Source organism: Limnohabitans sp. WS1 (genome assembly GCF_003063265.1).
In the GTDB taxonomy this organism is placed as follows: Bacteria; Pseudomonadota; Gammaproteobacteria; order Burkholderiales; family Burkholderiaceae_C; genus Limnohabitans_A.
This window is the reverse complement of sequence record NZ_NERU01000015.1, coordinates 1-57,050: the sequence shown is the minus strand read 5'-3', so window position 1 is coordinate 57,050 and position 57,050 is coordinate 1. Positions and strand designations below refer to the sequence as shown.

The following is a 57,050-nucleotide window of genomic DNA, read 5'->3' as shown; positions in this document are numbered from 1 at the left end:
AGAAGCCGCCACCAAAAAGCTGGAAGAGCTGAAGGCCGCCAACGCGCCAGCAGCAGACATCAAAGCCGCTGAAGCCGCTGTTGCCGCTTTGCCCAAGGATGAAGCCGCTGCCAAAGCGGCTTACACCGCAGCACGCACCACCAACACGGCCCGTGCAGCCCCACCCCTGCGACACGCTGAGCCTTTCCCAGGCAAAGACGACGCAGCCCGGGATGTGGCACGCAAGAACTTCCTGGCCTTGGTCTTCTGTTTGATGATTGGTACGGCTGCTTTGCCACACATCCTGATGCGCTTTTACACCGTCCCCTCGGTGCGTGAAGCGCGTGAGTCGGTGGCTTGGTCGCTGTTCTTCATCTCTTTGCTGTACTTCACGGCGCCCGCTTTGGCGGTGTTGGTCAAGTTTGACATCTACACGCTCTTGGTCGGCACACCGATGGACCAGTTGCCGGGATGGATTGCACGCTGGAACGTGGTCGACCCCACGCTGATGGCGGTGTCTGACATCAACAAAGATGGCATCTTGCAGTTGGCAGAGATCCGCTTGGGTGGTGACATTGTGGTCTTGGCCACACCTGAAATCGGTGGCTTGCCCTTCGTGATTTCTGGTTTGGTTGCAGCGGGTGGTTTGGCTGCGGCCTTGTCCACAGCCGATGGCCTGTTGCTGACCATTGCCAACGCCTTGTCGCACGACGTGTACTACAAAGTGATCGACCCGAACGCTTCGGCGAACCGCCGTGTCGCGATCTCCAAAACCATTTTGGTGTTCGTCGCCTTGGCGGCCGCTTATGTCGCATCGCTGCGCATGGCCGACATTTTGTTCCTCGTGTCTGCGGCCTTCTCGTTTGCTGCGGCAGCCTTCTTCCCTGCGTTGACCCTGGGCATCTTCTGGAAGCGTGCCAACAAATGGGGCGCTTCGCTGGGCATGATGGCGGGTTTGGGCATCTCGTTCTACTACATGGTCAAGACACATCCCTGGATGTACGGCTTGTTCCATGAGGGTTCGTTGACCCCTGAAATCCTGAAGGCCAACACCTGGTGGGACATTGCCCCCATCTCGGCCGGTATCTTTGGTGTACCAGTCGGCTTTGCGGTGATCATCATCGTGTCGCTGCTGACCAAGGCACCGGACCAAGAAGTTCAGAACATGGTCGAAAACGTCCGTTTCCCCAGCTTTGACGGCACCACCTCACAAGGCAGTGCTGCCCACTAAAAGGTCCCTTTTGGCAAGCTCTGTCTTGCCAACTTGAGCCCTTCCAATCAAAAACCCGATCACGTCATGTGATCGGGTTTTTTTGTTTGGGGCAACCGCTCAATTCATGAGCGCCGGACACCCACCCCGCACTGCGACGGGGCTTGCCAGTCCGGGCCGTCAAACCAGGCATCCCCCAGCAAATAGGCCCGCAGCATGGGCAGTGCATCTTGCCCCCAAAACACGCGGTCATCGACCACCCAGCTGGGCACACCAAACACCCCCTGCTCAATCGCCTCTTGGGCGTGCGTTTGCAAAGCCTGCTTGACTTGGGGGCTGCCGGGGTCTTGTGCCGGTGCCAGCTCGGTCGTCAGGGCCGCCAGGCGCTCGGGGTCGGCCGCATCCTGCCCTGTACACCAAACATGGCGAAAAATTTTCTCGCACACATAGCGACTGGGCGTGCCGTCGGCGTCACACGCCGTGGCCAGACGCAACAAACCCAAGGGGTTGAAGGGGTGCATGGCTGGCAGCTGCAAGGGCGTGCCTTGCTGACGGGCCAACCACAGCACCTGCCGGTAGGTCCAGTCACGCTTGGTGGGGATTTCCGCCGGACCGAGTTGCCCATGGTGCTTGAGCATGGCGGCAAACAGCACCGGTTTGTGCACCACGCGGTGGCTGATGCCCTGCAAGGCGCGGGGCAGCGCATCAAAGCCCAGCCAGGCGTAAGGCGAGATGAAGTCGAGATAAAAGTGAATGGTTTTCATAGGGTGCAGTGGGTGTGTTGGCGCACCCAGTCTATAGGGTGAACACCGAGAGACGGAACAGGGCTTGACCCTAGAATTTGCATCAAACCTGTTTTCCAGGTGAAGTCATCTTGGTCTTTGACTTCCGTGCCCAACACTCAAGGAGACAGCATGTACAAACACATCATTTTGGCCTACGACGGTTCGGCCAGCGGACAAAAAGCCTTGATTGAAATCAAGGAACTGGCGCATTGGGGTCAACCCCGTTTGACCTTGGTGGCGGTGGTGCCCACGCCCATGGATGTGGGTTCGATGGAGATGGGCTACTACGCATCAACCAACACGGCCGCCGTTGAAGCGCAGTTGGAACAGCAATTGAACGATGGCGTGGCCGCCTTGAAGGCCATGGGTTTTGCGGCCCACGGCGAACTGCTCAAAGGCGAAGTCATCAAGGCGCTGTCTGAGTATGCCGACCGCATGTCGGCAGACTTGCTGGTGGTGGGCCATCGGCACGAGAGCAATTTGCTGCGCCGCTGGTGGAGCGGTTCGACGGCCAAGGCCTTGGTGGACGAGTCGCCTTGTAATGTGTTGATTGTGGTGGAGCGCAGCGCCTGAACGGCCCAAACGGCCGAGGCCGTCAGCCCCCCACCAACGACTGCACGCGCATTTGAATGCGCTGCCAGACTTGGCGTTTGCCTGCGTCATGCAGTCGACTCCACTCGCCGATTTCTTGCAGGGTTCGCAAGCAGCCTTCGCATTGGCCTGTTTGCGGGTGCATCACACACACCGAGACGCAAGGCGATGGCACATGAGGCAGAGATGTGGACAGCACTTGCGATGCGCGTTCGGCCAACTTGTGCAGGCGGATGTTCATGCGGGCTCTCCATGGGAGACCATGACGGCCTGCACCACATCGGCCACGGGCGCGTTGGTCAAACGTTTCAGGTCGTCGGGCTGCAACTGGAACACGCCATGCGGGTGCCCGGCGGCGGCCCAGATGTCGGCAAAACGCCACAGGTCTTGGTCAAGCACGGTGACCGGCGTGTTGAGGTGCGCCACAGGCGAGACACCGCCAATGCTGAAACCGGTCTGGGCTTTCACAAACTCGGCATCGGCACGGCCGATCTTGCCAACCAGGGCCGAAACTTTTTTCTCATCCACGCGGCGGTCCCCCGAGGTGACCACCAGCACGGCCACACCATCGTCCTTGCGCTTGAAGATCACGCTCTTGGCGATCTGACCAAGTTGCACACCCAGCCCGTCGGCCGCCTCTTGTGCGGTGCGGGCTGCGCCATCGAGCATGACCGGCGCATGCGGATGACCGGCGTCTTGCAATGCGCGGGAAACACGCTGCACACCTTCGGGCAATGCGTGCAATTGAGCTCCGCACATGGCTCAACCCGCCCGCTTGTTGAGGATGGCTCTGGCCACGTTCGAGTTGGGTTGACGGCCCAAAAAGTCGCTGATGAAGGCCCCGGCATCGACCAGTTTGTCCAGGTCAATGCCTGTGGCGATGCCCATGCCGTGCAGCATGTACACCAAGTCTTCGGTGGACACATTTCCGGTGGCCCCCTTGGCATAGGGGCAGCCGCCCAGCCCTGCAACAGACGACTGGAAGTTCCACACGCCCATTTGCAGTGCAGCCAAGGTGTTGGCCAGCGCCTGCCCATAGGTGTCGTGAAAGTGACCACAGATGTGGTCGATGTCGAAATGCTGCAACGTGGCCTCGATGGCACGTTGCACCTTGAGCGGTGTGCCCGTGCCGATGGTGTCGGCCATGTCCACGCGTTGCACGCCAATTTGCTTCATCAAACCCGCCAGATGGGCCACGCTGGCCGGTGAGACATCGCCTTCGTAGGGGCAACCCACACTGCAGCTCATGGCACCGCGCACAGCAATGCCTGCGGCCAGCGCGGCCTGCACCACGGGCGCAAAGCGTTCCATGCTTTCTTCGATGGAGCAGTTGATGTTCTTTTGGCTGAAGGCCTGGCTGGCCGCACCAAACACCACGATCTCGTCGGGCTTCGATGCCACCGCTGCCTGAAAGCCCACCATATTGGGTGTGAGCACCGAGTAGCGCACACCCGATTGGCGCTCGATGCCCGCCATCACGACCGCGTTGTCGGCCATCTGCGGCACCCACTTCGGGGACACAAAACTGGTGACCTCGATCTCGGTCAGACCTGCGGCCTGCAGGCGGTGCACCAAACCGATTTTGACCTCGGCCGGGACCGGTTGCTTTTCGTTTTGCAAACCGTCGCGGGGACCGACGTCGATGAGTTGAACGCGTGAAGGGAGTGTCATGGGATTCTCTGAATGGTCAATAACCGCGCTGGTGGTCCACCACGCCACGGATGGGCTCGCCGCGCTGCAGCGCCTGCATTTTGCCCACGATTTGCGCGATGCTTTCTTCGCGCAGGGTGCGGGCGGAGGTGTGTGGCGTCACGGTGATTTTGGGGTGCTGCCAAAAGGGGTGGTCAGCAGGCAAAGGTTCGGTGCGGAACACGTCGAGCGTGGCCCCGGCCAAGTGGCCGTTGTCGATCAGGGCGATCAGGTCTTCTTCGACCAGGTGCTTGCCCCGCGCCACGTTGATGACATAGCCGCCTGCTTGCAGTTGGGACAAGGTGCCTTGGTTCAGGATGTTTTCGGTCTCGGGCGTGAGCGGCATCAGGTTGACCAGCACGCGCGTGGCGGCCAAGAATTCGGGCAGGCCTTGCGCACCGCTGAAGCAACGGATGCCGGGCAGGTCTTTGGCACTGCGGCTGTAGCCGTTGACCGGAAACTCAAACACCTGCAGCGCTTTGGCCACACGTTCGCCGAGCACGCCCAGTCCCATGACGCCCACGGCAAAATCGGCGCGGCTGCGCGGCTTGCGGTAGGACCATTTGCCCGCTGCGGTGTCGGCGTCGTAACCGTCAAATTCGCGAAAGTGCCGAATCACTGCGTGGCACACGTATTCGGCCATTTGCACCGACATGCCGGCGTCGTCCAGACGCACGACTTTCAGTGAGGGGGGCAGCTTGAGTTGAAGCAAGGCGTCCACACCCGCACCGATGTTGAAGAGGGTTTGAAGCGCCGTCTGTTCGTCGATGAACTGCTGAGGCGGTGCCCAGACGATGGCATGGTCGGCGGGCGGTGCGCCAGGTGCCCAGGCGCTAACCCGGGCGTCGGGGAGTGCTTGCTGCACGGCCTGCACCCAGGGTTCAGGCGGCAAGCTGGCAAAACAGATGGTGATGTTCATGCTGCAATTGTGTCAGCGGAGAAATATCCGGACTGTCGCGCGGGTTGTCGTCTTGTAGGTCGGTGGCTTTAGCCCCGACATGCGGTTGTTGCCAGTCGCACATCGTCGGAGCTGAAGCTCCGACCTACAAAATTCACGCCGCCAGTTTGAGCAACTCGGCACCGTCGGCGACTTGGTCGCCGGGCGCGTACAGCAACTCGGCGACCACGCCGTCTTTGGGCGCACTGATGGTGTGTTCCATTTTCATGGCTTCCATCACGGCCAAAGGCTGACCCGCCTTGACTTTGTCGCCTGCCTTGACGGCAAAGGACACCACCTTGCCCGGCATGGGAGCCGTCAGACGCCCACCCTCTTGCGCGGCTTCGCCAGCGTGCGCCAAGGGGTCGAGCACGGTGATGCGGGTCGCGCCCTGGGGGGTGAAGAGGTGCGCGGTTTCGCCTTGCCAGTCGAGCTGGCTGAAGCAGCGGGGGGCATTGCCCCACTGAACCCACAGGCCTTCGCCATGGGCGGCAAATGTCAATACGCCAGATGCAGCGTCATCGCCTTCCAGCGACAAGCTCAAAGCGCCGTCGTGCAGGTAGTTCAGACGGGCCGAGCGCGGCTGGTCTTGCCAGACAAATTCAAAGCGGCGCTGCGCCAAGCCGTGCGACTGCCAGCCATCACGGCGGCTGAAGGGGTCTGCGCCCTGCAGGGCTTTTTCTGCGTGCAGGGTGTGCGCCACCACCGCAGCCACGGCGGCAGGCAAGCCCACGGCTTCTTGTTTGAAAAGGACGGGGGCTTCGCGTTGTATTAAGGCCGTGTCGAGCTTGGCGGTGGCAAAGGCCTCGCTGCGCACCACATGGCGCAAGAACTGCACGTTGGTGTTCAGGCCCACGATGTGGGTCTGCGCCAAGGCTGTGTCCAAACGCGCCAGCGCTTGCTCGCGGGTGTCGCCGTGCACGATGAGCTTGGCCACCATGGAGTCGTAAAACGGGCTGATGGTGTCGCCCTCGCGAACGCCGTCGTCCACACGCACCGTGCCACGCTCAAAGCTGGTCGCTTGCGGCTTGCGGTACACCTGCAAGGTGCCTGTGGCGGGCAAGAAGTTGTTGTCGGGGTTTTCGGCGCAAATGCGCGCTTCAATGGCGTGGCCCTGAATGCGCAGCTGGTCTTGCCGCAAAGGCAAGGCCTCGCCACTGGCCACACGCAACTGCCACTCCACCAGATCAAGACCCGTGATGGCTTCGGTCACCGGGTGCTCCACCTGCAAGCGGGTGTTCATTTCCATGAAGAAAAACTTCATGGATTCGGGCTGGTCGTACGCCGTTTGTTCGACGATGAATTCCACCGTGCCCGCGCCCACGTAATTCACCGCCTTGGCGGCAGCCACAGCCGCTGCGCCCATCTGCGCACGCAGCGCCTCGGTCATGCCGGGGGCCGGGGCTTCTTCCAGCACCTTTTGGTGGCGGCGCTGCACCGAGCAGTCGCGCTCGAACAAGTACACGCAGTTGCCCTGCGTATCGCCAAACACCTGGATTTCGATGTGGCGTGGGCGCTGCACATACTTTTCAATCAGCACCGCATCGCTGCCAAAGCTGTTGATCGCTTCACGTTTGCAGGAGGCCAGCGCTGCCGCAAAATCTTCGGACTTTTCGACCACCCGCATGCCCTTGCCGCCACCGCCTGCACTGGCTTTGATGAGCGCGGGGTAACCGATGCGGTCAGCTTCGTGCTGCAGCAGCGCCGGGTCTTGGTCGGCTCCGTGGTAACCGGGCACCAGGGGCACCCCTGCGGACTCCATCAAACGCTTGGATTCGGCTTTGAGGCCCATGGCCAAGATCGCCGAGGCTGGGGGGCCGATGAACACCAGACCTGCAGCGGCGCAGGCCTTGGCAAAGTCTTCGTTCTCGCTCAAAAAGCCGTAGCCGGGGTGCACGGCCTGGGCGCCCGTGTCTTTGGCCGCTTGCAAAATACGCTCCCAGCGCAGGTAACTGTCTTTGGGGGCCGAACCGCCCACATGCACGGCTTCGTCACACGCTTGCACATGCTTGGCCCCAGCGTCGGCGTCCGAATAAACGGCCACAGTCTGGATGCCCATACGGCGGGCGGTGGCCGCAACGCGGCAGGCGATTTCGCCACGGTTGGCGATCAGTATTTTTTTGAACATGTCAATTTCTCCAAACCACTTGGTTATCTACGGCATACAACTTGCAGGCAATGCCACGGCGTGCCTGGCAAAAACCCAATGCGCGACCCACGGCCCAATCGCCTGTGGCAAAGCCCGCGCCACCCGGGCCGATGGCAAAGGCACGCGGTGAGGGGCTGGCCAGAAAACGGCGGTACAGGTTTTGCCGGGTCTCGGCACCCACCGGCACTTTGTCGATCTCATCCACTTGTGCGAAACCACTCGGCTCAGGGACCGGTGGCAAAGCGGGCTGGGTGTACCCGGCCTGGGCCAGAAAAGCATCCACCTTAGGCACCCAGCGGTCCATGTCGATGCTGAACCCCGAATGGCCATCCTGGCCCACGGGCGCGAGTTGGTGGAACTCGGCTTGCCCACCACCGTCCAGCCAGGCGCGATGCCAATCACGCGGCGCTTGCGCACCCCAGAACAAATCGTTTTCCCAATACAGCCACAGCATGGGCACTCGGGCTTGTGCAGCGCGGGCCTTCCAGAGTTGGCCAATTTGGACGTTCGCACAGGAACGCCCAGGACGGCCCACCGGATCACCCCCGGTGCCACCCGCGAAATTGATGGCCCCTTGCAAACCTGGGGGGTTACGCCAGGTGGTGGCCACCGAGGTCAAGCCGCCGACCGATTGGCCCATGACCCACCACCGCGAGGCGTCGACGAAGGGCAAGCTGCGCGCAAATTCGGCCACCGCGATCACTTGGTCCGATGCGGCCAGGCTCATGGGTTCGATGCGGGGCTGGCTGCAACCACCGTTGCTTTCTGGGTCAAAACCATCGAAGGTTTCGCCATAGCCCACACGGGTGGGCACCATGACCACAAAACCCTTGAGCACAAAATAGCGGGACTGCTGCTCATACCGAAAGCGTGTGGGCTGGGCCCTCTTCTCGGGGCTGGAGGCACGGCCATGGTTGAGCACCACCATGGGGAACGGCCCATCCCCTGCGGGCTTGAACACCGTCACCGGGATTTGGCGCTGCTCACGCCGGCCATAAAGGTCCTCCATCGAAACCGGTACACGATGAACAACTTCATGCAGGTCTTTGGCGACGGGCAATTCGGCAGGGGTTTGCGCGCACGCAAAAACCGCCCAGAAGAAGCACCCTAACCCGAACAGACTACGAAGCAATTTCATGCCAGCACGATCAAGCCAATAACCAGCTGGGTTTGCGTTTTTGCAAAAAGGACAGCACACCCTCTTTGCCTTCGCTGCTGGCGCGGATGTCGGCAATGCCCGCCACCGTTTGCGCCACCAGCGCGTCGTTGATCTCGCGTTCGGCCACGTCCTGCACCAGCTTTTTGCAGGCACGCACGGCGTGGGGGCTGGCATTCACCAGCGCTTGGGTGAGCTCCGCCACTTTGGCGTCCAGCGCATCGGCTGTCACCACCTCGTGCACCAGGCCGATACGGTGCGCCTCGGCCGCGCCAAAGCGCTCGGCCGTCAAAAAGTAGCGGTGCGCCGCACGCGCACCCATGGCGCGGATCACATAGGGGCTGATGGTGGCGGGAATCAGGCCCAGCTTGACCTCGCTCAGGCAATAGTGCGCCGTGTCCACGCTGACAGCCATGTCGCAGGCCGCCACCAGGCCCATGCCACCGGCGTACACATCGCCTTGCACGCGTGCGATGGTCGGCTGGGGGCAGGCGTAAATGGCGTGCAGCATGGCGGCCAGCTCGCCCGCATCGGCCAGGTTTTCGTCCCGGGTGTAGTCTGCCATGCGGCGCATCCAGTTCAGGTCTGCGCCTGCGCAAAAGGCCGGACCCTCGGCGGCCAGTACCACGCAGCGCACGGCGCTGTCTTGGGCCACTGCCAGAAAAGCGTTTTTCAGCTCGGCAATGACTTCGTCATTGAAGGCGTTGCGCACATCGGGGCGCGACAGCGTGATGGTGTGCACGCCGCCTTGGGTTGTGATTTTCAGGGCTGTGCTCATGCTTTGGATGCCTGTTCTGCCAAAAGGAAATAAACCATGTCGAGTTCTGGGCAAGGCTGGCCCATGGCGGTCAGCGCCGCCGTGATCTGGCCACGGTGGTGGGTGGCGTGGTTGAACACATGCGCCAAGGTGGCCGCAAACGGCAAGGACAGGGGGTCGCCCTTGCTCGTGCGGTAGTCCAGATGGCCATCAAATCGCTCGGCACTCCAGCTGGCAATCAGGGGCGTCCAGTTGGCCGATCCGCCCTTGAGCGCCTGGGCCAGGCGTTCACGGTGGGGTTCAACCTCGGTGTCCAGCGCCAGCACCGGCGATGCGCCTTTGGCAAAACGCGCATACCAAAGCAAGTGCTCGGCCACCAGCATGTGGTTCAGCGTGCCGTGGATGCTTTTGAAGAACAGGCCCACGTCGCGCCGATAGTCTGCATCGGACACACGCGAGACCGCTTCGAGCAGGCGGTGCGTGACCCAGACCTGGTAGCGCGCTTGCATGTTGAAGTGGCTGTGCCAGGTGGATGTGCTCATTGTGGCCATGTCTCCAGTCCTCCTAAAGTTTTGAGTGATTCAAAGTCCGCGTCGCGGTGCAGCAGCGTGTGGCCGTGGGTCATGCAGTAGCTGGCCAGCAGCACGTCGATGGGGCTGTGCACGGTGCGGCCAGATTGGCGCAAGCGTTGATAGAGTGTGGCAGCCTGAAGGGCGTTGTCGAGACCACCAATTTCCACCACTTCCAAGTTCAACAGGAGGTCGCGCACTCGGGCCTGGGCACTCGCCGTGGAGAAGCCTCGAACCACTTCAAAAATAACCAGATCGGCGACACCAATGTCGGGCGGCCCATCTTCCCCTGTGAGCCAGCGTTCTAACTGTTGGGTCTGTGGGTTGATCGTGCCTCGAAAGTGATCGATCAGCACGCTGGAGTCCACCAAAATCATGCTGACTTGCCTTTCCCATGCAGCTTGTTTTCAGTGCCTGCTTGGGATTTTCGAGTTTTAACCGCGGGCTTGACTTCATATGTAGCAGCAGGTTCTTGCACGGTCTCTGCAAGTTGCCTTTCTTCGCGCGCCTTGGCCCAGGCTTCGTCGGAGTCGTCCCAAAACAAGGTGCCACGGGCAGCCAACAACGCTGCATAAGCCTTCTTGCGCTTGAGCAGGCGCAAGCCCTCTTCCACAGCCTCTCGCTTGGTCTTGAAGTCGCCATAAGCCATGACGTCGGCCATGAGCTTGTCGTCGATCACGATGTTGGTGCGCATTTGGAACCCTCCAGAATGTGTATGAATTTAAAAAATCATACACATCACATGCGGAAAAGTCCAAATTTCGTCTCGGGGATCGGGGCATTCAGCGATGCGCTCAGTCCCAGCGCCAACACGCGGCGGGTATCGGCCGGGTCGATGATGCCGTCGTCCCAAATGCGGGCGGTGGCGTAGTAAGGGTGGCCCTGGTCTTCGTATTGCTGCTTGATCGGGGCTTTGAAGGCTTCTTCTTCTTCCATGCTCCACTGGCCGCCCTTGCCCTCGATGCCATCGCGCTTGACAGTGGCCAAGACGCTGGCCGCTTGCTCGCCGCCCATGACACTGATACGGGCGTTGGGCCACATCCACAAGAAGCGGGGGCTGTAGGCGCGGCCGCACATGCCGTAGTTGCCCGCGCCAAAGCTGCCGCCAATGATGATGGTGAACTTGGGCACAGCGGCAGTCGCCACGGCCGTGACCATCTTGGCGCCGTTGCGGGCGATGCCTTCGTTTTCGTATTTGCGGCCGACCATGAAGCCGGTGATGTTCTGCAAAAAGACCAGTGGGATCTTGCGCTGGCAGCACAGCTCAATAAAGTGCGCGCCTTTGAGCGCCGACTCGCTGAACAAGATGCCGTTGTTGGCGATGATGCCCACCGGCATGCCTTCGATGCGGGCAAAGCCGCAGATCAAGGTGGTGCCAAAGCGGGATTTGAATTCGTCGAACTCGGAGCCGTCGACGATGCGGGCGATGATCTCGCGCACATCAAAGGGCTTGCGCGTGTCCGTCGGAATCACGCCGTACAGCTCTTGCGCATCGAACTTCGGGGGCACAGGCGTATGCGTGGCGATGTTGGGGGCCTTTTGGGCATTCAGATTCTTCACAGCCTGACGCGCCAGCGCCAGCGCGTGCACATCGTTTTGCGCCAAGTGGTCGGCCACGCCACTCAAGCGGGTGTGCACATCACCTCCGCCCAAATCTTCGGCACTGACCACCTCGCCCGTAGCGGCTTTGACCAGTGGCGGGCCACCCAAAAAGATGGTGCCTTGGTTCTTGACGATGATGGTCTCGTCGCTCATGGCAGGCACATAAGCGCCCCCCGCCGTACAAGAGCCCATGACCACCGCGATCTGCGCGATGCCTTGCGCACTCATATTGGCTTGGTTGAAAAAGATGCGGCCAAAGTGGTCGCGGTCAGGGAAAACCTCGTCCTGGTTGGGCAGATTGGCACCGCCCGAGTCCACCAGATAAATACAAGGCAAGTGGTTTTGCTGCGCGATCTCTTGCGCACGCAAATGCTTTTTCACGGTCATCGGGTAATAGGTGCCGCCCTTCACCGTGGCGTCGTTGCACACGATCATGCAGTCCACGCCGCTCACGCGGCCGATGCCCACGATCACGCCCGAGCTGGGCGCGTCGTTGTTGTACATGTTCAAAGCCGCCAGCGGCGCGACTTCCAGAAAAGGCGTGCCGGGGTCGAGCAGCATCTGCACGCGGTCACGCGGCAGCAGCTTGCCCCGGGCGGTGTGCTTGGCCCGGGGGGCCTCGCCACCGCCTTGGGCCACACGCTCCAAGTGGGCACGCAGGTCATCGACCAAGCCACGCATGGCGGCAGCGTTGTGCTGAAAATCGGCGGAACGCGGGTTCAGTTGGGAGTGCAAAACGGTCATGGTGCTTCCTTGGGTCTGGGGCCGCAGGGCTTGGCCCTGGGCGCATCGAACGTGCAATACCTGCCAGCTTAAAGGCTGCAGCCCCGCTTGGGGGTGTCAAATGGGTTGCAAATCGTGCCACAATTTGCGCCACCATGAAAGACGCTGCCAGCGCCCACCCCAGCCCCGGCCATTCATTGGCCAACCACCACACCCTCTCCATGCGCGCCGAAACACCCATCGCTTTTGTGCGCGCCATTGCCAGCGCGTTTGCCCTGCGCGGCTTGGACCCCTTGCCCGCCCTGCAGGCGGCACAAATTGCGCCAGACTTGCTGCATCAACCCGATGCGCGCATCACCGCTTTGCAAATGGAATGGCTCTCGGCCAGTGCCATGCGCGAGCTGGACGACGAGGCCCTGGGCTGGTTCAGCCGCCGCCTGCCTTGGGGCAGTTACGGCATGCTCGTGCGCGCCTCCCTGACCGCCCCCACACTGGGCGTAGCACTAGCCCGCTGGTGCCGCCACCACGGCCTGCTGACCGACGACATCCACCTGCAAGTCAGCCCGTCGCAGGGCGTGGCCAGCCTGCAATTGACCGAACAACGCGAACTGGGCGCTTTGCAGGAATTTGCCGTGGTCTCTGTGCTGCGCAATGCTTTGGGCGTGGCCTGCTGGCTGACGGATTCGCGCATCCCCTTGCAACAAACCACGCTGCGCTTTGCCCCGCCGCCCCATGCCGACAGTTACCGCGTGCTGTTTGACGGCCCCACGCAGTTCAACGCGCCCACACACAGTCTGCAGTTCGACGCGGGCTACCTGAACCTGCCGGTGCGCCGCGACGAAGCCGCATTGCAACGCATGCTGCAACGCGCCCTGTTGCTCACCGTGCGCCCTTACCGGCGCGACCGTTTGCTGGTGGAAAAAGTCCGCCAAACCCTGGCCGAGCACCCCGAGCACAGCCGCAACGCCGACGACCTGGCCGCGTGGCTCAACCTGTCACCGCGCACGCTGCACCGGCAACTCAAGGAAGAAGGAGCCAGCCTGCAGCAACTCAAAGACGCCGTGCGCCGCGACCTGGCCACCGACCTGCTGCTGCGCACCCAGCGCCCCATCAAACAAATCGCTGGCGAGGTGGGGTTTCAGAACGAGAAGAGTTTCATGCGGGCTTTCAAGGGGTGGACGGGTGTGACGCCGGAGGGTGTGAGGTCTCGTCGGCCACCCCGGTCCACCTGAATTGGCTTTTATCGGTTCGAAAAGCGCTAATCATTTAAATATAACCAGTTTATATTTTAAATTTGGCCTTACGTGTGTTTAAATTTATCCATAATTAAAAGCCCAAACAAGCCACATGCCCACCCCTATGTCACGCCCGAATGAGTCAGAGATCCGACGCTTCGTTCAAGCCAAAGTGGCCGTCGCGCTAGAGGACACGCGCGTGGTGCTGATCGTGGGCCCTCGCCAAGCAGGCAAAACCACACTGGCGCGACGGTACGCAAACCCTGCTCGCCCTTTCATCACCTTGGACGACCCCGCCACTTTGTCTGCTGCTCGTGCCGACCCCACAGGTTTTGTACGGGGCTTGAGTCAAGCCGTGATCGATGAAGTTCAACGCGCACCCGATCTCTTGTTGGCCATCAAAGAGAGTGTGGACAAGGACACAAGGCCAGGTCGCTTTCTACTCACCGGCTCCACCAACCTCATGGCCATGCCTTTGGTTGCCGACTCTTTGGCGGGTCGTTTAGAGGTCGTCACACTGTTGCCCTTCGCGCAAGCCGAGTTGGCCGCCACGCCAGGCGATTTGTTGGACCGTTTGTTTGACGGCCAAGGCTTGCCCGATGTGGGCATGCCTGTGGTGGGCCATGATCTGATGGATTTGGTGCTCAAAGGCGGTTACCCAGAAGCACTGCGACGCTCAACGGTGGGTCGCCGCCAAGCCTGGCTCTTGGACTATGTGGCCTTGATCCTCGATCGCGATGTGCGTGACATCGCCCACATCGACCAGCTCGACCGCATGCCGCGCCTTTTGAACATGCTGGCGGCGCACGCAGGGCAAATGGTGAACCACAGCAGTTACGGCGCCGCGCTGGGGCTGACATCTCCGACCGCACAGAAATATGTGGGCATTTTGGAGCGATTGTTTTTACTGCGCCAAATACCCCCGTGGTCAAGCCATGCGATCAGCCGATTGACGAAAACGCCCAAGCTGCATTTTTTGGACACCGGCTTGCTTGCAGCACTGCGCAGCGCCACGGCCGAGACATTGAAAAAAGACGCCTCACCCGAGCGCGTGAGTTGGGGACCATTGTTGGAAAATTTCGTGGTCTCCGAAGTGCTCAAGCTCGTCACCTGGTCCGACAAGCGGCTGCGCGTTTCACACTTTCGCAGCAAAAACCAAGACGAAGTGGACTTGGTCATTGAAGACCCACAGGGGCGTGTGGTTGGCATTGAAGTCAAAGCATCGGCCACGGTGCGCAACGTCGATTTGAGAGGGCTACGCCAACTTCAGGCCGCAGTCGGCGATAAGTTTTTACATGGACTTGTACTCCATGACCATGACCGCATCACACCGTTTGACGCGCAACTGCATGCAGGTCCTGTCTCTCTTTTATGGCGATGAACGATCAGTTGCAAGCTTGAGCCATTCCGCCTGAACCTTCCCCGCGCTCATGACCCCAAGCGCAATCCCCGCATGTGCTCAAACACCTGCGCCGCACCGGCCTGGCGCAGGGCATGGGCGTCAGCGCCTGGTGGCGCATAAGCCCACACCGTGGCTCCAGCAGCCACGCCCGCCGTGATGCCCACGGTGGTGTCTTCAATGACCAAGCAGCGCGTCGGTTCAATTTGCAAGTGCGCGGCAGCGGCCAGGTACACATCAGGGTGCGGTTTGCTGCGCGGCATCTCATGGCCGCTGAAAATGCGGCCTTCAAAAAAGTGGATCAGGCCGACTTGCTTGAGCATCATCTCGACCTTGAAGCGGTCTGCCCCCGAAGCCACCGCGATGCGGCCCTGGCAGTGGTCGTGCAGGTGCGCCACGGCTTCGTGCACGCCTTCGATGGCGGTGATGCTTTGCGTCAAGCGCTCGTTGCGCCGGGCAAAAAACTGTTCCAGCCACGCATCGGTGAGCGGCACGCCGGTGTGCGCTTCGATCACGCTGCGCTGGCTTTTGACGGTGTGGCCCACAAAGCGCTGCATGCACTCGGCCAGCGTCATGCGCCAGCCTTGCTCTTCAAACATGTCACGCAGCACGCCGCAGGTGATGGCTTCGCTGTCCACCAGCACGCCGTCGCAGTCAAACAAAATGGCTTCAAAGTTCATGACGGAGATCATAAAGCCATGGGTACAAGGCAAACTACGGGCTCGGATAGACCCCAAAAACACACACCATGCCCGACCTGCTTCGCATCCACCACACGGCCATCATCTGCTCGGACTACGAACGTTCCAAACGCTTTTACAGCCAAGTGCTGGGCCTGAAAATTTTGGCTGAAAATTTCCGTGCCACACGCGACTCCTGGAAACTGGATCTGGCCTTGCCCGATGGCGGTCAAATTGAATTGTTTTCTTTCAAGGGTGCGCCGCCGCGCCCCAGCTACCCCGAAGCGCAAGGTTTGCGGCACCTGGCGTTTGCCGTGGCCAATGTCAGCGAATGGGCGTTGTACCTGCAGGCGCATGGCGTTGGCCTTGAGGACATTCGCACCGACGAATACACGGGGCAACGATTCGTGTTTTTTGCCGACCCGGACGGATTGCCTTTGGAGTTGTACGAGGCGAAAGCTCAGAGCACGTCGCCATCCACATAAAACCAGCGACCATCCTCGCGCACAAAGCGGCTGCGTTCGTGCTGGCGCACCGCTTTGCCGCCCACCCGAAAGCGCGCGACAAATTCGACCTCGGCGGTGTCAGCGCCTGTCACCCGGTGCTGCTTGATCTCCAAACCCAACCACTTGCCTCCTGTTTCAAGCGTCAGCTCGGCAGGGCGCCGGCTGCTATGCCAAGTGGCCAAGAGATACGGGACGTCACCCAGCACAAAGGCGCTGTAGCGCGAGCGCATGAGGCGCTCGGCATCGGGGGCGTTCTGGTTGGCGTGGTGCGGGCCGCAGCAAGCATCCAAGCTCAGTGCTTGGCCTTTGGGGTTGGTGCGGCCACAGGGGCAGTGTGTCAATTTCATGGGCTCTTTTGCAGGTCGATGGCTTCAGCCCCGACCAACCTGAGTGGTCCGGCATGTCGGGGCTGAAGCCGCCGACCTACAAAATCAGGCATCAGGCATCAGGCATCAGGCATCAGGCATCAGGCATCACGCGCCTTTGCGGGCCGCGCTTTCGGCCTTGTGCTGCTCCAGCGTGGCCATGGGCGCTGCTGCTTTTTTCCAGGCGGCGAATCCGCCGTCGATGTGGGCCACATTGGTCATGCCCATGTCTTGCAGGGTTTTGGTGGCCAGGGCGCTGCGCCATCCTGCGCCGCAAAACAAGATGAACTGCTTGCTCTCGTCAGCGAACACCGGCTTGAAGTAAGGCGAAGCCGGGTCCACCCAAAATTCGAGCATGCCGCGTGGCGCCAGCAAAGCCCCGGGCACCGTGCCTTCACGCTCCAGTTCGCGCGGGTCGCGGATGTCCACAATTTGCACGTTAGGGTCGCTCATGCGGTCGCGAACGGTGGCGACACTGTGCGTCGTGACCTCGGCCATGGCCTCGTCCACAAGCGCCTGAAATCCTTTGGTGATGGGCATGTCTATCTCCTTGATCAAACTTCATTTACGCCAAAAGCCGGGGGTGAGGATGACCAGAAAGGACAAAATCTCCAAACGCCCCAAGAGCATGGCCAGTGTGCAAATCCACAATTGCGTGGGTGACAAACTGGCGTAATTGCCTGCCGGGCCGACTTCGTTCAAGCCCGGCCCCATGTTGTTCACACTGGCCACCACAGCACTGAAGGCTGTCTCAAAGGGCATGTCCGTTAACAAAAGCAGCAATGTCAAAACGATGATGGTTCCGCCATACATGAGCATGAAACCGAGTACGGAAAAAATGGTCCGGTTGTCTACCGGATGCCCCGCCAAGGTCACCGGCTGAACGGCGCGAGGATGGATGATGGCCCGCATTTCACGGCGCGCCTGTTTGATCAAAATCACCAAGCGAGCCATTTTGATGCCCGCTCCCGTGGAGCCTGCGCTGGTGGCAATGCCAGACAAAATGATCATCACGATGGGCGCAAAAACAGGCCACTGGGTGTAATCCACCGTGGCATAGCCCGTGGTAGAACCAATCGAGATGACATTAAAAAGACTCATGCGGATGATGTCAGCCAGGTCGGCGGGGTGGCCTTTGAACCACAGCAAAGCGGCGATCATCAAACTGACACCCACCAGCAAGCCAATCGATGCCCGCCACTCGGGATCACGCAGCACTTTTAAAGGCTGGCGCTTGACCAGGGCGACAAAATACAGCGCGAAATTGCAGCTGGCCAAAAGCATGAACACGATCGCGATCCACTCCAGCAAGGGCGAATTGAAAAAGCCAAAACTCGCATCGTGGGTGGACAAGCCGCCCAGGCTGAGGGTGGTGAACATGTGGGCCCAAGCATCCAGCCAGGTCATGCCCCCCCACCGGTAGGCCAGTAAACAAGCCACTGATAGCAGGCAATACACCGTCCACAAGCCTTTGGCGGTTTCGGTGATGCGCGGGGTGAGCTTGCTGTCTTTCATGGGGCCGGTGGCTTCAGCTCGGAACAATTGGCTGCCGCCCCCACCCAGCAAGGGCAAGATGGCCACGGCCAGCACCAAAATGCCCATGCCCCCCAACCACTGCAAGAAACAACGCCACATGTTGATCGATGCAGGCAAATGGTCCAAGCCCACAATCACTGTTGAGCCCGTGGTGGTGAGCGCTGACATGGCTTCGAAATATGCCCCTGAAAAGCTCAAGGGTTGAGGTGTCTGCGCAAAGTGCAACAAAAAGGGCAAACACGCGATCAGCGGCAGCAAGGTCCAAACCAGGCCGACCAACAAAATGCCATCGCGTGACTGCAACTCATCGGCTCGCACGCCGTGCCGACCCAGCGCCGACAAAGACAAACCGACCAACGCGCACACCCCCATGGTGATGGCATAGGCACTGGTCGCACCATCCGCCAAAACCATGGACAGGGTCAGCGGCACCAGCAAGGTCAGCACAAACACCAAAACGATCTTGCCCAACACAGGGGCGACACGGTAGACAAGCATGATCAGCCAAAGAAGGTCGCGCTGACCTGAAAGAGTTTTTCCACCGCACGCACATCGCGCTTGTTGGGAATGAACAAGATGATGTGGTCGTCGGCTTCGATCAGGGTGTCGTGGTGCGGCATCAGCACTTCGGATTTTTTGCCCTCGCCACGCACAATGGCCCCCATGCTCACACCTCGGGGCAGCTTGATTTCCTCAACCCGCCGCCCCACCAGCTTGGAAGTCTTGATGTCGCCGCGCGCAATGCCCTCCAGCGCTTCTGCTGCGCCCCGGCGCAGGCTGTGCACCGCCGCCACATCGCCCCGGCGCAGGTGCGCCAACAACTCGCCGATGACGGTTTGCGCAGGTGAGATCGCGATGTCAATTGTGCTGCCTTGCATCATGTCGGCATAAGCGCGGCGGTTGATCAAGGCCATGACGCGCCGTGCGCCCATGCGTTTGGCCAGCATGGCCGACATGATGTTGTCCTCGTCGTCGCTGGTGAGCGCGAGAAACAAGTCCATCGCCCCGACGTTTTCTTCGTGCAGCAGGTCTTCATCCGCACCATCGCCATGCAAGACCAGCGTGCGCGAAGGCAATTGGCTGGCCAGGTATTCACAGCGTTTTTTGTCGCGCTCGATCAGTTTGACCTCGTAACGGTCTGCCACATTGCGGGCCAAGCGCAGGCCCACTTTGCCACCCCCAGCCACCATCAGTCGCCGCACAGGTTGATCGGTCTTGTGCATGGCCGCCAACACGATCGGTATCGTTTGGGTGTCGGCCAACACAAACACCTCGTCGCCGGGCAGGATGCGGGTCTCGGGCAAGGCTTCCACCAGTGCATCCTGGCGATAGAGGGCCACCACACGCATCTCGGCATTGGGCAATCTGTCGCGAAACTCAGCGATGGTGTGGTTCACCAGCAGGCTGTCGGCCGCCGCACGCACCACGATCAGGCTGACGCGGCCCTCGGCAAATTCGAGCACCTGCAAGGCCTCGGGGTACTGGATGAGTTGTTCGATGTAGCGCGTGACCGACTCTTCAGGGCAGATCACATGGTCCACCGCAAAACCGGATTTGCCCAGCAACTCGTCGCCCTCGTTGAACTCGGGTGAACGCAGGCGGGCGATGGTGGTGGGCACGTTGAACACATCGTGGGCGATCTTGCAAACCACCAGGTTCGACTCGTCGGCCGCCGCACAGGCAATCAGCATGTCGGCATCTTGTGCCCCCGCTTCTTGCAGCACCGAGGGCTGAATGCCGTTGCCCACCACGCCGCGCAAATCCAGCCGCTCTTGCAACAGACGCAAGCGCTCGGGGTCTTGGTCGATGACGGTGATGTCGTTTTGCTCTGAAACCAGGCTTTCCGCGACGCTTTCGCCCACACGCCCCGCGCCCAAGATGATGATGTTCATGGGCCGCGATGATACGTGAAGGGTCGGCGCCAACCGGCCATTCAGGCGCTCAAAGTGCGCGCTGGATGATGATTTTCTGAACGTCGCTGGTGCCTTCGTAAATCTGGCAAACACGCACATCGCGGTAAATGCGCTCGACCGGAAAGTCGCTCACATAGCCGTAGCCGCCCAGGGTCTGGATGGCGGCGGAGCAGACTTTTTCGGCTGCTTCGCTGGCAAACAGCTTGGCCATGGCCGCTTCTTTGAGGCAAGGCCTTCCTGCGTCGCGCAAGCTGGCCGCATGCCAAATCAGCTGGCGTGCCGCTTCGAGCTGTGTGGCGCAGTCGGCCAGACGGAACCCCACCGCCTGGTGATTGAAGATGGACGTGCCAAAGCTCTCGCGCTGCTTGGCGTAGTCGATCGCCACATCCAAAGCGCTGCGTGCCATGCCCAGGCTTTGCGCAGCGATGCCGATGCGCCCGCCCTCCAAAGACGACAGGGCGATCTTGTAGCCCTCGCCCTCTTGGCCGATCAGGTTTTCGGCGGGGATGCGGCAGTTGTCGAAGTTGATCTGCGCAGTGTCGCTGCTGTGTTGGCCCAGCTTGTCTTCGAGGCGCGCCACCACATAACCCGGGGCGCTGGTGGGCACGAGGAAAGCGCTCATGCCTTTCTTGCCCGCACCCTTGTCGGTCACGGCAATCACCACCGCCACATCGCCGTGTTGGCCGCTGGTGATGAACTGCTTGACGCCGTTGATCACGTACTCGTCGCCGTCTTTCACGGCCGTGGTGCGCAGGGCCGAGGCGTCCGAGCCCACATGCGGCTCGGTCAGGCAAAACGCACCCAGCATCTGGCCTTGGGCCAGCGGCGTGAGCCACTTCGCTTTTTGCGCGGCGTTGCCGTACATCATCAAAATAGCGTTGACGGGGCAGTTGGTCACGCTGATGGTGGTGCTGACGCCGCCGTCACCGGCCGCGATTTCTTCGAGCACCAGCGCCAGCGTCACATAGTCCAGGCCCGCGCCGCCCAATTCTTCGGGCACACAAATGCCGTACGCCCCCAGCTCGGCCAGGCCCTTGTGCGCTTCTTTGGGAAAGTGGTGCTTCTTGTCCCACTCGGCGGCATGGGGCCACAGCTCGCGCTGGGCAAAGTCGCGCACGGCGTCGCGGATCATTTCTTGGTCGGGGGTCAGCAGCATGTCGGTCTTTCTTTGTGGGGTCACCAGGGCAGCGTGCTGCCGTCATGGTTCAAAAATGCGCCCCGGTGTTTGGGGTCACGTTGTTCAAGGACGTGGTTCAGCGTCTGACGCAGGCTGGCTGCGCTTTGCCGGGTTGTCAGCGGTGCCGCTGATCCGCCCATGTCGGTCTGCACCCAGCCGGGGTGGATGGCCAGCACGGTGATGTCCGGCTGCTCGGCCTGGGTGCATCGCACCACCATGTTGAGGGCAGCCTTGCTCACGCGGTACAGCGCGGCGTTGCCGCTCGTGGTCTCTTGCATGCTGCCCATGATGGAGCTGATGCAGGCGATCACGCCGCGTGTCTCTTGCACCATGGGCACGATTTGCGGGATGACCTGCATCGCGCCCATCACGTTGGTGTGCATCACCGCGTCAAAGCTGTCGCGGGTGGGTAGGGTGCTGGCTGAGGCACGGTCCATGGCTCCTGCCACATAGATGGCCAGATCAACTTTTTCGCCATCGAGCTGCCAGGACAGGCCTGAGTTGCTGGCCGGATTGGCCACATCGAGGCGCAGGGTTTGAGCACCCAAGGCCTTCAGGCTCGCGATGCCTTCGTCAGAGCGGGCAGTGGCGATCACGCGCCAGCCCTCAGCGAGGTACTGGCGGGCCAGTTCAAAGCCGATGCCGCGTGAGGCGCCTATCAGGAGAACAGTGGTCATGGTTTTGTGTTTTGTAGGAGCGACGCCCTCGTCGCGAATGGTTAGGTGATTCATCGCGACGAGGGCGTCGCTCCTACAAGGGATGCGTTAGACCAATTCCAGCGCCACGGCCGTGCCTTCGCCACCACCGATGCACAGCGTGGCCAGGCCTTTTTTGAGGCCACGGGCTTTGAGGGCGTGGATCAGCGTGACCATGATGCGCGCACCGGATGCGCCAATCGGGTGACCCAGGGCACAAGCGCCGCCATTCACATTGACCTTGTCGTGCGACACGTTCAGCTCTTTCATGAGCGCCATGGGCACCACGGCAAAGGCTTCGTTGACTTCCCACAGGTCGACGTCTTCGACTGTCCAGCCCGCTTTGGCCAGCGCCTTTTGGGTCGCGCCCACGGGTGCAGTGGCAAACCACTCGGGCTCTTGGGCGTGGGTGGCGTGGCTCACGATGCGGGCCAAGGGCTTGCAGCCCAACTTGGCTGCTGTGCTCTCGCGCATGAGCACCATGGCCGCTGCGCCGTCGTTGATGGACGAGCTGCTGGCGGCGGTGATGGTGCCGTCTTTCTTGAAGGCAGGCTTCAATGAAGTGATCTTGTCGAGCTTGACTTTGCCCGGGCCTTCGTCGATGGACACCACGCGTTCGCCGCTGCGGTCTTTCACCGTGACGGGCGTGATCTCGGTGGCAAAGGCGCCCGACTCAGTGGCGGCCTTGGCGCGCTGCACGCTGGTGGTGGCGAAGTGGTCTTGCTCGGCGCGGGTGAAGCTGTACTTGGCCGCGCAGTCTTCGCCAAAGGTGCCCATGCTGCGGCCGGGCTCGTAAGCGTCTTCTAGGCCGTCGAGCATCATGTGGTCAAAGATGCGGTCGTGGCCCATGCGGTAGCCGCCTCGGCCCTTGAGCATGAGGTAGGGCGCATTGGTCATGCTCTCCATGCCGCCAGCCACCAGCACGTCGTGTGTGCCGGCCACCAGCATGTCGTGCGCGAACATGGCCGCGCGCATGCCGGAGCCGCACATTTTGGACAAAGTGACCGCGCCCGCGCTCTTGGGCAAACCGCCCTTGAAGCCCGCCTGCCGTGCCGGAGCCTGGCCTTGGCCGGCCATCAGGCAGTTGCCAAACAGCACTTCGGTGACCAGCTCAGGGCTGATGCCTGCGCGCTCGACAGCGGCTTTGATGGCGGCACCACCCAGGTCGTGGGCGGCCAGTGGCGAGAAGTCGCCCTGGAAGCTGCCCATGGGGGTGCGGGCAGCGCTGACGATGACGATGGGGTCGTGTGACATGGTGAAGCCTTTCAAGTGGGTATGTCTTTGTGGATGTCGGCAATGATGAGGTGTTCGCCGGTTTCTTCTGCGGCGATGCGGCGGATGTAGGCCACGAAGTCGGGGTCTTCGCCGCGCAGCAAGAGTGGCAGGGCCAAACGGAAGTCGTCGCGCCTGCACCACTCGCGCATGTAGTCGTCCCAAGAGTTCCAGCGCCGCTGTTCGGTGGCACCCATGTTGTCGCGAAAGGCGATCAGGTAGGCCCGCTCGAACAAGGCGATCAGCATGTCGAAAATGGTCAACATGCGCTCTTTTTGGTCAGGTGTGGGATTGTGCAGGGCGTGCTGACTGCGCAGCTGCAGATCAGCGTGGTCCAGCACAACTTTCAGGAAATCGTTGTAGGCGTCAGAGAGGTGCTGGTAGGCCTCTTCTTCTTCGTTCTCGCGCTCCTTGCGCTGCTCCAGACAGAACACCCAGACGGCATAGGGCAGACCGAACACGGTCACCGCATAACTGCCCATCTCCAGAAGTTCAGCCAAGCTCATAGGCACATGACGATCAGACGCCCCGGGGGTAGCGCTTGAAGGCGCTGCGGAACACATCCACCACCTCATGGGCACCGCTCATGCTGACGCCCAAGTCTTTGGCCAGGCCGTCCTTGAGGCCATAGCACCAGCCGTGCACGCTGAGCTTTTGCCCGCGCGACCAAGCGTCTTGCACCACATTGGTCAAGGCCACGTTGCCCACCTGTTCGATCACGTTCATCTCGCACAGGGCGTCTTCTTGCTCGGGCACCGTGAGGTGATCCAGTCGGCGGCGGTGGCGCACCTTGACATCGTGAACATGGCGCAGCCAATTGTCAGCCAGGCCCACACGCATGCCCCGCAGCGTGGCCAGCACACCGCCACAGCCGTAGTGACCCACGACCATGATGTGCTCAACCTTGAGCGCATCCACCGCGTACTGGATGACCGACAACGCGTTCAGGTCCGAGTGCACCACCACATTGGCCACGTTGCGGTGCACAAACACCTCGCCGGGGTCCAAACCCGTGATCTGGTTGGCAGGAACGCGGCTGTCGGAGCAGCCGATCCACAAATACTTGGGGTTTTGCTGGTTGGCCAGGCGCGAGAAATACGCCGGGTCCTGACGGACCATGCTCTGCGCCCAGGCGCGGTTGTTGTCAAAAAGGTGCTGAAGTGAATGGCTCATGCGTCAATTGTCGCAGTGCAGCAGTAACCTCAGCAGGTTTCCGAAAACAGCTCGCGTCCGATCAGCATGCGGCGGATTTCGCTCGTGCCCGCACCGATTTCGTACAGCTTGGCGTCGCGCCACAAACGGCCCAGCGGGTATTCGTTGATGTAGCCGTTGCCACCAAAAATCTGCACGCCCTCGCCCGCCATCCAGGTGGCTTTTTCGGCCGTCCACAAAATGACGCTGGCGCAGTCCTTGCGCACCTGGCGCACATGTTCTGTGCCCAGCAGGTCCAGGTTTTTGGCCACGGTGTAGGCGAAGCTGCGACCGGCTTGCAGCACGGTGTACATGTCGGCCACTTTGCCCTGGATCAGCTGGAACTCGCCAATGCTTTGTCCAAATTGCTTGCGGTCGTGGATGTAGGGGATCACGTTGTCCATGACGGCCTGCATGATGCCCAGGGGGCCGCCCGTGAGCACAGCGCGTTCGTAGTCCAGGCCGCTCATCAGCACCTTGGCACCGTTGTTCAGGCCACCCAGAATGTTCTCGGCGGGAACCTCCACGTTGTTGAACACCAGCTCACCCGTGTGGCTGCCGCGCATGCCCAGCTTGTCGAGCTTTTGCGCAATGGAAAACCCCTTCATGCCCTTTTCGATCAAAAAGGCCGTCACGCCACGCGCACCGAGTTCTGGCTCGCTCTTGGCATACACCACCAGGGTGTCGGCGTCCGGGCCGTTGGTGATCCACATCTTGGAGCCGTTGAGCAGGTAGTAGCCGCCCTTGTCTTCGGCCTTGAGCTTCATGCTCAGCACGTCCGAGCCCGCACCGGGTTCGGACATGGCCAAGGCACCGACGTGCTCACCACTGATCAGCTTGGGCAGGTATTTGGCGCGCTGCTCAGGCGTGCCGTTGCGCTTGATCTGGTTGACACACAGGTTGGAATGCGCACCGTAGCTCAGGCCCACAGAGGCGCTGGCACGGGAGATTTCTTCCATGGCGATCATGTGTGCCAGATAGCCCATGTTCGCGCCGCCGTACTCTTCGCCCACGGTGATGCCCAGCACGCCCAGGTCACCCATCTTGCGCCACAGGTCCATGGGGAACTGGTCATTGCGGTCGATTTCGGCCGCGCGGGGGGCGATTTCGGCTTGCGCAAAGTCGCGTACCGCGTCGCGCAGGGCGTCGATGTCTTCACCGAGTTGGAAGTTCAGGCCGGGCAGGTTGTTCATGGTTTCTCCGTTAAGCGTTGAGTGTTGGGCTTTGGGCTTGGGTTGTTTGTACAGTGGCGTTGGGTGTCCACGCTGAACGCTCAACGCCCAACGCTGAACAACGAACCAACTAGTAAGTTTTAGGCACAGGCACCAGCGTCGACTGCATCACGGCACAGTCCGAGCGTTGGCCGCTGTCGTCGATGTGCACCACTTCGGCGGTGGTCACGATGATGCGTTTGCCCGCTTTGGTGACGCGGCCGATGGCGCGAATCTCGCCGCCTTGAAAGTTGGACAGGAAGTTGATCTTGTATTCCACGGTGGTGACCTCCATGCCTTCTGGTGCCACGGTCAGTGCAGCGTAACCGGCCGCGATGTCCGCCAACGCGCCAATGGCACCGCCGTGAAAACCGCCTTGTTGCTGTGTCACCTTGTCGCTGTAGGGCACCGCCAATTCGACTTGGCCGACCACGGCCGAAAGCAGGCGCACCCCCAAATGGTTCATCATGCCTTGACGCTCAAGGCTCTGGGCGACGCGCTGGTGGGGGGTTGCAGTTGAGGTCACAACAATTCCTGTCATCGATGAAGCCGTGACTTTAATTGACGTTTACGTAAACGTCAATTAAAAACAGCCAGTCTGATGGTTTGGGGTTTCCCGGAACTCAAGCCGTTTGAGCGGCTTTGGTGGCCTTGGTCAGCAAACTTCGGGTTTCTTTTTCATGGGCCTTGACCTCGTCCAGTGTGGCTTGCAGGTCGGCCAATTGAGATTCGAGTTGCTGGCGGTGCTCGGCCAATACGACCAGGAATTTCTTCAATTGCGGCATGGTGTCGCGCGGGCTGTCGTACATGTCAATGAGGTCCTTGGCCTCGTTGAGCGATAAACCCAAGCGCTTGGCCCGCAAGGTGAGTTTGAGCCGTGTTCGGTCACGCGCCGAATACACCCGGTTGCGCCCGCCTGGGCCGGAGCGCTCCGGCTCCAGCAAACCCATGTCTTCGTAAAAACGGATGGCGCGGGTGGTCAGGTCAAATTCTTGGGCCAAATCGCTGATCGTGTATTGGTTCGCCATGGCGGAGGGTCCTCACCTTGCTTGTGTCGGGAGGCGCGTTTCCAGCCCCACCCAACAGGATTTCATATTGACGTTAACGTCAACGTCAACGTTCGCATGCTAACCGAAAGCCCTTGGCTTTTTCCACCCGGAGGGGACGGTCAGCGCAACACCCCAGAAAGCCGTATCACTCTGGGCGCGAAGAAGCTTTGGGCAGGTTTGCCAACGCTGGAGCGCTTGACACAAGGCAAAACACCGAGGTGGGGCTCAATCTTCTTTCAGATCCACTGGCGCTTGGCGCAAGGCTTTGCGCCGCTGGGCATAGTCGGGCATGACTTCGGCAACGGTGTCCCAAAACCGTGGGCTGTGGTTCATCTCGCGCAGGTGCGCCAATTCGTGGACCACCACGTAATCGATCTGCCCCATCGGCAAGTGGATCAGTCGCCAGTTCAAACGAATATGCCCGTCGGTTCGGGCGCTGCCCCAACGTGTGCTGGCACTGGACAAACTGAGCTTGGACCAATTCACCCCCAATTGCGGTGCGAAGTGCTGCAGGCGCTGCTCGAACAAGCTTTTGGCCTGTTTTTTGAGCCAGACCTGCGCAGCATCGCGCACCTGGGTCACCGAGGCGCCGGGGGGCACTGTCACGGGCAGCACCTGATCCGGATGAAGGTCTTGCCCGTTCAGCCGCCCAAGTCCCCGTTCCAAAACGCACAGTTGGAGCGTACGCCCCAAAAATGGCACATCTGCGCCGTGCCGCCATTCGATGGCTTTTTGAAATTGTTCCGTCTGCCGATCTTTGAATTGCTGCAGTTTGGTGACAATCCATGCGCTTTTTTCCTGAACTGCCGCATCCACTTCGCGCAAAGTGATCCAACTCGGAGCGCGCACGACCAAACCATCTGCCCCGACCTGAAAGCCAATGCTTTTGCGGCGTGACCGCTCAAGCCGGTAAGCCACATGCACATCCTGAAATTGGGCATGGCGATTGGCTGCAGGGTGGGTGAATCCAATCTGTGGCAAAGAAGGTCCACCGAGGGTCTGCTCGGGGGAAATCGATGCGCTCGCAGGGTTTTTGGGTACAGCAGGCTCTAAGGGTAGAGCATTAGGCACAGACCGCGCTGGCCGCCCAACCGGGTCACTCCCCGTGAAAAAGTCCAGCACAAATTGCAAAGGCGCTCGCATGCCGGGTCGCCTGTCCTTTTATTGGACGGCCGAAACCAAGGGGTAGGCCTCCGGGTCGAGTCGGTGCATTTCAGACTCGATCCAACGCTCGACTTCCAGCATCAGCTCTTCGGCGCTTCGGCCTTCGCTGGCAATGGCTTTGCCAATCGAAATGTCCACCACACCGGGTGTCTTGACAAAGGCGCGCGTGGGCCAGCAACGCGCCGAGGTCACAGCAATCGGAATCACCGGCACGCCTGCTGCGATGGCCAAACGCGCACCACCGCTTTTGTACTCACCTTTTTGACCGCGTGGGATGCGCGTGCCCTCTGGAAACATGATGACCCAAACACCTTCTTGCATGAGGCGGCGACCTTGCTGCACCACCTTGGCAAAGGCGCGTGAACGCTGCTTGCGGTCAATGTGAATCATGTCCAGACGACCCATGGCCCAACCAAAAAAGGGCACACTCAGCAGTTCTTTTTTGAATACATAAGCCAAGGGGTGGGGCATGATGGCGGGCATGACAAACGTCTCCCAGGTGGACTGGTGCTTGACCAGTAAAACTGCAGGATCCTTGCTGCCCTGGGGCAGGTTTTCCATGCCTTGGATACGGTTTTGAATGCCCAAAATCCAGGTGCCGCTGTTCACCGCCAAGCGCAACCAAGCGGCACAAATCCAGTACAAACGGGTGCTGCTGACAAAGTACGAAATCGCCACCACAAACAGCGCCCAAGGGATGACTGTGATGGCCATCCACACGATGTGAACAAGAGAGCGTAAAAAGTTCATGGTTTGCTACAGGTCAATGTGAGGCACGGGCTGGATCAGGCCCCAACAAGTGATCAACGCAAGCGGCCAAGTCTCGATGCACACAGGTGTTAGAGGGAAACTCTGGAGGCAGCGTCTGACCCAGCCACTCTGGATGACGACCGCTCAGCACCAAATGCGGCACACACGCTGAAATGGCGGCCACTTGCATGTCGCTCAGACTGTTGCCAATGCACGGAACACCCGTCAGGTCAACACCGTAGCGTTCTGAAATTTGCAAGAAAAGACCCGGCAAAGGTTTGCGGCAAGTGCAAGCCTCTTCGGCAGTATGCGGGCAATAAAAAAAGGCATCAATCCGTCCGCCTACCGCCGCCAGCTTCTTGATCAAATGGCTGTGCACCTCGTTGAACGCCGCCATGTCAAACAAACCCCGCCCCAAGCCCGACTCGTTGGTGGCCAAAACCACATGAAAACCCGCATGGTTCAGTCGGCTGATGGCCTCCAAGGCACCCGGCAGCGGCTCCCAGGCTTGGGGAGACTTGACAAACTCGTCCCCGGTCCGGTTGATGGTCCCGTCCCGGTCCAGAATCACGAGCTTCAGATTGGCATTCATGGCCGTGTGCGCATCAGGCCGCCAGACGCGACAAATCGGCCACACGGTTCATGGCCACATGCAGGCTTTTCAGCAGGCCCTGACGGTTCAAGCGCAGGTCCATGGCTTCGGCGTTGACCATCACGTCGTCAAAGAAAGCGTCCACCGGGGCGCGCAGCGCGGCCAAGGTTTGCAGGCTGGCGGTGTAGTCGCCCGCCTTGAACTGCGCCTCGGACTCAGGCAACAACTTTTGCATCGCGGCGTACAGGCCCTTTTCGGCGTCTTCCTGCAGCAAGGCGGGGTTGACGTGGGCGTCCACCTCACCGGCTTTTTTCAGGATGTTGCCGATGCGCTTGTTGGCTGCAGCCAAAGCGGGGCTTTCAGGCAAGGCGGCAAAAGAACGCACGGCCGACAAAAACTGGCTGACCTGACCCAAGCGGGCTGGGCGCAGGGCCATGACGGCGTCAACCTCTTGCGCGCTGAAGCCTTGCTCGCGCAGGCTTCCGGCCAGGCGATCGTAGATGAAGTCGATCAGCGCATCGGCCTTGCCCGAAATCTTGTCGCCAAACACGAGGATCGACAGGGCCAACAATTCCGGCAAGCCCAGCGCCACGTCTTTTTCGATCAGCATGCGGATCACGCCCAAAGCGTGGCGGCGCAGTGCAAACGGGTCTTTGTCGCCGGTGGGCACGTTGCCGATGCCGAACATCCCGACCAGAGTTTCGAGCTTGTCGGCCAGCGCTACCACCAGACCCACGTTGTTACGCGGCAACTCGTCACCCGCAAAGCGGGGTTTGTAATGGTCTTCAACGGCCTCGGCCACTTCGGCCGACAGGCCGTCGTGGCGGGCGTAGTAGCCACCCATGATGCCTTGCAATTCAGGGAATTCGCCCACCATGTCGGTCAGCAAGTCGGTCTTGGCCAGGCGTGCGGCCTGCTCGGCTTGCTGCGCCAGCGCATCGCCACCCATTTGCTGGCCGATGGCTTGGGCGATGGCGCAAACCCGCGCCATGCGCTCGCCCTGCGTGCCGAGCTTGTTGTGATAAACCACTTTGGACAGACCTTCGACGCGCGATTCGAGCGTCTTTTTCCGGTCCTGGTCGAAGAAGAATTTGGCATCGGCCAGGCGCGGGCGCACCACGCGCTCGTTGCCGCCGATCACAAACGACGCATCCTCGGGGCTGATGTTGCTCACCACCAAGAACCGGTTCGTCAGCTTGCCTGACGCATCGATCAAGGGGAAGTATTTCTGGTTGGCCTTCATCGTCAGAATCAAGCACTCTTGCGGCACGCCCAAGAACTCGGTCTCGAACTGGCAAGTCAGCACATTGGGGCGTTCGACCAGCGCGGTCACTTCGTCCAGCAGGGCTTCATCTTCGATCGGACGAGCACCGTTGCCCACTTTGGCCGCAGCAGCGTTCAGCTGGCGCACGATCTCAGCACGGCGCTCAGCGAAGCTGGCGATGACCGAGCCGTCGCGCTTGAGCACTTCGTCGTATTGGTCAGCGTGCGGCAAGACCACGGGCGAAACCTTGGCTTCAAAGCGGTGGCCTTGGGTGCTGTTGCCAGCCGTCAGACCCAGCGCTTTAACGGGCACCACGGTGCTTCCGTGCAGCGCGATCAGGCTGTGTGCGGGGCGCACAAAATTCACGCTGCTCCAGCCTGGCAGCTCGCAATCGGTTTCCAGCTGGTACTGCATGACCTTGGGGATCGGCAGCTTGGCCAGCGCTTCTTCCAAAGCTTTTTGCAGGCCCGCTTGCAATGAAGCGCCTTTCAGCAGGCTGTCGTAAAACAAGGCTTCGGCCTTGCCATCAGGCGCACGTTTGAGCGCGGCCACGGCGGCGGCCGGGTCGCTCACGTCAGCGCCCAGGGCTTGCAGTTTTTTCAGCAATGCGGGGGTGGCGTTGCCCGCTGCGTCCAGGCCCACGGCCACGGGCATCAGCTTTTGCTGCACGGCTTTGTCGGCGGCTTGTGCAGCCACACCGGTCACATGCGCGGCCAGGCGGCGGGGCGAGGCAAACGCCATCACCACCGCGTCGGCAGCGGCCAGGCCCTGGGCCTTGAGTTGTTCGGCCAACACGCCCGAAAAGGCCGCACCCAACTTGTTGAGCGCCTTGGGCGGCAGCTCTTCCACAAACAGTTCTACCAGCAAATTTTGTGTCGTCATGTTGTTCTCCCTCACGCGGCTTTCTTGGGCATTTGGGCAACCCATTCACGCGGGGCCATCGGGAAGTCCAGACGTTCGCGGCTTTCGTAATAACTCTGGGCCACGCTGCGGGCCAGGTTGCGGATGCGGCCGATGTAGGCTGCGCGCTCGGTCACGCTGATCGCGCCACGCGCGTCCAGCAAGTTGAAGGTGTGTGCGGCCTTGAGCACTTGCTCGTAAGCAGGCAACGCCAGCTGTGCGCCCATGAGGTGCTGGGCTTGCTTTTCGTGCGCACCAAAGGCGGTGAACAAAAACTCGGCATCGCTGTGCTCAAAGTTGTAGGTCGATTGCTCGACTTCGTTTTGCTTGTACACGTCACCGTAGGTCAAACCGTCGGTCCACTGCAGGTTGTAGACGTTGTCCACGCCTTGCAAATACATGGCCAGGCGCTCCAAACCGTAGGTGATCTCGCCCGTGATCGGCTTGCAGTCGATGCCGCCGACTTGCTGGAAATAGGTGAACTGCGTGACTTCCATGCCGTTCAACCACACCTCCCAGCCCAGACCCCAAGCGCCGAGTGTGGGGTTTTCCCAATCGTCTTCGACAAAACGAATGTCGTTTTTCTTGAGGTCAAAGCCCAGTGCTTCGAGCGAGCCCAGGTAAAGCTCCAGAATGTTGCTGGGAGCTGGCTTCAAAACGACCTGAAACTGGTAGTAGTGCTGCAGGCGGTTGGGGTTCTCTCCGTAGCGGCCATCCTTGGGGCGGCGGCTGGGCTGCACGTAGGCGGCTTTCCATGGCTCGGGGCCGATGGCGCGCAAAAACGTGGCGGTGTGGCTGGTGCCCGCACCGACTTCCATGTCGTAGGGTTGAAGCAAGGCGCAGCCCTGGGCGTCCCAGTACTGCTGCAATTTGAGAATGATTTGCTGGAAGGTCAACATGGCCTGAGCAGGCCAGCAGCGAGCTGGCTGAGTTTGGATGGACGCAAACTTGCGCGAACCCTCCATTTTACGGTCTTTGGCAAGCACTTTGGTTGGCTTGTGGGCCAAACCCGTGCGGCCTAAAACACCGCCCCATTTTGACGACGTCGCCAAAAGCCCAAAGCCAGCGTGCCACCACAGAGCAACCACATGGGCCACAAACCCACACTGCTCGTCCATCTGACATAGGGCGTCAGTCCATGCCGCCCTTCAAAAGTGCCCGACAAACTGCCCCGGGTAAAGCGTGGCAATTGCTGCACCACCCGGCCTTGGTGATCGATGATGGCCGTGGCACCCGTGTTGGTGGCCCTGAGCATGGGGCGGCCCAACTCCATGGCCCTCATGCGCGAGATGTTGAGGTGCTGATCGACGGCCAAAGTATCACCAAACCAGGCAATATTGCTCACATTCACCAAGGCCGTGGGGGCGTACTTCGGATCGTTGAATCGGATGGCCAATTCCTCACCAAATAGATCCTCGTAACAGATGTTGATGGCCAAGCGCTGTCCTTGCCAAAGCAGTGAAGCCTGATCCCAGTCACCCGACTTAAAGTTACCCAGTGGGATGTTCATCATGCGGATAAACCACACAAAACCGGGTGGCATGAATTCCCCAAAAGGCACCAGATGCGCCTTGTCATAGCGGTATGCCTGGGACGTTGATGGCCCCAGAGCCACGACCGAATTGGTGTATCCATCTGCCCGATTGCCCAAAGGAACGCCCACCAATGCCATGCCGCCCGAGCGTGAAAAGTGTTGTGTCAATTCCGCCCAGTACCCTGGCGGCAATTGACCTGGAAGCAAAGGAATGGCCGTCTCTGGGGCCACCACGAGAGGTTCACGCGTGCTGCGCAGCTGGGAGTCGTACCACGCCAGGGCATCACGCACCCCACTGGCCGCTTGAAATTTATCGGTCTGTGAAATATTGGCCTGCAACAATTCGACCCGGCTTGTGCCCGCCGATGTGGTGAATGACGGCGCGAACACGTGCAATGCCCCGGTGACCAATCCGATTGCGGCCAAAGGTTTAAGCGCTCGCCATCGCCAACCGGCCAAAGCCAACCGCATGGCCAGCCACGCGGCAATCGCCCCGATGCCATAAACGCCTGTCCAGGGGGCCCATGTCGCCAAGAAACCATCGACATGTGCATAACCCACCGCGCCCCATGGAAAACCTGTGAGCCAACGCCCGCGAGCCAATTCGGCCAAAGTCCACAGCGCAGCAAACAGGGCACTGGCCAGGCCGGGGCGTTGAACGATCAAGCCAGGAACGAGAAACACCCACAGCGCCGAAGCGACCGCATAATAAATTCCCAATGCACCCGCCAACATCAACACAGCCAAAACTGCCAATGGGGCCGGCAATCCTCCCACTTGGTGCATCGACACATACAACCACCAAAAACACCCCGCCAACCAAGCTGCAGCAAACACACCGCCCTGCCAAGCTGCGCGTTTGAGCGTTGCTCGGCCTTTCTCGGTGTTTTGAACCAGTCCAGCCAATCCACTGCACAGCAAGATCATGCTCAGGATCTGAAGCCATCCTTGGGCCTGCCCACTGCCAGGCATGGCCACTGAAGCCGCTTGTGCAGCGCCCGCCATGGCGAGCCACAACGTTGGAAACTTCTGTGCGTGTGGCCGCTTGATGCTCATGTCGACATCTTTGAACTTGCAGCAACTGACAAAGGCGAAACCTTGAACCATCTCACTGCACCAGCTCGGGTGTGCAAGACGACAAACTGAAGCCCAGCCAATGCGTATTTTTCACCGCGTCGGGGCACATGACCCATTTCATGCGAAATGAATCCACCCAGGGTGTCAAAGTCTGGTGCGTCATGCTCTTTGCGTGCACTGGCCAGGTCCACACCAAATGCCTCACTCACGCGTGCGAGTGAAGCGTCACCACGGATGCGAAAACTTCGATCGTCCATGGCCAAGATATCGCCTTGGTCATCCGCAATATCAAACTCGTCTTCAATTTCACCAACGATTTGCTCCAGCACATCTTCGATGGTGATCAAACCTGCCGTTCGGCCAAATTCATCAATCACGATGGCCAAGTGGTTGCGGTCATCTTTGAATTGACGCAACAAGTCATTCAAGCCCTTGCTTTCAGGCACAAAGACAGCGGGCCTCAACAAGGCACGCAGATTCAACTCCCCAGACCTTGACAGCTTGAGCAAGTCCTTGGCCAGCAAGATGCCAATGACGTTTTCTGTCTCGCCTTCAAACACTGGAAAACGAGAATGGGCGGTTTCTATGACCTGATTCATCAATTGATCAAAGGGATCCTCGATGTTGAGCATGTCCATCCGCGGGGCCGCCACCATCACATCCCCCGCCGTCATATCGGCCATGCGAATGACCCCCTCCAGCATCAAGCGGCTTTCAGCATTGATGATGTGATTGTCCTCAGCCTCAGCCAAGGTCTGGATCAACTCATCTGCAGAGTCAGGGCCAGGATGTATGAACTCAGCGAGTTTTTGCAGAAAACCTCGCTTGTCTTCACGTTCAGGATGGGGTGCATGGGCACGCGCTGGTAAAGGGTCTGACACAGTCAAATGAGCAGAACATGCTGTTATTGAGAGGACTCAAGGATAGCGGATTCATGTGACCGTCACTGAACGCAACCGGGCTCACACCTTGTGCCGAGCCTCACGCACACCCTGTCTGATTTCTTGTACCGTGGCCAACCACTGCCTGAATTGTTGTGCTTGAAGCTTAAGTTGGTAATCCACTTGCGCCATCTGCTCTTGAAGCAGGCCGCTGAACTGGCTGTCCAAATCTGCTTGTGGCAATGCAAGATAGGCGTCGCTTTCACTGCCGTCTCGCTCAACCGTGGCTCCGGCATGCCGTGCAATTTTGAGCATGGCAGAGTTTTCACTCAAGGCATGGATGAACAGCATGCTCACCCCTTGATTGCGGGCATGCATCACTGCATGCTCAAACAATTTCCCACCCAAGCCCTTGCCGCGCTGATGCGAGGCCACCGAAACACCAAACTCTGCGCAGGTGGCCCACTGCGGATCAATCGAGTAGGCCAAGTGCGCCATGGCGACCAACTCCAATCGGCGATTGAAGACCCCAAATATTTCATCCCTCTCGAAATCAAGGCCCTGAACGTAGCGTCCAATTTGCTCAGCGGTGGCCGCATAGCCAAACCTCAGATATCGGTCTTGAGCCGTCAAGCCACACAGGTGTCGCTCAATGCGTTGCTTGTGCCGTGAAGAAAGGGAACGAATGGGCACCCAGCTCTCTGTTTTTCTGGCTGCGCCATTGGCTTGTCTGTCAGTCAAGCCAACTTTCAAACGCCATCTTCGCCAAAGCCGCTGAAGATGCGCCTTCGTGCGAGACCAGTACTGAACAAGTGGATAGGGCATGTGCGTCCAAACCTAGGGTTTACGATGATTTTGCACCGAATTCCTTTTCATGAATGAATTTTGGTTTTGTCGCATGGGAGACCTGATTGATCCTCCACTCGGGATTTGCCCCATTCCTGCTCTCATCGCCAGTGGCGACAATGACGGACTATCAGGAGAGAAGTCCATGGAACGTATCTGGCTCAAAAATTACCCACCCGGCGTCCCCCACGACATTGACACAGAGCAGTACAAAAGCTTGACAGACTTGCTTGAAACTGCCTTTCGGGTACACGGTCACAGTCCATTTTCTGTGTGCATGAACCGCACGATGAGTTACTCGGCACTGGACGAGTTGTCCAGTGCTTTGGGTGCTTGGCTTCAAAACAAAGGCCTGTTGCCTGGGGCGAGAGTCGCCATCATGCTGCCCAATTTGCCACAGTTTGCAGTCACCATGGCCGCCGTATTGCGCGCAGGCTACACCTGCGTCAATGTCAATCCCCTCTACACCGCCCGTGAATTGGAGCACCAACTCAAAGATTCTGGCGCAACAAGCATTGTCATTCTTGAAAATTTCGCATCAACTTTGCAGCAAGTGATTGAGCAAACACCGATACAGCACGTTGTATTGGCCTCCATCGGCGATTTGCTAGGGCCGTGGTATGGCAGATGGATGAGTTTTGCAGTCAGGCACTTGGCAAAAATGGTCCCCGAGTTCGAGTTGCCTCTCACCGAAAAACGCACCGTCACCTCATTCAAAAAAGCCATTGACCAAGGTCGTCGACTTCATCTTCGCCCAACACTCCAGACCTTGGATGACACCGCGTTCTTGCAGTACACAGGGGGAACAACGGGTCTATCCAAGGGGGCTGTGCTCACGCACCGCAATGTGGTCGCTGCCATTTTGCAAGCTGAAGCCTGGTTTTCTCCAGCATTGGCCGATATTCCTGATCTTCGAAAAGTCAACAGTGTGGCAGCATTGCCGCTTTATCATATTTTTGCGCTGACCCTGTGCCTGTTGGCCATGCGCCAAGGCTCCATGTTGACCTTGATTCCCAATCCCCGTGATTTCGGCATATTCATCGAAGTCCTGAAACAACGCCCTTTTCATGTTTTGCCTGGCGTCAACACCTTGTTCAATGCCTTGATGCAACACCCGATGTTCAAGACGCTTGACTTCTCATCTCTCAAACTCACACAAGCAGGGGGCATGGCGGCCTCTGAGGGCACGGCTCGCAATTGGCAATCTGCCACGGGCAGCGCCATGATTGAGGGTTGGGGCATGAGTGAAACATGTGCCATAGGCACCAACAACCCAGTGACACAAAAGGCCTTCAGCGGCAACATTGGTCTACCACTTCCAAGCATCGACATTGCCATCAAGGATGATGATGGCCTCAGCTTACCGATTGGCACATCGGGAGAAATCTGCATTCGCGGCCCCAACGTGATGACGGGTTATTTCAACCAAGCCGCTGAAAATGCCAAAACCTTCACGGCAGATGGGTTCATGCGCACGGGTGATGTGGGCATCATGGACGAACATGGTTTTACGCGTATCGTTGACCGCAAGAAGGACATGATCATCGTCAGTGGCTTCAATGTCTTCCCCAGTGAACTTGAAAATGTGATCTCGACTTGCCCCGGCGTCGTTGAATGCGCCGCCGTCGGCATTCCTGACACCATGCAAGGCGAAACAATCAAGGTTTATGTGGTCCGCAATGACCCGTTATTGACCGAAGAATCGGTCGCTCGTTTTTGTCATGACCATTTGACTGGCTACAAGCGACCCAAATACATTGAGTTTCGAGATGAATTGCCCAAATCCAATGTGGGCAAAATATTGCGCCGCGAGCTGCGCAAATAGACATTGAGCATGTCCCACCCTATTCAATTGCCACCGGGCATGACCGTATTGGAGCGAGGCTGGTTGTCCGCTAACAATGTCTTGCTCACGGATGATCAAAGTGCGACCTTGGTTGACAGTGGGTACGTGACGCATCGTGAGCAAACCTTGGCGTTGGTGAGTGACCACTTGAACGGCCGCCCCCTTGACCGCTTGGTCAACACCCACCTGCACAGCGATCATTGTGGAGGCAATCAATTTTTACAATTGCATTTCCCCCAACTTCAAACATGGATCCCACCCGGTTTGTCACACGCGGTCTTGGATTGGGTGCAAGATGAACTGAGCTACCAACCCACAGGCCAAAATTGCCCACGCTTTCGTTTCACCCACTTGCTCCAACCCGGCAGTGTCCACCGCTGGGCCAATTCGGATTGGGAGGTGCATGCTGCACCAGGACATGATCCACATTCGCTGATTTTGTTTGCACCCGAGCATCGCCTACTCATGTCTGCGGATGCCCTTTGGCAAAACGGATTTGGCGTTGTTTTCCCTGAACTCGTTGGCGTCGCTGCATTTGACGAAGTGGCTCAAACCTTGGATTTGATTGAGCGCTTGAACCCATGCACCATCATTCCTGGGCATGGCTCAGTTTTCAACGATGTTTTGCCGGCCTTGAGTCTTGCACGCCAAAAATTAGATGCTTTCGCTCAGAATCCGGAACGGCATGCCCGCTATGGCACCAAGGTCTTGCTCAAGTTCAAATTGCTGGAGTGGGGTCACATTTCCAGACAAGATTTCAATGCTTGGGCAATGGATGTGCCCTACATGCGTGATTTGCACCAGCGTTTTGGAATGGCTTATTCCTTGCCCACTTGGCTAGACATGATGTTGGCCGAATTGGCTCGCAGCGGCGCTCTGAGGGAGTTGGATGGCGTTCTTCACGATGCATGATCTTCTACAAAAACCAGCACTGATCAATAACTCGAAATAAAACAAAAAAGCCTTTTTGACAAGTCAAAAAGGCTTTTTATTTGTCCATACAGGATGGAGCGGGAAACGAGATTCGAACTCGCGACCTCAACCTTGGCAAGGTTGCGCTCTACCAACTGAGCTATTCCCGCATATGTATCACTTTGGCGGAGTGGACGGGACTCGAACCCGCGACCCCCGGCGTGACAGGCCGGTATTCTAACCAACTGAACTACCACTCCAAGCTTTTTCGTGCATTGACATTTTGGCTCCTCGACCTGGGCTCGAACCAGGGACCTACGGATTAACAGTCCGGCGCTCTACCGACTGAGCTATCGAGGAATGTATGCAGCGAAAAGAAAACGTCGTAGAAAAACTTCTCTACGACGTTGATTTGGTGGCCTGAGTCGGAATCGAACCAACGACACGCGGATTTTCAATCCGCTGCTCTACCAACTGAGCTATCGGGCCATAAACGTTATTGTATCAGAGGAAAACTGCTTTCTGGGGGGACCGCAGCGAAATCAGAGGATTCGTTTGCTGCGGGTCAAATCAACGCCCAGTTGTTTCAGCTTCCTGTACAAATGTGTCCGCTCCAAACCCGTTTTTTCAGCCACGCGGGTCATGGAGCCCCCTTCGTTCGACAAATGAAACTCGAAATAAGCTTTTTCAAAAGCATCTCTGGCGTCTCTTAAGGGTAAATTCAAATCAAAAATCTGTTGCACAGCTGGCGTCAAATTGACATCCGAAACCATCATGGTCGCAGCAGGCATCATCTGCCCCACCCTTTGTGCTTGTGCATGAGATGCCATTGCCGCTTGCTTGACCTGATCACGCGCCAGTCCTTGCTCCACAGCTTTGAGCAGCTTTTGCAAGGTAATGGGTTTTTCCAAAAAGGCTTGTGCGCCAATTTTGACGGCATCCACCGCTGTATCGATGGTTGCATGACCGCTCATCATGATCACGGGCATATTGAGCAATCCCGCCGAAGCCCATTCCTTGAGCAAGCTCACGCCATCGGTGTCGGGCATCCAGATGTCCAGCAATACCAAGTCCGGGCGATTTTTTTGACGTGCGAGTCGAGCTTGAGAAGCATTTTCTGCCAGCTCAACCTGGTGACCTTCATCAAAGAGGATCTCCGAAAGCAGATCACGAATCCCCAGCTCGTCGTCCACCACCAATATATTTGCCATATCGCCTGTCTTGTCTCTGTTCATGTAGGGGACGTACTCAGTCCCAGTGAGGCTTGCTTGACTGCGAATGATAGCGATACTTGTGCGCCCTCAATTTTTCCATTGTTCAGGATGTTGCTCATTTCGATTTTTGCACCATGCTCATCCGCAATTTTTTTCACCACGGCAAGCCCCAATCCCGTTCCTTTGGCTTTGGTGGTGACATAGGGCTCAAAGGCCCTTTGCAAAATATTGGGCGCAAAGCCGGGGCCGGTGTCGCTCACAGTCAGACGAACCAGATTCCTTGATCCTCGCCATTCCGTGCGAATCACCACGCGGGATTCCTGACCATGAACACTTGAGGCTTCACATGCATCCTGTGCGTTTTGCAGCAAATTGTGAATGACTTGGCGCAATTGCTGTTCATCGCCCTGGATCTGTGGACACTCAGCGTCGAGGTCAGTCATGACATGCGGTCGCACAATCCGATCAGCGGCTTCATTGACGTACAAAACCATCACATCAGCAATCAATGCATTGAGCTGCACTGACTTGAGCTCTGCAGATGGCAGTCTGGCGTAATCACGAAATTCATTGACCAACCTTTTCATGGCATCCACTTGATCCACGATCGTTTTGACCGATTTGCTCAGGATCGCATCGTCTTGAGCATCCAGCTTTCCGATCAGTTTGCGCTGCAAGCGTTCAGCCGACAGTTGAATCGGTGTCAATGGATTTTTGATTTCGTGCGCCAAACGCCTGGCAACTTCACCCCATGCTTGAGAGCGTTCTGCAGACACGATTTCAGAAATGTCGTCGAAAACGAGTAAGCGCATGCCATCAGGCAGTACCGCGCCTCTGGCCAACAAAGTGACTGCCGTTTGGCCAAGCCCTTGACCGGTGGCATGAATTTCAAAAGACCTCTGCCAATGGTCCAGTTCATGGGTAACTTTATCCGCACGCAAAGCCATGAACTGTTCAGCAACGCCTTGTGCAAAATCCTGCAGCGATGGCAAATCGTTCATGTGCATGCCCTCATGCGCTGCAACCGGTACTCTGAGTATGCGGGTGGCTCCTGGATTGGCAGACTGGATCATGCCCTGGGCGTCCATCACCATCACGCCTGCTGTCAAATTGTCCAAGATCGTCTGCAAATTACTTCTTGCCTGACCCAATTGACTCAAGCTGCGCTCGGAACTTGCACGAGCATCGGCCAACTGCTGCGTCATGTCCGCAAATGAACGGGTCAATCCCCCCAACTCGTCCTTGCCTTGCAAGGCCAACTTGGGACGCAAATCTCCAGCAGTCACTTGCCTCATACCATGCGCCAGCAACAACAAGGGCCTCGCCAATTGATTGCCAAGCAATACCGCCAACAATATGGCACCCAAGACGGCCAAGAACAAACTCAGTGTCAAGGTTCCGATGTACATCCGCTTGAGGCCTTCACGCGCCAATGCACGCTCTTGGTACTCTCTGTAGGCGTTTTGCACTTCCAAAGCATTGTTGACCAAGGTGGGCGGCAAATCTTGCGTCACCAACATCAGGCGTCTCTCTTCATTAAAAGCCAGACTTTGCTGAGGTATGGGCACCAGTATTTTGATTTTGGCTTTATCGCCCCCTGGCATCGCGTCGTCAAGGCCTTCTATCCACGCCAAGCTGCCTTTTTGTCGCGCTTCTTTGATTTGTTGAACAGTCGGTCGATCTGTTCGGATTTGGAACCTTGATTGACCGCTGCTGGCCAAGCTTTTGCCACCCTCTGTCCACAACACCACATCGCTGACGCCCATTTGCTGACGGATTTTTTCAATCGCCAATCCAACTTGCAACTCGGTGACGTCACTCAATTCTGAAGCTGCCGCTTTTGTTTGTTTGGACAACTCATGGCTCAGAGTGTCCAAGGTCGCCCGCCCGAGATTCAAGCCCGCCACCAAGGCGGCCTCTACTTTGACGTCAAACCAACTTTCAATCGATCTGGATACAAATTGGTACGACACCACGTAAATCAAAATTCCAGGTACAACCCCCACCAAGCCAAAAATGCCTGCAAGCTTGACCAGCAAACGAGACCCGAATTGACCACGTCGCAGACGCAGCAACAAACGCAACATGCCCCAAACGATGGTGACAAAAAGACCGATGGCCACAATGGCATTGACCATCACCAACCAATCGTAGGTCTGGTTGTAGCGCTCACGGTTGCCTGTGGCCTGTGTCAGTAACACCAGCAAGCCCAAGCCAATGACCAAAATCGCCAGCACACCAATCATCATCAACCAGCGACTGGCTTTCGATGACAGCGCCGACAATTTCGATGACGGCCCCTTGAACATGTTCACTTCAGCGCACCATTTCTGCACTCAGTCGCAACTGGCTTGCGACTTGCAAATTCCAATCGGCTTGGTTGCCTGCTGCAATTTGAAAGGGACGGGGAAGCTGTGATACGTCCAACTTGAATCGGTACAGAACATATTGCCGGGCCTCTGGGTTGAGTTCACTGGCGTCCGCCACTTTCCAATGGCTTTGCCTTTGTATAACGCCCAGCGCCTCGTTGAGACTTTCAAAATTTTGCGAAATGCTACCCGCCAAACTTGTGACGGAAAATGGTTCTGACGACACATTCAATCTCCAGCGCCGGGTCAAAGGCTGGAAAGCCAGACGGTAATAGCGTGTGACAACACCCACTTTTCGATCAAACCAGTACCAACGATCACGCATCAATTCAGCCTCGGCCATGAAGTGAACTGCGAGGCCTTTGACCAAGGCATCTTCTACAACAGGGCCTAACTCTAACTTCAACTGTGCATTCAAAACCAACACATTGTCTTGCCGGTTTGCTCTCAAATTCACCAATTCAAGGGTTGCACTTTGCCCCCAAGCTTGGCTCAGGGCCAAGAAACAAGCGCCCAGCAAACATCCCGTTCGAATCCAAAATTCAAACCCGACGTTTTTCCAACAGTGCGTAATAAAACCCATCATGTTCACCCAATGCATTGTGCTTGAATGGAAGGCCCTCAGGGACTTGTCCGGGTATCAAATGACCTGGTGATGGGTGCAATTGGGCATCAGTGTTGTGCTGAAGAAACGCTTGGATGCTTCCATCGCCTTCTGCCTTGAATATAGAACAGGTGCAATAAAGTAACTTTCCACCAGGAGTCAATAAAGGCCATAGGGCTTGAAGGATTTGTCTTTGGATGCCCGCAAGTTGCGCACTGTCTGTCACGCGGCGCAACCAGCGCACATCGGGATGCCGCCTTACCACACCCGAGGCAGTGCACGGCGCGTCCAGCAAAATGGCATCGAATGGAACGCCATCCCACCAATCTGCTGTCTGCATTGCATCGCCTGTGATGACCTTGGCGTGAACACCTGTGCGTGTCAAATTTTGCTCAATACGCTCAGCACGATGGGAATCCACGTCCAATGCCCAGACTTGCGCGTTTTCCAGCAGCTCCAACAAATGTCCTGTTTTCCCACCAGGTGCGGCGCAGGCATCCAGTATTCGCCAAGGGTGCTGCGTATCCATGCCATGCGTTAACAATGGGGCCGCCAATTGAGCAGCCGCATCTTGTACAGACACGTGGCCCTGGGAAAAACCGGGCAAACGTTGCACCGGGACGGGTTTTTCCAACTGTAAACCCTGGGCACCAACGGGCTTGGACATGATCCCGACATCATTCAATTGACCCTGATAATTCTGGACGCTTTGATGCTTGACGTTCACTCTCAAGGTCATCGCTGCGGGTCGTTGCGCCGTATCCAGAAGACTTTGCCAATGCTCGGGATAGTCTTTTTGAAGTCGCTCAATCCACCACGCCGGGTGATTCCAACGGGCCTCCAAGAACCCATCTGTCTGTTCAATCAACGCTGTTCTCTCTCGCATAAAGCGTCGCAAGCAGGCATTGATGAACCCACTTTGAGCTTTCGTGTGCCTTTGCTTTTGTGCAGCCTCAACCGTTTGATTCACCAGGGTGTGAACGGGGTATGGTGCATCTGAATCACGCCAGCACAAGGCCAAGGCTGTGCAAAGTAGCGCGTCTGCAGCCGGGGGTGGTGCCTTGGATGCCAGTTTTCCGCGCAAGGCCATAGCTCTTCCCCATTGGCGCATGACTTGAAAGCTCAGGGCTTGAACACCAGGCCGCAACTCAGTGGCGACACCGTCTATTTGGGTCGTCAGTGATCGCCCTTCTTTGACCGATTGAACCACCAAAGCGGTTGCCTGCAGCAAACGCCACAATGGCAAAGACTGTGCTGAGGGTGATGATTGCGGCGAAGGATGGTTCATTTTGATTTTTCTTTAATTGGATGTCAGCGTTAAATCCATCCTCATCACCGGCTTGAAGTTCAAACGCTTGGCCAACCAAGATGCTGGCCTCATGCTCAAAGCATCGTTGTATGCAGCGACCGCCACATGGTATGGAATGACAGCAGCTGGCAATGTTTGTCGCATCCTGTTCAAAGCAATTTCAAGATCCGGCTGGATGGGGGCGTGGGCGGTTTGCTGCAACAACCTGATCTCTCCGACCAATTTCAAATGCTGGGAGATCACTTGCTTTTGATGGGTTTGGACCAACGGCTGCAAGCGCATCTGGGACAGAGCCTCCAGCAATCCGTCACAGGCCGCTTGTAAGAGTTCGAGTTCTTTCAGGTCGGTCTCGGTTGACAAGGATTCTCGTGCCGCCAAGCCACCTTGTAATCGCACCAACAACCTCAGCCAAACTGCATCAACACTGCTCCACTGCCTGATGACTTCCGATCGAAGACGTACCAAACGATTGTGCGCCCCCACAGACCAAAACAAAGTCAACAAGACCAATGCCCCAAAGATCAAAATACCCATGCGCACCTCTTTGTTGTCTTGCTTATGAAACAGCCCCTGACCGCGCAGCAGTACAGGGGCTGATCAGGATCATCGTTTTCACGATGATCTCAGGGCTCAGGCAGCTTCGCCAGAATCCGTGACGGCGTCCTCAGCATTTTCACCAGCCAATTCGGCAGCCTCTGCATCGGCAATGGCGCGGCGCTCAGCGTCGTCCATCGCATCTTTGACAGCACGGGCTTTGTGATAAGCCAAACCTGTACCAGCGGGGATCAAACGACCCACAATCACGTTTTCTTTCAAACCACGCAATTCATCACGCTTGCCCATGATGGCCGCTTCGGTCAGCACCCGTGTTGTTTCCTGGAAGGAAGCAGCCGAGATGAACGAATCGGTCGACAAGGAGGCCTTGGTAATGCCCAGCAACAAGTTGCTGTAGGTTGCCGGGATTTTGCCCTCGCGCTGCAATGCATCATTGGTGTTGAGCATTTCAGAGCGTTCAACCTGTTCACCAGAGATGTACGTTGAATCACCGATGTTCTCAACCACCACGCGGCGCAGCATCTGACGAACAATCACTTCGATGTGCTTGTCGTTGATCTTCACGCCTTGCAAGCGGTAAACGTCCTGCACTTCGTCGACGATGTAGCGGGCCAACTCTTCAATGCCCAGTAAGCGCAAGATGTCTTGTGGATCGGCCGGGCCATCCACAATGCTTTCGCCCTTGTTGACCACTTGGCCTTCGTGCACCAAGATGTTCTTCTCTTTGGGGATCAGTTCATCCCAGACCTTGCCTTCAGGGTCAGTGATTTGCAAGCGGACCTTGCCTTTGGTTTCCTTACCGAAAGACACGGTACCGGTGATCTCAGCCAGCATGCCTTTGTCTTTGGGCGTACGGGCTTCAAACAGCTCGGCCACACGGGGCAAACCGCCGGTGATGTCTCGGGTCTTTTGACCTTCGACGGGGATACGGGCCAGCACTTCACCAGGGCCCACATCCATGCCGTCACGCACTTGGATCAACGAGCCGATCTGGAAGCCAATGGTCACCGAGTGATCGGTGCCAGGGATCTTGACTTCTTTGCCTTGGGCATCGATCAGCTTGACCTGTGGGCGAATGACCTTGGCAGCACCACGGCGCTTGGGGTCAATGACCACCAGCGTGGACAAGCCGGTCACTTCATCCAGTTGTTTGGCCACGGTCATGCCCTCTTCCACATTCTCGAATTTCACCTGTCCAGCGAATTCGGTGATGATTGGACGGGTCAGAGGGTCCCAATTGGCCAAGATGGTGCCAGCCTTGATGGTCTGATCGGCTTTGATCGACAAGATGGCGCCGTAAGGCACCTTGTGACGCTCGCGCTCACGACCGTGCTCGGTGATGATGATTTCGCCAGAGCGTGCAATCACAACCAACTCACCCTTGGTGTTGGTCACATAACGCATGGTGGCATTGAAGCCAATGGTGCCGTTGGACTTGGCTTCCACGCTGGACGCCACAGCAGCACGCGAAGCCGCACCACCAATGTGGAAGGTACGCATCGTCAGCTGTGTGCCTGGCTCACCAATCGACTGGGCGGCGATCACACCAACGGCTTCGCCGTTGTTGACCAAACCGCCACGGCCCAGATCGCGGCCATAGCACTTGGCGCACAAACCAAAGCGTGTTTCGCAGGTCAGTGCCGTGCGCACCTTGACTTCGTCCACACCCGCCGCTTCGAGTTCATCAATCAGGTCCTCGTCAAGCATGACGCCTGCTTCGGCCAATACAGCCCGGTTTTCAGGGTGCAAGACGTCTTCAGCCACAGTACGGCCCAAAATGCGGTCGCGCAGCGATTCGATCACTTCACCGCCTTCGACGATGGCGCGCATCAGCGAGCCATCAGCAGTGCCGCAATCGAGTTCAGTGACCACCAGATCTTGGGTCACGTCCACCAGACGTCGTGTCAGGTAACCCGAGTTGGCCGTTTTCAAAGCCGTATCGGCCAGACCTTTACGAGCACCGTGGGTCGAGATGAAGTACTGCAACACGTTCAGACCCTCACGGAAGTTCGCCGTGATGGGGGTCTCAATGATGGAGCCGTCGGGCTTGGCCATCAGGCCACGCATGCCGGCCAGCTGGCGAATCTGAGCTGCAGAACCGCGCGCACCGGAGTCGGCCATCATGTAAATCGAGTTGAACGATTCCTGATCGACTTCATTGCCATGACGGTCAATGGTTTTTTCTTTGCGCAGCTGGTCCATCATCACTTTGGAGACGACGTCACCGGCCTTGCCCCAGATGTCAACGACTTTGTTGTAACGCTCACCAGCAGTCACCAGACCGGAGACGTATTGCTGCTCGATGTCTTTGACTTCCTTTTCGGCCGCTTCAATGATGGCAGGCTTCTCAGGTGGGACGAGCATGTCGTCGATACCGATGGAGATGCCAGCGCGTGTGGCCAGACGGAAACCGTTTTGCAACAGCTTGTCGGCGAACACGACGGTCTCTTTCAAGCCACACTTGCGGAAAGACGTGTTGATCAGCTTGGAAATTTCCTTTTTCTTGAGCGCCTTGTTCAAGTTGCTGAAAGGCAGGCCCTTGGGCAGGATCTCGGACAACAAGGCACGGCCGACGGTGGTTTCCACCATCGAGACAGCCGAGGTGAATTCACCGGTTGCCTTGTTTTTGGTCCACTCGGTCATGCGCACGTTGATCTTGGCAGCCAATTCAACAGCATTGGCGTCCAAAGCGCGCTGCACTTCACCAATGTCGGCAAAGATCAAGCCTTCACCTTTGGCGTTGATGCGGTCGCGGGTGGCGTAATACAGGCCCAACACCACGTCTTGCGAGGGAACAATGGAGGGCTCGCCCGATGCAGGGAACAAGATGTTGTTCGACGCGAGCATCAGTGTGCGAGCTTCCATCTGCGCTTCCACCGACAGCGGAATGTGCACAGCCATCTGGTCACCGTCGAAGTCGGCGTTGAAGGCCGCGCAAACGAGGGGATGGAGCTGAATGGCTTTGCCTTCGATCAACAAAGGCTCAAATGCCTGGATGCCCAAACGGTGCAATGTTGGCGCACGGTTGAGCATCACGGGGTGCTCTTTGATGACCTCTTCCAGAATATCCCACACCACGGGTGTGCCAGATTCAACTTCTTTCTTGGCGGCCTTGATCGTGGTGGCGATGCCCATGGCTTCGAGGCGGGCAAAGATGAAAGGCTTGAACAGCTCAATCGCCATCAGTTTGGGCAGGCCGCACTGATGGAGTTTGAGCGTTGGGCCCACGGTGATGACGGAACGACCGGAGTAGTCCACGCGCTTGCCCAGCAAGTTCTGACGGAAACGACCGCTCTTGCCTTTGATCATGTCAGCCAAGGACTTCAAGGCACGCTTGTTCGCACCGGTCATGGCCTTGCCGCGGCGGCCGTTGTCCAACAAGCTGTCCACGGCTTCTTGAAGCATGCGCTTTTCGTTACGGGCAATGATCTCAGGCGCTTTGAGTTCCAGCAAACGGCGCAGACGGCTGTTGCGGTTGATCACGCGGCGGTACAGGTCGTTCAGGTCAGAGGTCGCAAAGCGGCCGCCGTCCAGGGGCACCAGAGGACGCAGGTCCGGTGGCAACACAGGCAACACCTCGAGCACCATCCACTCGGGCTTGATGCCTGATTTCTTGAAGGCTTCAAGAACTTTCAAACGCTTGGAGTTCTTTTTGACCTTGAGTTCGGATCCGGTCAAGTCACCCCGCAAACGCTCGATTTCGCTTTCGATATCGATGCTTTGCAGCAGTTCTTTGATGCCTTCTGCACCCATCTTGGCCACGAATTCGTCGCCATACTCTTTGACTTTGGCATCGTAATCATCTTCGGACATGATGCTGAATTTTTTCAGCGGGGTCATGCCGGTATCGGTCACCACGTAGGCTTCAAAGTACAGCACGCGCTCGATGTCACGCAGTGTCATGTCAAGGACCAGGCCCAAACGCGAAGGCAATGACTTCAGAAACCAGATGTGCGCGCAAGGTGCGGCCAGGTCAATGTGACCCATGCGCTCGCGACGCACTTTGGTTTGTGTGACTTCAACGCCGCACTTCTCGCAGATCACACCGCGGTGCTTGAGGCGTTTGTACTTGCCGCACAGGCATTCATAGTCTTTGATGGGGCCAAAAATTTTGGCGCAAAACAGACCATCGCGCTCGGGCTTGAAGGTACGGTAGTTGATGGTTTCCGGCTTTTTCACTTCGCCGAAAGACCAAGAACGGATCTTCTCGGGCGATGCCAGGCCGATGCGGATGGCATCGAAGTGGTCATCTGGCGTGAACTGCTTGAACAGGTCGAGTAGTGATTTCATGGTTTAAATCCTTTGCCTGTGAATTAAGAACGCTCGAGCTCAATGTCAAGGCCCAGCGAACGGATTTCCTTGACCAGCACGTTGAACGACTCGGGCATGCCCGCTTCAATGGAGTGTTCGCCTTTGACAATGCTTTCGTACACCTTGGTACGGCCTTGCACGTCGTCAGACTTGACGGTGAGCATTTCTTGCAGAACATAAGAAGCGCCATAGGCTTCCAGTGCCCACACTTCCATCTCACCGAAACGCTGACCACCGAACTGCGCTTTACCACCCAGCGGCTGCTGTGTGACCAAGCTGTAAGGACCCGTCGAGCGTGCGTGCATCTTGTCGTCGACCAAATGGTGCAGCTTCAAGTAATGCATGTAGCCGATGGTGGTTGGCCGGTCAAAGGCGTCGCCTGTGCGGCCATCAAACAAATTCGCTTGTGTGCGTGTGGCCGTCAGACCCTTGGCCTTGGCCAAGTCATCGGGGTAAGCCAAATGCAACATGGCACGGATTTCTTCTTCTGCTGCACCGTCGAACACCGGCGTGGCAAACGGGAAACCGTCTTTCAGGTTGTTGGCCATGTCAAGTACTTCGTCATCACTCAATTGCGACAAGTCTTCTTTGCGGCCCATGCTGTTGTACAACTGCTCAAACAGCTTGCGCAGTTCGGCAACTTTTTCCATGCGTTGGGTTTCAGCTTGAAGCATGTTGCCAATGCGGTGGCCAATGCCTTTGCCTGCCCAACCCAAATGAACTTCAAGCACCTGACCCACGTTCATGCGCGAAGGCACGCCCAACGGGTTGAGCACAATGTCGGCAGGTGTGCCATCGGCCATGAAAGGCATGTCTTCGACGGGCACGATCTTGGAGACCACACCCTTGTTGCCGTGACGGCCAGCCATCTTGTCACCGGGCTGCAAGCGGCGCTTGACGGCCAAGTAAACCTTGACCATTTTGAGCACACCAGCGGGCAACTCGTCGCCTTGTGTCAGCTTCTTGCGTTTTTCTTCAAACGACAAATCGAAGCTGTGGCGGGTTTGCTCCAGCGAGTTCTTGATGGACTCGAGCTGCATGGCCACATCTTCTTCGGCGGGGCGAATGTCGAACCAATGGAACTTGTCGACCGACTCCATGTAGGCTTTGTCGAGCTTGGTCCCTTTGGACAGCTTTTGTGGGCCACCGTTGGCCACGCGGCCCACCAGCAGTTTCTCGATACGGTCAAAGGCGTCCGCTTCCACGATGCGCAGCTGGTCGTTCAGGTCCAAGCGGAAACGCTTGAGTTCGTCGTCGATGATCTGCTGGGCACGCTTGTCGCGCACGATGCCTTCACGGGTGAAGACCTGCACGTCGATCACGGTGCCTTGCGAGCCCTGATCCACGCGCAGTGAGGTGTCTTTCACATCCGATGCCTTCTCGCCGAAGATGGCGCGCAGCAGTTTCTCTTCAGGCGTGAGGGTGGTTTCTCCTTTGGGGGTGACCTTGCCGACCAGCACATCGCCGGGTTGCACTTCTGCACCCACGTAGATGATGCCGGAGTCGTCCAGGCGGCCCAGTTGCTGTTCGGACAGGTTGGGGATGTCGCGCGAAATTTCTTCGGCGCCCAACTTGGTGTCACGGGCCATGACCACGAGTTCTTCGATGTGGATCGAGGTGTAGCGGTCTTCCGACACAACACGCTCAGAGATCAAGATCGAGTCTTCGAAGTTGTAACCGTTCCAGGGCATGAAGGCGATCAGCATGTTCTGACCGATGGCGATTTCGCCCAAGTCGGTCGATGCGCCGTCAGCGATCACATCCCCCTTGGCCAGCCTGTCGCCACGCTTGACGATGGGGCGCTGGTGGATGTTCGTGTTCTGGTTGGAGCGCTGGTACTTGATCAGGTTGTAGATGTCCACACCCACTTCGCCGGCCAAAGCTTCAGCGTCGTTCACGCGGATCACGATGCGGGTTGCGTCCACATAGTCGACGATGCCGCCACGGGTTGCGGTGACCACGGTGCCGGAGTCGACCGCTGCAACGCGTTCGATGCCGGTGCCCACCATGGGCTTTTCAGGACGCAACACAGGCACGGCCTGACGCGACATGTTCGCACCCATCAAAGCGCGGTTGGCGTCATCATGCTCGAGGAACGGCACCAAAGAGGCCGCCACCGAAACGATCTGCGCTGGCGACACGTCCATGTACTGGATGCGCTCGGCGCCACACAGGATGGATTCACCCTTTTCACGCGCAGACACCAGGTCACCGGTGAGCTTGCCGTCTTTGTCCAACGTGGCGTTGGCCTGGGCGATGACGTACTTGCCTTCTTCAATGGCCGACAGGTAGTCGATGTCCATCGTGACTTTGCCTTCCACCACGCGGCGGTAAGGGGTTTCGATGAAACCGTACTCGTTCAGACGGGCGTACAGGGCCAATGAGTTGATCAGACCAATGTTTGGGCCTTCTGGTGTTTCAATGGGGCAGACGCGACCGTAATGGGTCACGTGCACGTCTCGCACTTCAAAGCCAGCACGTTCGCGGGTCAGACCACCTGGGCCAAGGGCCGACACGCGGCGCTTGTGGGTGATCTCGGCCAGCGGGTTGGTCTGGTCCATGAACTGCGACAGCTGGGATGCACCAAAGAACTCTTTCAAGGCCGCAGAAATCGGCTTGGAGTTGATCAGGTCATGCGGCATGAGCGGCTCTTGCTCGGCCTGGCCCAAACGTTCTTTGACGGCTTTTTCGATGCGTGCCAAACCTGTGCGGTACTGGTTTTCGGCCAATTCACCCACGCAACGCACGCGGCGGTTACCCAAGTGGTCGATGTCATCGACTTCACCGTTGCCGTTGCGCAAGTCCACCAAAATCTTGACGACAGCCAAGATGTCTTCGTTGGTCAAGACCATGGGGCCTGTGGAGTCTGGACGACCGACACGGGCGTTGAACTTCATGCGACCCACACGCGACAAGTCGTAAGTGTCGGGGTTGTAAAACAAGCGCTGGAACAGGGCTTGCACTGCGTCTTCTGTTGGTGGTTCGCCAGGACGCATCATGCGGTAGATCGCCACGCGTGCGGCGAACTCGTCGACGGTTTCGTCGATGCGCAGGGTCTGCGAAATGTAAGCGCCCTGATCCAACTCGTTGGTGTAGATGCAAGGGAGGTCTTGGATACCCGATGTGCGCAGCTTTTTCAGCAGCGCTTCGGTCAACTCTTCGTTGGCCTTGGCGATGATCTCGCCAGTGTCTGCTTCGACAATGCTGCGTGCAACCACGCGACCCAACAGGTAGTCTTCTGGCACGCTGATGTGCGTGGTGCCCGATTGCTCGAGTTCACGGGTGTGACGCACGGTGATGCGCTTGTCTTTGGCCACCACCACTTTGCCGGACTTGTCGGTGATGTCAAAACGGGCGACTTCGCCACGCAGACGCTCAGCCACAAATTCCATCTGGGCACCGTTATCCATCAGACGGAAATTGTCATTGACGAAGAAGTTGGCCAGGATCGACTCAGGGTTCAGGCCGATGGCCTTGAGCAAGATCGACACCGGCATTTTGCGGCGACGATCAACCCGGAAATACAGAATGTCCTTCGGATCGAATTCAAAGTCGAGCCAAGAACCGCGATAAGGAATGATGCGGGCCGAAAACAACAACTTGCCCGAGCTGTGGGTCTTGCCCTTGTCGTGTTCAAAGAACACGCCAGGAGAACGGTGCAACTGGGACACGATCACGCGTTCAGTACCGTTGATGATGAAAGAACCTTTGTCGGTCATCAAAGGCACTTCGCCCATATAGACTTCTTGCTCTTTGACTTCTTTCACAATTTTTGATTGTGATGTCGACGTTTCACGGTCATAAATGATGAGCTGTACCCGGGCCCGAACGGCTGAAGAGAAGGTCAGTCCACGTGTCTGGCATTCACGCACATCAAATGCAGGTTTGGCCAAGTTGTACTCAACAAACTTCATTTCCACAAATCCATTGTGCGAAACAATGGGAAATGCTGATTCAAAGGCTGCTTGCAAGCCTTCGTGGGTTCGTTTGGATGAGACCACACCTGCTTGAAGGAAAGACGTGTAAGCGTCTTTTTGCATCTGGAGCAGGTAGGGAACTTCGAGCACGCTTTCGCGGCTGCCGAAACTTTTGCGGATTCGCTTGCGTTCGGTATAGGAATAGGCCATGAGATCTCCGGGCTTGATCTTTCAGAACTGTGTATTGGTGGCACTTTTCAGTACCCACAAAGGGCTTGGCGGCTGGCCACTACCAGCGTTGGCGGACGATTGCGCATTGCACGCAACCCGTACCAAGGGTTTTCTGCAGTCGGGTCAGAAAACACTGGAAAGCAGACTATTGAAATCAACTTTCCGGTGTTTCAACAAAACACTGGAAAGCAGACTGTTGAAATCTACTTTCCGGTGTTCATTTTTTAGAGACTCGAGCGCCAATGTTTAAAAACGTTGCATTGATTCAGAATTACTTGACTTTGAATCAACTCCTGACTAGATGAACAAAAAATGGGTTCTTTTTGATCTATTTTTCAGGTCCTCTTCAAGGACCAAAGGCTGGAGGTCCTCACGGACACTCCAGCCTTGGAAAGTCACTGAATTACTTGAGTTCGGCTTTGGCGCCTGCGTCTTCCAGCTTCTTCTTGGCGGCTTCAGCATCTGCCTTAGGCAAAGCTTCTTTGACCGCTTTAGGAGCGCCATCCACCAGGTCTTTGGCTTCTTTCAAGCCCAAACCTGTGATTTCACGCACAGCTTTAATCACGGACACTTTGTTCGCACCAGCTTCGAGCAACACAACGTTGAACTCAGTCTTCTCTTCAGCCACGGCTGCAGCAGCGCCGCCTGCAGCTGGAGCAGCCATAGCGGCAGCGCTCACACCAAATTTCTCTTCGATGGCTTTCACCAAGTCGTTGAGTTCCATGACCGTCATGCTGTCGAGCGCGGTCAAAAATGCGTCTTTATCGAATGCCATTTTTATTTCCTAACAATTGGTTAAATACGAAAACTGGCCTTAAGCGGCAACAGCTTCGCCTTCGCCTTTTTTGGCCGCCAAAGCACCCAACACCACTGCGGTGCGAGACATCGGCGACATCAACAAGCCACACAACTGAGCCAACAACACTTCTTTCGAAGGAATGCTTGCCAATTGCTTCACGCCGTTCACATCCAAGACTTTGCCTGCAAATGCACCTGCACGAATCACCAACTTGTCGTTGGTTTTCGCGAAGTCAGCTACCACTTTTGCGGCAGCCACTGCATCTTCAGAGAAGCCATAGATCAGCGGACCGGTCATCTGGTCGGCGACAACTTCAAACTGCGTACCTGTCACAGCACGGCGAGCCAAAGTGTTTTTCAACACTGTCAGCGAAACGCCGAGGCTGCGAGCTTTGACGCGCAGGTTGGTCATGTCAGCGACCGTGATACCACGGTATTCCGCCATCACAAGCGTTTGAGCTTTAGCGGCGAGGTCGGTCACTTCGGAAATGACCGCTTCTTTCTCACTGCGATTCAGACTCAAGGTCTACTCCTTTATATGTGTTTTTCGGGTCACCCCTTGAACACGCCTATTTGCAGCGACCAACTGTTCAGGATCTTCATCCATCTGCAGCGGGATCGCCATCTGCGTTGGCCCAAACAGACAAGCTAACTTGTTTGATTGTTGATTAAGCACATCTGCGTGTGCACCAACGGTCTTGGATGGCCTGCAGCTCTTTTGCAAAGAGTGCAGCCCACCACATTGAGCAGGCTTGTCAGCCCACTCAAATTTTTATCGCAATCAAGCTGCGATGGATTGTGTGTCAACGCGAACGCCCACACCCATGGTCGAAGACACGGCCACTTTGCGCAGGTAAACACCCTTGCTCGTGGCTGGCTTGGCTTTCACCAAAGCTTCGATCAAGGCAGCCAAGTTGCCTTGCAACTTGTCATTCTCGAAAGAACGGCGACCAATGGTGCCGTGGACAATACCGGCTTTGTCAACACGGAACTGGACTTGACCAGCCTTTGCGTTGCGCACAGCAGTCGCCACATCTGGGGTCACGGTGCCGACTTTGGGGTTAGGCATCAAGCCGCGTGGGCCCAGGATTTGACCCAAAGTACCCACAACGCGCATGGCGTCAGGGGCAGCAATCACCACATCGAAAGGCATGTCGCCAGCTTTTACGCGGGCAGCCAAGTCGTCCATGCCGACCACATCAGCACCAGCGGCTTTGGCTTCTTCAGCCTTGGCGCCTTGTGCGAACACAGCAACGCGGGCGGTTTTGCCCGTGCCGTTAGGCAACACGACAGCACCACGAACCACTTGATCAGACTTCTTGGCATCAATGCCGAGTTGCACAGCCACGTCGATGGACTCATCGAACTTGGCATTGGCGCAATCTTTCACGATCACCAAGGCATCGGCCAAGGGGTACAGCTTGTTGCTGTCCACTTTGCCGACAAAGGCTTTTTGTTTTTTAGTGAGCTTGGACATTTACACGCCCTCCACATTCACGCCCATGGAACGGGCAGTACCAGCGATGGTGCGAACGGCTGCGTCCATGTCGGCGGCAGTCAGATCTTTCATCTTGGTTTTGGCGATTTCTTCCAGCTGAGCACGGGTGATCTTGCCAACTTTTTCCAAGCCTGGCTTGGTCGAGGCCTTGTCAATCTTGATGGACTTCTTGATCAAAGTGGCCGCTGGTGGCGTTTTGATGATGAAGGTGAAGGACTTGTCTGCAAACGCAGTGATCACCACTGGCAATGGCAGACCTGGCTCGACGCCTTGGGTCTGGGCGTTGAACGCCTTGCAGAATTCCATGATGTTCAAACCACGCTGACCCAGTGCTGGACCGATGGGTGGTGATGGATTGGCTTTACCAGCTGGCACTTGCAGCTTGATGAAGCCGACGATTTTTTTCGCCATGCTTTTCTCCTTGCGGGTATTAACGCTTAGGTATTAAAACCTTCAGCTTCCCGGGGTTAACGACTCTTCAACTCAATTTGGCACCGAGTCGGTTCATGCCAAACCTTTTCTCATTCAGGTTTTTTCGACCTGACTGAATTCCAATTCAACGGGTGTCGCTCTTCCAAAAATCGTCACAGAAACACGCATCTTGTTGCGTTCGTAATTGACTTCTTCGACGGTCCCATTGAAATCAGTGAAGGGGCCCTCTTTGACCCGAATGTATTCACCGACCTCAAATTCAACTTTATGACGTGGCTTATCTGTGCCCTCTTGCATTTGACTGACAATTTTGGCTACATCTGCTTCTGATATGGGTGCCGGTCTGTTTTTAGCGCCGCCCACAAATCCTGTCACTTTGTTGGTATGTTTGACCAAATGCCATGTTTCATCGTCCATGACCATTTCAACCAAGACATAACCAGGAAAAAACTTGCGCTCAGTTGTTCTTTTTTGGCCATTTTTAACTTCGACCACTTCTTCTGTAGGCACCAAGATTCGGCCAAACTTGGTTTCCATTCCTGAACGTGCAATTCGTTCAACAATGTTGCGCTCTACCGCTTTTTCCATGCCGGAGTAAGCATGAACCACATACCATTTCAAGTCTGGGTTGGTGGACGATCCCGCCATTGGCGCATTCACTACGACATCGTTCATTATTTTTTCCACCCAAGAATCAAATCGTAAAAAACCCATTCCAGGGTTTTGTCTGTTAGCCAAAGAAACAAGGCCATCACAACGACAAAAGCAAAAACATAAGCCGTGATCTGCAGGGCTTCTTTACGCTCAGGCCAAACCACTTTTTTAACTTCACGAACAGCATCGCGACTGAATCCAATCAGTCTCCGACCCATTTCACTGGTCAAGAACACGGCCAATGCTGCAGACAAGCTGACCAGCAAAACTGCCCACTGAACCCAAACACCTTGTTTTGAGAGCATGTAAAAGCCAACCAGGGCCGCGACCACCAGCGACACAGCCAATGCCAATCGCATTTTGTCGCCAGCAGCACTCACAGTTTGAACTTCGGACGTTGCCATACGGGCTTTTACCTTTATTGCACCTCCAATGCAGAGGCGTCTCTTAAGACAATGAAGCCCGCTAGGTTCTAGCGGGCTTGTTATCCACCTTGTTTCAGGTGGCAGGGGCAGTAGGAATCGAACCTACAACCTTCGGTTTTGGAGACCGACGCTCTGCCAATTGAGCTATACCCCTACTTGAAACTCTTTAAGCGATGATCTTGGCAACAACGCCAGCGCCAACGGTGCGGCCGCCTTCGCGGATGGCGAAGCGCAAGCCTTCTTCCATCGCAATGGGGTTGATCAACTTCACAGTGATCGACACGTTGTCACCCGGCATCACCATCTCTTTGCCTTCTGGCAATTCGATCGCGCCGGTCACGTCCGTCGTACGGAAGTAGAACTGAGGACGGTAGTTGTTGAAGAAAGGCGTGTGACGGCCACCTTCGTCTTTGGACAAGACATAGATCTCGCCCGTGAAGTGGGTGTGTGGCTTGATCGAGCCGGGCTTGCACAGCACTTGGCCGCGCTCGACGTCTTCGCGCTTGGTGCCGCGCAACAAGATACCGACGTTGTCACCGGCTTGACCTTGGTCGAGCAACTTGCGGAACATCTCAACGCCTGTGCAAGTGG

Annotated in this window: 54 protein-coding genes and 5 tRNA genes (1 of these 59 running past the window's edge); 7 read left to right on the top strand and 52 right to left on the bottom strand. The window is 57.6% G+C overall.

Annotated elements, in window-relative coordinates; translation table 11 throughout:
• Positions 1–1,210: the 3' portion of a sodium:solute symporter family protein gene (locus tag B9Z48_RS16420; RefSeq protein WP_108379819.1), read on the top strand. Its footprint begins 905 nt before the window's first position; only the last 1,210 of its 2,115 coding nucleotides appear in the window; its start codon lies beyond the left edge, outside the window; its stop codon occupies positions 1,208–1,210.
• A 104-nt stretch (positions 1,211–1,314) separates the two neighbouring features.
• On the opposite strand, the gene B9Z48_RS16415 is transcribed toward B9Z48_RS16420, so the two are convergent.
• The gene (locus B9Z48_RS16415) at positions 1,315–1,953 is read right to left on the bottom strand and encodes a 2-hydroxychromene-2-carboxylate isomerase (protein ID WP_108379817.1); all 639 of its coding nucleotides are present in this window, start codon (positions 1,951–1,953) and stop codon (positions 1,315–1,317) included.
• Positions 1,954–2,103: 150 nt separating this feature from the next.
• On the opposite strand from B9Z48_RS16415, the gene B9Z48_RS16410 reads away from it, so the two are divergent.
• Entirely contained in the window at positions 2,104–2,547 is a 444-nt protein-coding gene (locus B9Z48_RS16410; protein ID WP_108379815.1) for a universal stress protein, read from the top strand.
• A 22-nt stretch (positions 2,548–2,569) separates the two neighbouring features.
• Here B9Z48_RS16410 and B9Z48_RS16405 read toward each other — a convergent pair whose 3' ends face one another.
• The 11 genes from B9Z48_RS16405 to B9Z48_RS16355 all read right to left on the bottom strand — a co-directional run bounded on the left by B9Z48_RS16405 (position 2,570) and on the right by B9Z48_RS16355 (position 12,168).
• On the bottom strand, positions 2,570–2,806 hold the full coding sequence (locus B9Z48_RS16405; RefSeq protein WP_089951765.1) for a DUF1289 domain-containing protein: 237 nt from the start codon (positions 2,804–2,806) through the stop codon (positions 2,570–2,572).
• Complete coding sequence (locus B9Z48_RS16400) at positions 2,803–3,324, bottom strand: YbaK/EbsC family protein (RefSeq protein ID WP_108379813.1); 522 nt, start codon at positions 3,322–3,324, stop codon at positions 2,803–2,805. The genes B9Z48_RS16405 and B9Z48_RS16400 overlap by 4 nt, the downstream gene beginning before the upstream one ends.
• A gap of 3 nt (positions 3,325–3,327) precedes the next feature.
• Positions 3,328–4,236, bottom strand: a complete 909-nt coding sequence (locus B9Z48_RS16395; protein WP_108379811.1) for a hydroxymethylglutaryl-CoA lyase — start codon at positions 4,234–4,236, stop codon at positions 3,328–3,330.
• Positions 4,237–4,252: 16 nt separating this feature from the next.
• Positions 4,253–5,173 (bottom strand): glyoxylate/hydroxypyruvate reductase A, encoded by a 921-nt coding sequence (locus B9Z48_RS16390; protein WP_108379809.1) that lies wholly within the window; start codon positions 5,171–5,173, stop codon positions 4,253–4,255.
• A gap of 133 nt (positions 5,174–5,306) precedes the next feature.
• Positions 5,307–7,319 carry an acetyl/propionyl/methylcrotonyl-CoA carboxylase subunit alpha gene (locus B9Z48_RS16385; protein ID WP_108379807.1) on the bottom strand — a complete coding sequence of 671 codons (2,013 nt, stop codon included), beginning with the start codon at positions 7,317–7,319 and terminating at the stop codon, positions 5,307–5,309.
• 1 nt (position 7,320) lies between these two features.
• Entirely contained in the window at positions 7,321–8,478 is a 1,158-nt protein-coding gene (locus B9Z48_RS16380; RefSeq protein ID WP_108379805.1) for a S9 family peptidase, read from the bottom strand.
• 10 nt (positions 8,479–8,488) lie between these two features.
• On the bottom strand, positions 8,489–9,274 hold the full coding sequence (locus B9Z48_RS16375) for an enoyl-CoA hydratase/isomerase family protein (protein ID WP_108379803.1): 786 nt from the start codon (positions 9,272–9,274) through the stop codon (positions 8,489–8,491).
• Positions 9,271–9,804 (bottom strand): DinB family protein, encoded by a 534-nt coding sequence (locus B9Z48_RS16370; RefSeq protein ID WP_108379801.1) that lies wholly within the window; start codon positions 9,802–9,804, stop codon positions 9,271–9,273. Before B9Z48_RS16370 ends, B9Z48_RS16375 begins: the two co-directional genes overlap by 4 nt.
• Positions 9,792–10,199 carry a PIN domain-containing protein gene (locus tag B9Z48_RS16365; protein ID WP_108379799.1) on the bottom strand — a complete coding sequence of 136 codons (408 nt, stop codon included), beginning with the start codon at positions 10,197–10,199 and terminating at the stop codon, positions 9,792–9,794. Before B9Z48_RS16365 ends, B9Z48_RS16370 begins: the two co-directional genes overlap by 13 nt.
• Positions 10,196–10,516: a type II toxin-antitoxin system VapB family antitoxin gene (locus tag B9Z48_RS16360; protein ID WP_108379797.1), complete on the bottom strand. Its 321-nt coding sequence runs from the start codon at positions 10,514–10,516 to the stop codon at positions 10,196–10,198. Before B9Z48_RS16360 ends, B9Z48_RS16365 begins: the two co-directional genes overlap by 4 nt.
• A gap of 44 nt (positions 10,517–10,560) precedes the next feature.
• A complete protein-coding gene (locus B9Z48_RS16355; protein ID WP_108379894.1) occupies positions 10,561–12,168 on the bottom strand; it encodes a carboxyl transferase domain-containing protein in 1,608 nt (535 codons plus the stop codon).
• A 134-nt stretch (positions 12,169–12,302) separates the two neighbouring features.
• Between B9Z48_RS16355 and B9Z48_RS16350 the strand changes: the two genes are divergently transcribed.
• Together B9Z48_RS16350 and B9Z48_RS16345 are read left to right on the top strand one after the other, a co-directional pair.
• A complete protein-coding gene (locus B9Z48_RS16350) occupies positions 12,303–13,379 on the top strand; it encodes an AraC family transcriptional regulator (protein ID WP_108379795.1) in 1,077 nt (358 codons plus the stop codon).
• Between the two features lie 127 nt (positions 13,380–13,506).
• Positions 13,507–14,763: an ATP-binding protein gene (locus B9Z48_RS16345; protein WP_089952518.1), complete on the top strand. Its 1,257-nt coding sequence runs from the start codon at positions 13,507–13,509 to the stop codon at positions 14,761–14,763.
• 47 nt (positions 14,764–14,810) lie between these two features.
• On the opposite strand, the gene B9Z48_RS16340 is transcribed toward B9Z48_RS16345, so the two are convergent.
• A complete protein-coding gene (locus B9Z48_RS16340) occupies positions 14,811–15,461 on the bottom strand; it encodes an HAD family phosphatase (protein WP_108379793.1) in 651 nt (216 codons plus the stop codon).
• Between the two features lie 68 nt (positions 15,462–15,529).
• Here B9Z48_RS16340 and B9Z48_RS16335 point away from each other — a divergent pair, with 68 nt between their 5' ends.
• Positions 15,530–15,946: a VOC family protein gene (locus B9Z48_RS16335; RefSeq protein ID WP_108379791.1), complete on the top strand. Its 417-nt coding sequence runs from the start codon at positions 15,530–15,532 to the stop codon at positions 15,944–15,946.
• Here the strand turns inward: B9Z48_RS16335 and B9Z48_RS16330 are convergent.
• The 20 genes from B9Z48_RS16330 to B9Z48_RS16235 all read right to left on the bottom strand — a co-directional run bounded on the left by B9Z48_RS16330 (position 15,922) and on the right by B9Z48_RS16235 (position 35,291).
• The gene (locus tag B9Z48_RS16330) at positions 15,922–16,314 is read right to left on the bottom strand and encodes a YchJ family protein (RefSeq protein WP_108379789.1); all 393 of its coding nucleotides are present in this window, start codon (positions 16,312–16,314) and stop codon (positions 15,922–15,924) included. The two genes, B9Z48_RS16335 and B9Z48_RS16330, sit on opposite strands and share 25 nt — an antisense overlap.
• A gap of 126 nt (positions 16,315–16,440) precedes the next feature.
• Positions 16,441–16,872, bottom strand: coding sequence for a rhodanese-like domain-containing protein (locus tag B9Z48_RS16325; protein ID WP_108379787.1), 432 nt, complete (start codon positions 16,870–16,872; stop codon positions 16,441–16,443).
• 21 nt (positions 16,873–16,893) lie between these two features.
• Complete coding sequence (locus B9Z48_RS16320) at positions 16,894–18,366, bottom strand: TrkH family potassium uptake protein (RefSeq protein ID WP_108379785.1); 1,473 nt, start codon at positions 18,364–18,366, stop codon at positions 16,894–16,896.
• Between the two features lie 2 nt (positions 18,367–18,368).
• The gene (gene trkA, locus B9Z48_RS16315; protein WP_108379783.1) at positions 18,369–19,760 is read right to left on the bottom strand and encodes a Trk system potassium transporter TrkA; all 1,392 of its coding nucleotides are present in this window, start codon (positions 19,758–19,760) and stop codon (positions 18,369–18,371) included.
• 49 nt (positions 19,761–19,809) lie between these two features.
• Positions 19,810–20,937 (bottom strand): acyl-CoA dehydrogenase family protein, encoded by a 1,128-nt coding sequence (locus B9Z48_RS16310; RefSeq protein ID WP_108379892.1) that lies wholly within the window; start codon positions 20,935–20,937, stop codon positions 19,810–19,812.
• A gap of 20 nt (positions 20,938–20,957) precedes the next feature.
• Complete coding sequence (locus tag B9Z48_RS16305) at positions 20,958–21,635, bottom strand: SDR family oxidoreductase (protein ID WP_108379781.1); 678 nt, start codon at positions 21,633–21,635, stop codon at positions 20,958–20,960.
• Between the two features lie 87 nt (positions 21,636–21,722).
• On the bottom strand, positions 21,723–22,907 hold the full coding sequence (locus B9Z48_RS16300; protein ID WP_108379890.1) for an acetyl-CoA C-acyltransferase: 1,185 nt from the start codon (positions 22,905–22,907) through the stop codon (positions 21,723–21,725).
• Positions 22,908–22,918: 11 nt separating this feature from the next.
• Positions 22,919–23,431: a hypothetical protein gene (locus B9Z48_RS16295; protein WP_108379779.1), complete on the bottom strand. Its 513-nt coding sequence runs from the start codon at positions 23,429–23,431 to the stop codon at positions 22,919–22,921.
• A 13-nt stretch (positions 23,432–23,444) separates the two neighbouring features.
• Positions 23,445–24,098 (bottom strand): carbonate dehydratase, encoded by a 654-nt coding sequence (gene can, locus B9Z48_RS16290; protein WP_108379777.1) that lies wholly within the window; start codon positions 24,096–24,098, stop codon positions 23,445–23,447.
• A gap of 29 nt (positions 24,099–24,127) precedes the next feature.
• Positions 24,128–25,309 carry an isovaleryl-CoA dehydrogenase gene (locus B9Z48_RS16285; protein WP_053172384.1) on the bottom strand — a complete coding sequence of 394 codons (1,182 nt, stop codon included), beginning with the start codon at positions 25,307–25,309 and terminating at the stop codon, positions 24,128–24,130.
• 109 nt (positions 25,310–25,418) lie between these two features.
• Positions 25,419–25,853: a PaaI family thioesterase gene (locus tag B9Z48_RS16280; RefSeq protein WP_233261164.1), complete on the bottom strand. Its 435-nt coding sequence runs from the start codon at positions 25,851–25,853 to the stop codon at positions 25,419–25,421.
• A 97-nt stretch (positions 25,854–25,950) separates the two neighbouring features.
• Positions 25,951–26,355 carry a MerR family DNA-binding transcriptional regulator gene (locus tag B9Z48_RS16275; protein WP_089951820.1) on the bottom strand — a complete coding sequence of 135 codons (405 nt, stop codon included), beginning with the start codon at positions 26,353–26,355 and terminating at the stop codon, positions 25,951–25,953.
• 246 nt (positions 26,356–26,601) lie between these two features.
• Positions 26,602–27,357, bottom strand: coding sequence for a M48 family metallopeptidase (locus B9Z48_RS16270; protein ID WP_368665926.1), 756 nt, complete (start codon positions 27,355–27,357; stop codon positions 26,602–26,604).
• Between the two features lie 180 nt (positions 27,358–27,537).
• Positions 27,538–28,290 (bottom strand): 1-acyl-sn-glycerol-3-phosphate acyltransferase, encoded by a 753-nt coding sequence (locus B9Z48_RS16265; protein WP_108379773.1) that lies wholly within the window; start codon positions 28,288–28,290, stop codon positions 27,538–27,540.
• A gap of 13 nt (positions 28,291–28,303) precedes the next feature.
• The gene (gmhB, locus tag B9Z48_RS16260) at positions 28,304–28,882 is read right to left on the bottom strand and encodes a D-glycero-beta-D-manno-heptose 1,7-bisphosphate 7-phosphatase (protein WP_108379771.1); all 579 of its coding nucleotides are present in this window, start codon (positions 28,880–28,882) and stop codon (positions 28,304–28,306) included.
• Positions 28,883–28,895: 13 nt separating this feature from the next.
• On the bottom strand, positions 28,896–31,028 hold the full coding sequence (glyS, locus tag B9Z48_RS16255; protein WP_108379888.1) for a glycine--tRNA ligase subunit beta: 2,133 nt from the start codon (positions 31,026–31,028) through the stop codon (positions 28,896–28,898).
• A gap of 11 nt (positions 31,029–31,039) precedes the next feature.
• Positions 31,040–31,945, bottom strand: a complete 906-nt coding sequence (gene glyQ, locus B9Z48_RS16250; RefSeq protein ID WP_089952531.1) for a glycine--tRNA ligase subunit alpha — start codon at positions 31,943–31,945, stop codon at positions 31,040–31,042.
• A 119-nt stretch (positions 31,946–32,064) separates the two neighbouring features.
• Entirely contained in the window at positions 32,065–33,636 is a 1,572-nt protein-coding gene (gene lnt / locus B9Z48_RS16245) for an apolipoprotein N-acyltransferase (protein WP_108379769.1), read from the bottom strand.
• A complete protein-coding gene (locus B9Z48_RS16240; RefSeq protein ID WP_108379886.1) occupies positions 33,633–34,538 on the bottom strand; it encodes an HlyC/CorC family transporter in 906 nt (301 codons plus the stop codon). Before B9Z48_RS16240 ends, lnt begins: the two co-directional genes overlap by 4 nt.
• An 81-nt stretch (positions 34,539–34,619) precedes the next feature.
• Positions 34,620–35,291 carry a GNAT family N-acetyltransferase gene (locus B9Z48_RS16235; protein ID WP_233261163.1) on the bottom strand — a complete coding sequence of 224 codons (672 nt, stop codon included), beginning with the start codon at positions 35,289–35,291 and terminating at the stop codon, positions 34,620–34,622.
• 238 nt (positions 35,292–35,529) lie between these two features.
• On the opposite strand from B9Z48_RS16235, the gene B9Z48_RS16230 reads away from it, so the two are divergent.
• Both B9Z48_RS16230 and B9Z48_RS16225 read left to right on the top strand, forming a co-directional pair.
• On the top strand, positions 35,530–37,209 hold the full coding sequence (locus B9Z48_RS16230) for an AMP-binding protein (RefSeq protein WP_108379765.1): 1,680 nt from the start codon (positions 35,530–35,532) through the stop codon (positions 37,207–37,209).
• Positions 37,210–37,218: 9 nt separating this feature from the next.
• Complete coding sequence (locus B9Z48_RS16225) at positions 37,219–38,142, top strand: MBL fold metallo-hydrolase (protein WP_108379763.1); 924 nt, start codon at positions 37,219–37,221, stop codon at positions 38,140–38,142.
• Between the two features lie 94 nt (positions 38,143–38,236).
• Here B9Z48_RS16225 and B9Z48_RS16220 read toward each other — a convergent pair.
• The 19 genes from B9Z48_RS16220 to B9Z48_RS16130 all read right to left on the bottom strand — a co-directional run.
• Positions 38,237–38,312: transfer RNA gene (locus tag B9Z48_RS16220), tRNA-Gly, on the bottom strand.
• A gap of 13 nt (positions 38,313–38,325) precedes the next feature.
• Positions 38,326–38,402 (bottom strand) — tRNA-Asp (locus B9Z48_RS16215).
• 24 nt (positions 38,403–38,426) lie between these two features.
• Positions 38,427–38,502 (bottom strand) — tRNA-Asn (locus B9Z48_RS16210).
• Positions 38,503–38,555: 53 nt separating this feature from the next.
• Positions 38,556–38,631, bottom strand: a tRNA-Phe gene (locus tag B9Z48_RS16205).
• Positions 38,632–38,684: 53 nt separating this feature from the next.
• On the bottom strand, positions 38,685–39,353 hold the full coding sequence (locus B9Z48_RS16200; protein ID WP_089952539.1) for a response regulator: 669 nt from the start codon (positions 39,351–39,353) through the stop codon (positions 38,685–38,687).
• A gap of 20 nt (positions 39,354–39,373) precedes the next feature.
• Entirely contained in the window at positions 39,374–41,665 is a 2,292-nt protein-coding gene (locus tag B9Z48_RS16195) for an ATP-binding protein (protein ID WP_108379884.1), read from the bottom strand.
• Positions 41,666–41,672: 7 nt separating this feature from the next.
• Positions 41,673–42,311, bottom strand: coding sequence for a DUF4390 domain-containing protein (locus tag B9Z48_RS16190; protein WP_233261162.1), 639 nt, complete (start codon positions 42,309–42,311; stop codon positions 41,673–41,675).
• Positions 42,268–43,617 (bottom strand): 16S rRNA (cytosine(967)-C(5))-methyltransferase RsmB, encoded by a 1,350-nt coding sequence (rsmB, locus tag B9Z48_RS16185; RefSeq protein WP_108379759.1) that lies wholly within the window; start codon positions 43,615–43,617, stop codon positions 42,268–42,270. Before rsmB ends, B9Z48_RS16190 begins: the two co-directional genes overlap by 44 nt.
• A 12-nt stretch (positions 43,618–43,629) precedes the next feature.
• On the bottom strand, positions 43,630–44,172 hold the full coding sequence (locus B9Z48_RS16180; RefSeq protein ID WP_089951841.1) for a hypothetical protein: 543 nt from the start codon (positions 44,170–44,172) through the stop codon (positions 43,630–43,632).
• Between the two features lie 96 nt (positions 44,173–44,268).
• Positions 44,269–48,483, bottom strand: a complete 4,215-nt coding sequence (gene rpoC, locus B9Z48_RS16175) for a DNA-directed RNA polymerase subunit beta' (RefSeq protein WP_089951847.1) — start codon at positions 48,481–48,483, stop codon at positions 44,269–44,271.
• A 23-nt stretch (positions 48,484–48,506) separates the two neighbouring features.
• The gene (rpoB, locus tag B9Z48_RS16170; RefSeq protein ID WP_108379757.1) at positions 48,507–52,631 is read right to left on the bottom strand and encodes a DNA-directed RNA polymerase subunit beta; all 4,125 of its coding nucleotides are present in this window, start codon (positions 52,629–52,631) and stop codon (positions 48,507–48,509) included.
• Positions 52,632–53,055: 424 nt separating this feature from the next.
• Positions 53,056–53,427, bottom strand: a complete 372-nt coding sequence (gene rplL, locus B9Z48_RS16165) for a 50S ribosomal protein L7/L12 (protein WP_089951849.1) — start codon at positions 53,425–53,427, stop codon at positions 53,056–53,058.
• 39 nt (positions 53,428–53,466) lie between these two features.
• Positions 53,467–53,973, bottom strand: a complete 507-nt coding sequence (gene rplJ, locus B9Z48_RS16160; protein WP_089951853.1) for a 50S ribosomal protein L10 — start codon at positions 53,971–53,973, stop codon at positions 53,467–53,469.
• A gap of 258 nt (positions 53,974–54,231) precedes the next feature.
• Entirely contained in the window at positions 54,232–54,927 is a 696-nt protein-coding gene (rplA, locus tag B9Z48_RS16155) for a 50S ribosomal protein L1 (RefSeq protein ID WP_089951855.1), read from the bottom strand.
• Positions 54,928–55,359, bottom strand: a complete 432-nt coding sequence (rplK, locus tag B9Z48_RS16150; RefSeq protein ID WP_019430860.1) for a 50S ribosomal protein L11 — start codon at positions 55,357–55,359, stop codon at positions 54,928–54,930. It lies immediately after the preceding gene.
• 114 nt (positions 55,360–55,473) lie between these two features.
• Positions 55,474–56,055 carry a transcription termination/antitermination protein NusG gene (gene nusG / locus B9Z48_RS16145; RefSeq protein WP_089951868.1) on the bottom strand — a complete coding sequence of 194 codons (582 nt, stop codon included), beginning with the start codon at positions 56,053–56,055 and terminating at the stop codon, positions 55,474–55,476.
• Positions 56,055–56,438, bottom strand: a complete 384-nt coding sequence (secE, locus tag B9Z48_RS16140; protein WP_108379755.1) for a preprotein translocase subunit SecE — start codon at positions 56,436–56,438, stop codon at positions 56,055–56,057. Before secE ends, nusG begins: the two co-directional genes overlap by 1 nt.
• Before the next feature lie 99 nt (positions 56,439–56,537).
• Positions 56,538–56,613 (bottom strand) — tRNA-Trp (locus tag B9Z48_RS16135).
• Between the two features lie 12 nt (positions 56,614–56,625).
• Positions 56,626–57,050: EF-Tu/IF-2/RF-3 family GTPase (locus B9Z48_RS16130; protein WP_368665925.1), on the bottom strand; the 425-nt coding region annotated here is incomplete at its 5' end.

Coding starts and splice junctions, on each gene's coding strand:
- B9Z48_RS16325 (WP_108379787.1), bottom strand. CDS start 16,872: ATGCCCATCACCAAAGGATTTCAGGCGCTTGTGGACGAGGCCATGGCC.
- B9Z48_RS16335 (WP_108379791.1), top strand. CDS start 15,530: ATGCCCGACCTGCTTCGCATCCACCACACGGCCATCATCTGCTCGGAC.
- B9Z48_RS16340 (WP_108379793.1), bottom strand. CDS start 15,461: ATGAACTTTGAAGCCATTTTGTTTGACTGCGACGGCGTGCTGGTGGAC.
- B9Z48_RS16190 (WP_233261162.1), bottom strand. CDS start 42,311: ATGATGGGTTTTATTACGCACTGTTGGAAAAACGTCGGGTTTGAATTT.
- nusG (WP_089951868.1), bottom strand. CDS start 56,055: ATGAACGATGTCGTAGTGAATGCGCCAATGGCGGGATCGTCCACCAAC.
- B9Z48_RS16395 (WP_108379811.1), bottom strand. CDS start 4,236: ATGACACTCCCTTCACGCGTTCAACTCATCGACGTCGGTCCCCGCGAC.
- B9Z48_RS16195 (WP_108379884.1), bottom strand. CDS start 41,665: ATGTTCAAGGGGCCGTCATCGAAATTGTCGGCGCTGTCATCGAAAGCC.
- B9Z48_RS16405 (WP_089951765.1), bottom strand. CDS start 2,806: ATGAACATCCGCCTGCACAAGTTGGCCGAACGCGCATCGCAAGTGCTG.
- glyQ (WP_089952531.1), bottom strand. CDS start 31,945: ATGTTGACCTTCCAGCAAATCATTCTCAAATTGCAGCAGTACTGGGAC.
- B9Z48_RS16345 (WP_089952518.1), top strand. CDS start 13,507: ATGTCACGCCCGAATGAGTCAGAGATCCGACGCTTCGTTCAAGCCAAA.
- B9Z48_RS16310 (WP_108379892.1), bottom strand. CDS start 20,937: ATGCTGCTGACCCCCGACCAAGAAATGATCCGCGACGCCGTGCGCGAC.
- can (WP_108379777.1), bottom strand. CDS start 24,098: ATGAGCCATTCACTTCAGCACCTTTTTGACAACAACCGCGCCTGGGCG.
- lnt (WP_108379769.1), bottom strand. CDS start 33,636: ATGAGCATCAAGCGGCCACACGCACAGAAGTTTCCAACGTTGTGGCTC.
- B9Z48_RS16390 (WP_108379809.1), bottom strand. CDS start 5,173: ATGAACATCACCATCTGTTTTGCCAGCTTGCCGCCTGAACCCTGGGTG.
- rplA (WP_089951855.1), bottom strand. CDS start 54,927: ATGTCCAAGCTCACTAAAAAACAAAAAGCCTTTGTCGGCAAAGTGGAC.
- B9Z48_RS16305 (WP_108379781.1), bottom strand. CDS start 21,635: ATGACCACTGTTCTCCTGATAGGCGCCTCACGCGGCATCGGCTTTGAA.
- B9Z48_RS16415 (WP_108379817.1), bottom strand. CDS start 1,953: ATGAAAACCATTCACTTTTATCTCGACTTCATCTCGCCTTACGCCTGG.
- B9Z48_RS16300 (WP_108379890.1), bottom strand. CDS start 22,907: ATGTCACACGACCCCATCGTCATCGTCAGCGCTGCCCGCACCCCCATG.
- B9Z48_RS16320 (WP_108379785.1), bottom strand. CDS start 18,366: ATGCTTGTCTACCGTGTCGCCCCTGTGTTGGGCAAGATCGTTTTGGTG.
- B9Z48_RS16330 (WP_108379789.1), bottom strand. CDS start 16,314: ATGAAATTGACACACTGCCCCTGTGGCCGCACCAACCCCAAAGGCCAA.
- rplL (WP_089951849.1), bottom strand. CDS start 53,427: ATGGCATTCGATAAAGACGCATTTTTGACCGCGCTCGACAGCATGACG.
- B9Z48_RS16225 (WP_108379763.1), top strand. CDS start 37,219: ATGTCCCACCCTATTCAATTGCCACCGGGCATGACCGTATTGGAGCGA.
- B9Z48_RS16365 (WP_108379799.1), bottom strand. CDS start 10,199: ATGATTTTGGTGGACTCCAGCGTGCTGATCGATCACTTTCGAGGCACG.
- B9Z48_RS16360 (WP_108379797.1), bottom strand. CDS start 10,516: ATGCGCACCAACATCGTGATCGACGACAAGCTCATGGCCGACGTCATG.
- B9Z48_RS16180 (WP_089951841.1), bottom strand. CDS start 44,172: ATGGGTATTTTGATCTTTGGGGCATTGGTCTTGTTGACTTTGTTTTGG.
- B9Z48_RS16295 (WP_108379779.1), bottom strand. CDS start 23,431: ATGAGCTTGGCTGAACTTCTGGAGATGGGCAGTTATGCGGTGACCGTG.
- B9Z48_RS16370 (WP_108379801.1), bottom strand. CDS start 9,804: ATGGCCACAATGAGCACATCCACCTGGCACAGCCACTTCAACATGCAA.
- B9Z48_RS16380 (WP_108379805.1), bottom strand. CDS start 8,478: ATGAAATTGCTTCGTAGTCTGTTCGGGTTAGGGTGCTTCTTCTGGGCG.
- B9Z48_RS16275 (WP_089951820.1), bottom strand. CDS start 26,355: ATGGCGAACCAATACACGATCAGCGATTTGGCCCAAGAATTTGACCTG.
- rpoB (WP_108379757.1), bottom strand. CDS start 52,631: ATGGCCTATTCCTATACCGAACGCAAGCGAATCCGCAAAAGTTTCGGC.
- B9Z48_RS16230 (WP_108379765.1), top strand. CDS start 35,530: ATGGAACGTATCTGGCTCAAAAATTACCCACCCGGCGTCCCCCACGAC.
- B9Z48_RS16200 (WP_089952539.1), bottom strand. CDS start 39,353: ATGGCAAATATATTGGTGGTGGACGACGAGCTGGGGATTCGTGATCTG.
- rplK (WP_019430860.1), bottom strand. CDS start 55,359: ATGGCGAAAAAAATCGTCGGCTTCATCAAGCTGCAAGTGCCAGCTGGT.
- rsmB (WP_108379759.1), bottom strand. CDS start 43,617: ATGAACCATCCTTCGCCGCAATCATCACCCTCAGCACAGTCTTTGCCA.
- B9Z48_RS16410 (WP_108379815.1), top strand. CDS start 2,104: ATGTACAAACACATCATTTTGGCCTACGACGGTTCGGCCAGCGGACAA.
- B9Z48_RS16375 (WP_108379803.1), bottom strand. CDS start 9,274: ATGAGCACAGCCCTGAAAATCACAACCCAAGGCGGCGTGCACACCATC.
- gmhB (WP_108379771.1), bottom strand. CDS start 28,882: ATGAATGCCAATCTGAAGCTCGTGATTCTGGACCGGGACGGGACCATC.
- B9Z48_RS16400 (WP_108379813.1), bottom strand. CDS start 3,324: ATGTGCGGAGCTCAATTGCACGCATTGCCCGAAGGTGTGCAGCGTGTT.
- rpoC (WP_089951847.1), bottom strand. CDS start 48,483: ATGAAATCACTACTCGACCTGTTCAAGCAGTTCACGCCAGATGACCAC.
- glyS (WP_108379888.1), bottom strand. CDS start 31,028: ATGACGACACAAAATTTGCTGGTAGAACTGTTTGTGGAAGAGCTGCCG.
- B9Z48_RS16355 (WP_108379894.1), bottom strand. CDS start 12,168: ATGACCGTTTTGCACTCCCAACTGAACCCGCGTTCCGCCGATTTTCAG.
- trkA (WP_108379783.1), bottom strand. CDS start 19,760: ATGAACATCATCATCTTGGGCGCGGGGCGTGTGGGCGAAAGCGTCGCG.
- secE (WP_108379755.1), bottom strand. CDS start 56,438: ATGGCAACGTCCGAAGTTCAAACTGTGAGTGCTGCTGGCGACAAAATG.
- B9Z48_RS16350 (WP_108379795.1), top strand. CDS start 12,303: ATGAAAGACGCTGCCAGCGCCCACCCCAGCCCCGGCCATTCATTGGCC.
- B9Z48_RS16265 (WP_108379773.1), bottom strand. CDS start 28,290: ATGAACTTTTTACGCTCTCTTGTTCACATCGTGTGGATGGCCATCACA.
- B9Z48_RS16285 (WP_053172384.1), bottom strand. CDS start 25,309: ATGAACAACCTGCCCGGCCTGAACTTCCAACTCGGTGAAGACATCGAC.
- B9Z48_RS16385 (WP_108379807.1), bottom strand. CDS start 7,319: ATGTTCAAAAAAATACTGATCGCCAACCGTGGCGAAATCGCCTGCCGC.